Here is a 44,553-nt window from a genome sequence, read left to right as displayed (position 1 = left end):
GGCACCGCCGAGGAGCAGGCGGGCACCGCCGGACGGGCCCGCCCGCGCGGCCGCGCGCCGCGGCGGCCCAGCGGGCGCGAGCGGCACGACGAGAAGATCACCGTGTACGTGTCCGCCGAGGAGCTCATGGACCTGGAGCACACCCGGCTGGTGCTGCGCGGCGAGCACGGCCTGGCCGTGGACCGCGGGCGGATCGTCCGGGAGGCCATCGCGGTCGTCCTGGCGGACCTGGAGCAGCGCGGCGAGGCCTCCATCCTGGTGCGGCGCCTGCGCGGTCGCTGAGGGCCCCAGGGCCAGGGCCAAGGGCCCTCCGGGCCTCGGCGGGCGTCCCCGGGGCGCCCCGGGGATTCGGGCGCACGGCGTGTCGACGGCCCCGGGGCGGGGCGGGCGCCGGGGCCGGGTGAAGATGGAACGCCATGCCCAGCACCACCGAACCGCCTGCCACCACCGCGAGCCCCGGGACCGACGACGGGTCGCGGGGCGGGTTCCGGGTGCGGCTGGACAACTTCGAGGGCCCCTTCGACCTCCTGCTGGGCCTGATCGCCAAGCACCGGATGGACGTCACCGAAGTGGCGCTGGCCACCGTGACGGACGAGTTCCTCGCACACATCCGGGCCATGGGCCCGGACTGGGACCTCGACGCGGCGACCGAGTTCCTCGTCGTCGCCGCCACCCTGCTCGACCTCAAGGCCGCCCGGCTGCTGCCCGCCGCCGAGGTCGAGGACGAGGAGGACCTCGCCCTCCTGGAGGCGCGCGACATGCTGTTCGCGCGGCTGCTGCAGTACCGGGCGTACAAGCGGGCGGCCGAGGTGTTCGGGGAGCGATGGGCCGCCGAGCTGCGCCTGCGCCCGCGCACCGCCGGGCTGGAGCCGCACCACGCCGAGCTGCTGCCCGAGGTGGTGATCACCATCGGCGCGGAGCGGCTCGCGCAGCTCGCGGCGAAGGCGATGGAGCCCAAGCCGGCGCCCGTCGTGTACGTGGACCACATCCACACCCCGCCGGTCAGCGTGCGCGAGCAGGCCGGGCTGGTGGCGGCCCTGCTCACGGAGCTGGGCGAGGCGTCGTTCCGGCGGCTGGTCGCGGACGCGCCGGACACCCTGGTCGTGGTGGCCCGCTTCCTCGCGCTGCTGGAGCTCTACCGCGAGCAGGCGCTCGCCTTCGAGCAGCCGGAGGCGCTCGGGGAGCTGACCGTGCGGTGGGTGGCCGAGCCGGGACGCGGCGCGGTGGAGGTCACGGACGAGTTCGACCGGCCGGCGGGGGAGAAGGAGGAGGACGGGTGACGGAGACGTCTGCGGACGGCGGCGGGCGGCCGCAGCGCCGCCGGCTGGGGCTGCCCGGGCGGCCGCGGGCCGAGGAGTGGCTGGAGCCGGTCTTCGAGCTCGTGCCGGACGAGCCGGAGCGGGCGGCGGAGCCGGTGGCCGGGGCGCGCGTGGCTGAGGCGCCCATGGCGGAGCCGGTGGCTGAGGTGCGCGTGGCGGGGGCGCGTGTGGTGCACCAGAAGTCGGCTCCGCCGACTTCCGACGTGCCGGCGGTCCCGGCGGAGGCCGAGTACGCAGAGGAAGCCGGGGAGGTCGGGGCGCCCGGCGTCGGGGAGGCCGGGGCGCCCGGCGTCGGGGAGGCCGGGGCGCCCGGCGTCGGGCTGCGGGCCGAGCTGGAGGCGATCCTGATGATCGTCGAGGAACCGGTGACCGAGGACCGGCTGGCCGGCGTGCTGGAGCGGCCCCGGACCGAGATCGCCGACGCCCTGCGCGGGCTGTCCGCCGAGTACACCGCCCAGGGGCGCGGCTTCGACCTGCGGCACGTCGCCGGCGGCTGGCGCTTCTACAGCCGGGCCGCCTGCTCCCCGGCCGTCGACCGCTTCGTCCTGGACGGCCAGCAGGCCCGGCTCACCCAGGCCGCGCTGGAGACCCTGGCGGTCGTCGCCTACCGTCAGCCGGTGTCCAGATCGCGGGTCTCGGCCGTCCGTGGTGTGAACTGTGACGGCGTGATGCGTACCCTGGTACAGCGAGGACTGGTGGAAGAGGCCGGATCCGAGCCCGAAACAGGTGCGATCCTGTATCGGACGACGAACTACTTCCTGGAACGGATGGGGCTCCGCGGCCTGGACGAGCTGCCGGAGCTCGCTCCCTTCCTGCCCGAGGTCGACGACGTGGAAGCGGAGTCCCTGGAGGGCACGATGATCGCGGAGGCGGTCGCCGCCGCTGCCGCGCAGGCCGCGGACGGCAGTGGCGAGGCCGGTCGGGCTGAGCACGATCGGCAGGGGGCGGTGAGGTCGGCCGAAACGACCGCACATCCCAGACGGAACGACGTACGGACACTTTGATGCGTAGCAGTGGCAACGGCAGGAACAGCAGCGGCGGCGGAAGCGGTCGCGGCGGACAGGGCGGGGGCCGGGGCGGCGGCTCCTACGGGGGCGGCGGTGGCGGCCGCGGCGGCTCGGGCTCGCGGGGCGGTTCGTCCGGCGGCGGTTCGTACGGCGGCGGCTCGCGGGGCGGCTCCTACGGCGGCGGCGCGGGCTCGCGCGGCGGCTCCGGCTCGTCCGGGCGGGACCCCCGCCGCGACGACCGCAGGGACGACCGGCGCGACGACCGGCGCGACGACCGCCGCTTCCCGGACCGCCCGCTGCGGCCCGAGGAGCGGCGCTACGACCGCCCCGAGTTCGGCGGCGGCCCCAACGCCACCCCCGCCCGCGGCAGCTTCGCCGGCCGGCGCCCCGGCCCGGCGCCGCGCCCGCGCCGCGAGGGCCAGGGTGCCCCGGGCGACCCGCGCCGTCAGCCGCAGCGCTCGCGCGAGCTCCAGGCCAGGATCGAGGACGCCGTCCTCGCCCGGCACGACAAGCCCGCCGTCAAGCTGCCCAAGACCTTCGGCGAGCCCGAGGGCGAGCGCCTGCAGAAGGTCCTGGCCCGGGCCGGCATCGGCAGCCGCCGCGCCTGCGAGGAGCTGATCGAGCAGGGCCGCGTCGAGGTCAACGGCAGGACCGTGACCGAGCAGGGCAAGCGCGTCGACCCGCAGAAGGACGAGATCAAGGTCGACGGCCTGACCGTCGCCACCCAGTCCTACCTGTTCTTCGCGCTCAACAAGCCGGCCGGCGTCGTCTCCACCATGGAGGACCCGGAAGGCCGCCAGTGCCTCGGCGACTACGTGACCAACCGGGAGACCCGGCTGTTCCACGTCGGCCGCCTGGACACCGAGACCGAGGGCATCATCCTGCTCACCAACCACGGCGAGCTGGCCCACCGCCTCACCCACCCCAAGTACGGCGTGACCAAGACCTACCTGGCCGCCATCCAGGGCCCGATCCCGCGCGACCTGGGCAAGCAGCTCGCCCAGGGCGTCGAGCTGGAGGACGGCTACGCCCGCGCCGACAGCTTCAAGGTCATCTCGAACGTCGGCAAGAACTACCTGGTCGAGGTCACCCTGCACGAGGGCCGCAAGCACATCGTGCGCCGGATGCTGGCCGAGGTCGGCTTCCCGGTCGAGAAGCTCGTGCGCACCCACTTCGGCCCGATCGCGCTGGGCGACCAGAAGTCGGGCTGGCTGCGCCGCCTCACCAACCCCGAGGTCGGCCAGCTGATGCACGAGGTCGGCCTGTAGGGCCCCGGTTCACCGACAGTTCTCCGGAGGGTCTCCCGCCCGTGGTGGCGGGGGACCCTCCGGCGTGTGTGTGAGCCGGGACGCACCCGCTGGTCACGGCCTTGTCAGCGCCGTGATCCGTGGCAGAGGATGGCCATCTGACCACCGCCGCGCCACGTGGCGGGAGTGCGCCAGGGCGGGCGCCGGTGGGGGCGAACAGGGGGAGACCGCGTCGTGTCCGATGCACCACTCAGCGCACTGGGACTGGCCGAGCCGGACGGGCAGGTCTACGCCGCGCTGGTGGCCAACCCGCAGTCCACCGCGGAGGACCTGGCCGAGACCTGCGGGCTGACCCTCCAGCAGAGCGTGCGCGCGCTCGACCGGCTCGCCCAGCAGGGCATGGCCACCCGCGCGCCGGTGGACCGCCAGCGCTACCTGCCGGTCGCCCCCGACGTCGCGATCGGGACCCTGATAGGCCACCGCGAGTCCGAACTGCGCCACGCGCGCGCCGAGATGCACCGGCTGATGGACGCCTTCCGGGAGGCGTCGCGCTACACCGACCCGGCGCACTCGGTCGAGGTGCTCACCGGCGGCGAGGCGATCGCCCAGCGGCTGGAGCACATCACCGAGACCAGCCAGTACCAGGTGCGCGGCTTCGACTGCCCGCCGTACATCCAGGACCCGGTGGGGCTCATGCCGACGCAGCGCGACCGGCTGCGCGAGGGGCTGCGCTTCCGGACCATCTACGACCGGGAGGCGGTCGCCTGGCCGGGTCGGCTGGAGAAGAACATCCTGGTCGGCGTCGCGGACGGCGAGGAGGCGCGGGTCCGGCCCACGCTGCCGATGAAGATGATCATCTCGGACGACCGGATGGCGATCATCCCGATCAGCGTCGGCGACAGCGTCCTCGACGCCGCCTACGTCATCCACCCCTCGGCGCTGCTCCAGGCGCTGGACACCCTGTTCGAGGCCGAGTGGGAGCGGGCCGTCCAGCTCCAGGCCGCGATCGGGGCGACGGACACGGCGCTGGAGCCGGCGGCCGACCACCGCAAGCTGCTGGGCCTGCTGGCGGCCGGCCTGACCGACGAGTCGATCGCCCGCTCGCTCGGCTGGAGCGCCCGCACCACCCAGCGCCGGCTGCAGAGCCTGATGCGGGCGCTGGGCGCCACCACCCGCTTCCAGGCCGGCATGGCGGCGCGGGAGCGCGGGTGGCTGTGAGCCCGCGGCCTGGTTCCGGGGCCCGGCTTCGGGGGCCCGGCTCTTGCGGGCTCAGCTCCAGGGCGTGAGGGAGGCCCAGCGGCCGTCCGGGCCGCGCAGGACCTTCTCCAGGCCCACCACGGCGGACCGGTTCAGCCGGCCGTAGATGTGCGGGAACTGCACGCCGGGCGTGGCCCCGGGCGGCGGTGCGCCGTGCGGGGCCTCCCACTTGACCATCGGTTCCACCAGCGACTCCTCGATCAGCAGCACCATCAGCGGATCGGGGGCGTCGGCGAAGAAGTGGTTGGCCACCGCGAGCGCCGTCCGCTCGTCCGCCGAGCAGTGGATGAACCCGTCGGTGAGCAGCGAGGCGGCGGCGTACGGGCGGCCGGGGTCGGCCAGCCAGTCGTCCAGGGGTGCGAGGTGGAGGATCATGTTCCTTTTGTACCCGGTTCGGTCCCTCTGGTGCTGAGCGGGCTGGTGCTGATCCGGTGTCACTCCGGCGCGGGTGTCAGAGTCCGGCCACCTTCGAGGAGGCCGAGACCTCGTACACCAGCGTGACCGTCCGGCGGGCGCCCGGGCCGAGCGGCACGTCCCAGCGGACGATGCCCTCGGCGTCGAAGGCGTCCGGGGCCGGGGTGCACTCCTCCTTGCGCAGCCGCACCTCCACCGCCGACACCTCCGAGACCGGCACCCGCTCGCGGACCGTGACGACCTGCTCGTCCCGCTCCTCCGGGCCGGAGAACCGGGACAGGTGCAGCCGGACCTTCCGGGTGGTCGTCTGGCGGCCGGTGAGCCCGGCGGTGGCCTGCCGCTCCTCGGTCTCGCGGACCACCCGGTAGCCGTCCGAGCTGCCGAACGCCAGCTCGGCCTCGGCTCCGGCCGCGGTGAAGCGCAGTTCGCCCCGGCCGGTGAAGCCGCTGCCGCGGACCAGCTCGACCGGGCCGGCCAGCAGCGGGTGCCCGGCCGCGTTGCGGAACCGGACCACCTGGGTGACCAGCGGGGACAGCTCCGGCGCGCACGCGTACTCGCTGCTCGCCGGTGCGTCGAAGCCGCCCAGCGGCACCCGGTGCGCCCGGCCGTCCGACGGCACGGTGGCCGGGGCGGGCGCGGGCAGCACCCGGACCTCGCCGCCGTCGTCCACGCCCGGCACGGCGGCGTCCGGGGCGAGCGTGCCGACCGTCTCCTCGCGCAGCTCGACCTCGACCGTCCGGCGCTCCTCGGTGGTGCGCTCGCGCAGCATCAGGACGTCCTCGGTGATCGCGGGCGGGGCGGTCGCGAGGGCGGAGCGGGCGGTGGAGAAGGTGAGCCGCGCGCCGGTCCAGTCCTCGCCGGTGCGCTGCCAGACGACGGCCTCCGACTCCAGGCGCAGGCTCCCGCCGGCGAGGGTGGCGCGGTAGGACGGGCGCCAGAGCGCGCACGGCACCAGGTGGCTGACGGTCAGCGTGCCGGGGCCGGCCGAGGCGGCCTCGACGGTGAGGTCCAGGTGGGCGACCAGCTCGGCCGGCTCCTCCTCGGCCTCGTCGAGCGCGGTCAGCGCCTGCGAGCGCTCCTCCTCCAGGCGGCGCAGCCGGGAGCGGGTGGCGCGCAGTTCCTCGCCGTGGCGCTCGCGCTCGGCGTCCACCCGGTCCAGCTCGCGCGTCCAGCGGGCGCGTTCGACCTCGCCGACGCCGGCGCCCTCGCCGACCTCGCGCAGGAGGTCGGCGGAGAGCTGGGCGAGCAGCGCCAGCCGGGCCTCCAGGCGGGTGCGGGCCTGGTCGGTCAGCCGGGTCTCGGCGTCCAGTTCGTGCAGCCGGTGGCGCAGTTCGGAGTCCTCCGGGCCCGGCGGCTGCGGGGAGCGAGGGGTCCAGCTGCGCACCAGGCGGGCATCCAGGACGCGGCTGCCGGGCGTGCTGCTCTCGGCGCGCAGGGTGCGGTCCACGGCGAGCGCGGTGAGCGGGCCCAGGCGCAGGCGCTGGACGCCCGCGACGAGGTCGACCGTCGTCGTGCGCTCGACCTGGCTGCGGTCCTCCAGGCAGGTGACGGCGGTGACGGGGAGGGGGATGGTTCCGGTCATTCTCAGTTCCTCCGGTTTCCGCCGACGATGGCCTTTCCGGCCGGGATCTTGATCTGGTAGCCGCCGTCGAGCTCGGCGCGCCCGCCCGGGGGCAGTTCGACCCGCCAGAGCCGGCTGCTGGGCGGGCACTCCGGGGTCGGGACCGTCGGGGCGTGCCAGTCGGCGCGCTCCTCGATCCGGATCTCGGCGTCGGAGGAGACCGGCACGCGCTCGCGGACCTCGACGGTGACGGCCCGGCCGAGCCGGTTCGCCAGTTCGACGTGCACCCGGTGGTCGAGCACGGTGCTGTTGTTCAGCACGTTCAGCTTGCCCGCGGCGGCCTCGTGCAGCTCGGTGCGGCGCGCCACCTCGATGCTCTCGGTGACGCCGATGCCCACCCGCCGCACCCCGCCGGGGGCGAGCGTGGGCAGGGCGGCGGTGAGCAGGAACTCGTCGTCCACGGTGACCTCGACCGGGCCGGCCAGGACGGCGCGGTCGGTGCGGTTGGCGAGGACGAGCGTCGCGTACACCTTCTCCTCGACGGCCGGGACGGTGACGTACTCGGGGCGGACGGACAGCGGGATCTCGTCCACCGTGACGGTGTGCCAGGTGCCGTCCGACGGGATGTCGGCGGGGGCGGCGGCGTCGAAGCGGTGGTCGAAGGAGCCGGCCGAGACGCGCGGCGCCACGGCGTGCCGGGGCAGGCGCAGGCCGCGCACGCGGCCGAGGCCGCCGAGGGCGCCGGGGCTGCCGGGGCCCGTGTCCGGCGTGGCGGCGGGCGGGCGGAGGGTGCCGCGGCGGGCGGCGGGCTCGTCGGGGCCGGCCAGGACGAGCTCGGGGTAGTCGAGCAGGGCCGCGGCGGGGGTGAGGCCGCCGTGGGCCGTCGGCGGGCCGTCGTTCCAGACGTCGGCGGATTCGACGGCGCCGGCGCGCTTGCGGTGGGCCATGCGCTTCATGGCCTCGGGCGGTGCGGACCGGGCGGCCGGGGCGGCTCCGGGCACGGGCGCCGGGGCGCCGAAGGCGGCGGGGGCGGGGCCGCCGGGCGCGACCGGTGCCGGGGGCCCCGACTGGGGGACCGGAGCGCCGCCGTAGCCGGCGAAGCCGGGGCCGGGCGGGGGCGGCGATGCGGGCAGCGGGTAGTCGCCGTCGGCGGCGTCCAGGGTGCCGCCGCCGCGCCCGCTCACGCCGTACGGACTGCCGCCGGGGCGAGCGGCGCGTCCCGGGCGGCCGGGCGGCGCGGGCTGGGGCGCGGACGGGCGGGGCTGTTGCAGCCAGGCCGGGGGGCTGGGCGTCGGCGCCGAGACGGCGAGCGGGCCGCCGCCGCGGGGCCGGGGCCTGCCGGGCAGCTCGTCGGCCGCGTCGTAGCCGGAGAACAGGTCGGACAGACCGCTCGGGGGCTCGCGCCAGCCGGACGGCGGCGGCGCGGGCTGGCTGCGGCCGATCCGCAGCGAGCGCAGCCTGGGCAGGTCGGAGCGGCGGTCGAGGTCCGCGGTGGACAGCGCGAGGCGGACGCCCGTCCAGTCCTCGCCGGTCTGCTGAGCGACGGAGGCGCGCAGGACGAGGCGGCCGGTGTCGGCGCCGTGCCGGTAGGACAGCCGGTAGGCGGGGATCCAGCGGGCGGCGGCGACGCCGTACTCCAGCTCGATCTCCAGGTGGGCGGGGGTGGCGGGGGTGATGGGGGTGGGTGTGGCGGTGGCCGGTTCGTCGGCGGTGGGGGTGCCGGCGGGGGTGGGTGCGGCCGTGGACGGTTCGCCGGCGGTGGCCGGGGCGGTCGTCAGAGTGAGCAGGACGGTGGTGGCCGTCTCCACCGGGTGGGACGGTCCTGCGGTGGACGCGCGCTCCAGCCGGTCGTTGATCAACTCGCAGGCATGGTCAGCGAGTTCGATCTCCCGGGTGAGCTGCTCGGCGCGCGCCTGGAGCCCGGCCAGCCGCTCGTCGACGAACTCGGCCAGCTCCAGCCACGCGTCGGCGGGGGTGCGGCGCAGGACTTCGTCGGGCCGCCGCCGCTGCGGCGGCACCGCGCGCAGGTCGCTCGTCTCGGCGATCGACGCGAGGACCAGGCGGTGGCGTTCGACGAGGGCGCTCAGGTGCTCCCTGGCCTCGTCCAATTCCCGTCGGAGGGAGGGGAGTTCGGACTCGTCGCGGATCTCGGCGAGCTGCTCCACGCGCGCCTCGGTCACGGCCGTGCCGGCCGGGCCGGCGAGCACCCGGGCGCGCAGCGAGCGGCCGTCCAGCGTGCGGGGCAGGCCCGTCAGCCGCAGGCGGCCGTCGGCCGGGACGGGCACGGTGGCCCGGCGGCGGCAGACCGCGCCCTCGGCGTACACCACGACCGAGTCGAGGACCGACGGGTGCGCCGGTACGGCCGCCGGTTTCCGCCGCTGGACCTCGCCACTGTGCTGATCGTCCATGCGCAACCCCTTCGTTCGCGTCCTGCCGCCTGCGCCGACGGTCTCTGCTCGGGCGGCCAGTCTGCCCCGCTTCCGGGCGGGCGTCTCCGGAATTCGCCCGCGCGGTGGCGTGTGCACTCTGTGGGACGGGGGCCGGGTGTCGGCGGTTCTGTCCGGTGGTGGGGGTGGGCCTCTGTGGTGGCGGGGTGGTTCTCTCCGGTGGGGGCTGGCCTCTCTGGTGGTGGGGTGGGTGGTGGGCGCGAGGGCGGGGGCCATGCGAGAGGATGGGGCGAGCACACCCCGGCCCGCCGGCCAGGCCCGTGAACAGGCCCGTGAAGGAGAGCGACCCGCCATGCGCACTGCCGTCGTCGTCGGCACCGGACTCATCGGCACCTCCGCCGCCCTCGCCCTGACCGGCCGCGGGCTGACCGTCCACCTGGAGGACACCGACCCGGACGCCGCCCGCACGGCCGCCTCGCTCGGCGCGGGCACCACCGAACCCGCCGACGGCCCGGTCGACCTCGCGGTCATCGCCGTCCCGCCCGCGCTGGTCGGCAAGGTGCTCGCCGACTGCCAGCGCCGCAACCTGGCCCGCTGGTACACCGACGTTGCGAGCGTCAAGGAGGGCCCGCGGGCCGAGGTCGCCGCGCTCGGCTGCGACACCGTCCACTACATCGGCAGCCACCCGATGGCCGGCCGTGAGCGCTCCGGCCCGCTGGCCGCCCGCGCCGACCTCTTCGAGGGCCGGCCCTGGGTGCTCACCCCCACCGCCGACACCGACACCGAGACGCTCAACGCCGCCCTGGAGCTCGTCGCGCTGTGCGGCGCGATGCCGATCGTCATGGACGCCGCCGCGCACGACCGGGCGGTCGCACTCGTGTCGCACGCCCCGCAGCTGGTGTCCTCGCTGGTCGCCGCCCGGCTGGAGCACGCCGACGAGACGGCGATAAGGCTCTCCGGGCAGGGCGTCCGGGACGTCACCCGGATCGCCGCCTCCAACCCCGGCATGTGGGTCGACATCCTCTCCGCCAACGCGGGCGCCGTCGCCGACATCCTGGAGGAGGTCGCCGCGGACCTCGGCGAGACCGTCACCGCGCTGCGCGCCCTGGACGCCGCCGAGGAGGCCGAACGCCGCTCGGGCGCGGCCGGCATCGAGGCCGTCATGCGGCGCGGCAACACCGGGCAGGCCCGCATCCCGGGCAAGCACGGCGCGCCGCCCACCCGGTACGAGACCGTGTCGGTCGTCCTCGGCGACCAGCCCGGCGAGCTCGGCCGCCTCTTCGGCGAGGTCGGCGCGGCCGGGGTCAACATCGAGGACGTCGTCATCGAGCACTCCGACGGGCAGCAGGTCGGCTTCGTCCAGCTGTCCGTCGCCCCGGCGGCCGTGAAGCCGCTGACGGCGGCGCTGCGGGCGAGCGGGTGGAGCGTGCGGGACTGAAGGGCGCGGGGGAGCGGGCAGAGCGTGCGGGACCGAGGGGCGCGGGGGAGCTGTCGTGATCGTCGAGATACCACTCGGTGAAGGCCAGGAGCCGGGCGACGTGGGGGAGTTGGACGTCGTCGGGAACGACGCGTTCCTGGCGGCCGTGGTGGGTGGGGAGTTCCGCCTCCACCACCGCAGTGCGGTCTCGTTGCTGGCCGCCCCGGCGGAACGGCAGCGGCCGGCCGGGGACGAGCCGACGTGGAGCCTGCTGCTGCGGGCGGCGCACGTCGCGTTCTGCGGGCACCTGCCGCTGAGCCTGTCGCCGGACGTGCTCTGGTACGCGGTGGTGCACGAGGTGGCCGTCCACGTGCGCCTGAACGCGGACCTGTACGCGGGGGTGTTCGGCGCGGACCCGTCGGGGGAGAAGCGTCCGATCGTCGTCCGGGACAACTCCCTGCTGGGCCCGGAGCCGGACTGGGCCGCGTCGATCCGCCTGGTGCGCGAGCCGCTGGCGGAGGCGGTGGGGGCGGAACTCGTCGAGCTGTTCCGGCCGGACTTCTCGACGACCACGCCGGACGACGTCTCGTCCGTGCTGGTCGCGCTGATGGACGTCGTCAGCCCCTACTACGAGTTCCGGTGGGAGACGCTGTGCGGCATCCCCCGGGTCCGCCTGGAGGGGACCGCGAACGACTGGGCGCTGCTGGCGGAGCGGGTCGGCGAGCTGGCGCCGTGGTTCGAGCCGCTCGCGCCCTGGTTCGCGGAGCTGCGCCCGGTGCTGAGGGTCCTGGCGCGGACGGCGGCCGGCTGGCCGGTGGACCAGGAGTTCTGGCGCTCGCTGTACAAGTGGCGGTCGGACTCCGGCGGGGACTTCGTCTCCGGATGGATCACGGCCTTCTTCGCCCACACCCGGAGGCCCTCCGGGCCGGAGCCGCGGACGGTCTTCGGGTGGCGGGGGCTGTCCTTCGAGGAGAACGCCTTTCCGTCGCACGTCTCGACGGTGCCCTTCGCGTGGGGCAGGCCGGACGGGCAGCTCACGATGGCCTTCCTGGGCGGGGTGCTCGGCATCGAGCGGGACGGCGAGTACGTCCGGCCCCGGCTGGGGAACGCGGTCGTGGAGCTGCTGGGGCGGTAGGGCCGTCGGGGCGGTCGGGCCTGGCGGGGCGGGGGCCCGCGCCGGTCCATTAACCTTGAGGGAGACAATCCCCGGCCGCATGCCTGTTCAACGCCTGCCCACTGGCCGTCCAGGCGCCGGATCCCATGCTCAGAGAGAGGTTCGACCCCGTGGACACTGCCGACCGAGCGCACGCCCCGGTCGTCGTCGCCATCGACGGACCCTCCGGTTCGGGCAAGTCGACCGTCTCGCGCGCCGTGGCCGCCCGGCTGGGCCTGAGCTTCCTGGACACCGGTGCCATGTACCGGGCGATGACCTGGTGGATGCTGGCCAACGACGTCGACACGGACGACGCGGAGGCGGTGGCCGTCGCGTGCGGCAAGCCGGTGATCGTGTCGGGGACGGACGCCGACGGGCCCACCATCACCGTGGACGGGCAGGACGTGTCCGGCCCGATCCGCGGCCCCGAGGTGACGGCGCGGGTCAGCGCCGTGTCCGCGGTGCCGGCGGTGCGCACCCGGCTGGTCGAGCTGCAGCGCGGCTGCGCCGGGGTCGCCGAGCGCGGCATCGTCGCGGAGGGCCGGGACATGGGGACCGTGGTGTTCCCGGACGCCACCGTCAAGATCTTCCTGACCGCCTCCGAGACCGCCCGCGCCGAGCGCCGGGCGGCCGAGCTGCGCGCCAAGGGCGTCGACGAGGCGACCATCACCGCGATGGCCGCCGACCTCGCCCGCCGGGACGCCGCCGACTCCTCCCGGAAGACGGCCCCGCTGACCCAGGCCGCCGACGCGGTCCTGGTGGACACCAGCGACCTCACGCTGGAGCAGGTCATCGGGCGGATCGTCGCCCTGGTGGAGGAGCGGGCCGGCCTGTCGTCGGTGTGATCCTTCATGGGGGTGGCCCGCCGGGCTCCGGCCCCGGGTGATCCCGAACGAACTGCGGCACCGCCGAGGTGCCGCAGGAGAAGTACTCGCGCTGCCCCGAGCGGGGCAGGTACGCACGGCGCGCCCCTGGGAAGGGCCGGGCCGGGAAACGGAACAGACGAACATGACCGCAGAGCACGCCACCGGCCACGGTGAGCTGGACGACGCCGAGTACGCCGAGTTCATGGCCCTCGCCGCCGAAGAGGGCTTCGACCTCGACGACGTGTACGGCCTCGACGCCGCCGAGCACCTCCGGCTGCCGGTGCTGGCCATCGTCGGCCGCCCGAACGTCGGCAAGTCGACCCTCGTGAACCGCATCATCGGCCGCCGCGAGGCCGTCGTCGAGGACAAGCCGGGCGTCACCCGCGACCGGGTCAGCTACGAGGCCAGCTGGAACGGCCGCCGCTTCAAGGTCGTCGACACCGGCGGCTGGGAGATCGACGTCCTCGGCATCGACGCGATGGTGGCCGCCCAGGCCGAGCTCGGCATCGAGCAGGCCGACGCGGTGCTGTTCGTCGTCGACGCCACCGTCGGCGCCACCGACACCGACGAGGCCCTGATCAAGATCATCCGCCGGGCCGGCAAGCCGACCGTCCTGTGCGCCAACAAGGTCGACGGCCAGTCCACCGAGGCCGAGGCCGCCTACCTGTGGTCCCTCGGCCTGGGCGAGCCGTACCCCGTCTCGGCCCTCCACGGCCGCGGCTCCGGCGACCTGCTCGACGCCGTCATGGCCGCCCTGCCCGAGGCCCCGCCGCAGACCTTCGGCGGCGCCGCCCCCGGCGGCCCGCGCCGCGTCGCGCTGATCGGGCGCCCGAACGTCGGCAAGTCCAGCCTGCTCAACAAGGTCGCCGGCGAGGAGCGCGTCGTCGTCAACGAGCTGGCCGGCACCACCCGCGACCCGGTCGACGAGATGATCGAACTCGGCGGCAAGACCTGGAAGTTCGTCGACACGGCCGGCATCCGCCGCCGCGTCCACCTCACCGCCGGCGCCGACTTCTACGCCTCGCTGCGCACCGCCTCCGCGCTGGAGAAGGCCGAGGTCGCGGTCGTCCTGATCGACGCCAGCGAGACCCTGGCCGAGCAGGACACCCGCATCATCTCGATGGCCGTCGAGGCCGGGCGCGCCGTCGTCATCGCCTACAACAAGTGGGACCAGCTCGACGAGGAGCGCCGCTACTACCTGGAGCGCGAGATCGAGCGCGACCTCGTCCAGGTGCAGTGGGCCCCGCGCGTCAACGTCTCGGCCAAGACCGGCCGGCACATGGAGAGGCTCGTCCCGGCGATCGAGACCGCGCTGGACGGCTGGGAGACCCGCATCCCGACCGCCCGCCTGAACGCCTTCCTCGGCGAGCTCGTCGCCTCCCACCCGCACCCGATCCGCGGCGGCAAGCAGCCGCGCATCCTGTTCGGCACCCAGGCGGGCTCCCGTCCGCCGCGCTTCGTGCTGTTCGCCTCGGGCTTCCTGGAGGCGGGCTACCGCCGCTTCATCGAGCGCCGGCTGCGCGAGGAGTTCGGCTTCGTCGGGACGCCGATCTCGATCTCGGTGCGCGTGCGGGAGAAGCGCAACAAGAAGAAGTAGTAGTAGCACCGGCACCGCTTGGTGCGTGGGGCCGTAGGCGCCCGCGCACCTTCGCGAGTGAGGGCCTCGTCGCTTCGGCGGCGGGGCCCTCGGTCGTTCGGTGGTGCCTGGTTCGGGTGGCCTGGTGGTGCCTGGTCGGGTCGTTCGGTGGTGCCCGGTGGTGCCCGGTGGTGCCCGGTGGTGCCCGGTGGTGCCCGGCCCGGTTCGGGCGGCGGGTCAGTGGTGGTCGCCCATGCGGCCCGGCGGGAGGGACAGCATCTGCCGGTGCCGTCCGCCGGCGGCGGCGGACGGGGCCGTGCCCATCATCGGGGACGGGACCGGGGGCGGCGCGGGCATCGGGTGGGGCACCTGGCCCGGCGAGCCGAGGAAGCCGGCGGCCACCCATCCCTGGCCGTTGGTGAACTGCGGTGCGGGCTGGACCTGGTGGCCGTTCGGCTGGTGGTGCCCGCCGGGGTGGTGGTTCGTGATGTGGTGATGGCCGGTGGTGTGGGGGCCGGTGGTGTGGGGACCGGCCGGGTGGTTTCCGGTGGTCTGGTGCCCGGTGCTGTGGTGTCCGGTGGTGTGGTGCCCCGTCGGGTGGTGGCCGGTGGCGTGCTGCGTGGCCTGTCCGTAGCCGTCGCTCGTGGGGTTGGCGGGGTGCGGGTTCGCCTGCTGGGCGGGCATGAACTGCGGCAGGCCCGCCGCCTGGCCCCCGTAGGTCTGGAACGCCTGCTGCTGCGGGTACGACCGCGGGTCCACCGGTAGCGGGTACCCCTCCCGGATCGCGAAGCCGGTGAACTTCAGGTCCTCCTCGCCCGACCGGTCGCCCGGCAGCGCGCGGAACAGCCGCCGGTACTCGGAGTACAGCTCGTCGTAGATCGGCGTCGTCGAGTGGGGGTGCTCGGCGTCGTACGACGGGCGCATGCCCGGGATCGATCGGGGGACGGTGGCGGTCCTGCCGGGGGTCGCGGAGACGTCGTAGCTGTACACACAGGGGCCAACGAGCGAAGTCGTCCGGGGATGCGGGGTCGGGGGACCCGGCCGGAAGGTGGCCTATGCCGATCGGAGGGCCGCCTTCCGGCCGTGGGGGCGTCGGGCCGGGGTGGTACGGGGTCTTGCGGGGTGCTGCGGGGTGCTGCGGCGTGCTGCGGTGTGGGGTGGTCGATGCGCGGGGGCGCGGGCCGGGCGGCGCGGTGGGGTGGGGTGGCGTGGGGCGGGGGTACGGCTCAGGTGCCGGCGAGCGGGAGGGAGGCGGCGACGACCCGGCCCATCGACACCGCGCGCTCCAGCGCCTGGCGGAGCAGGTCCTCGCGCGGCTGTCGGCCGACCGTCCCGGCCGGTACGGCGTACATCGTCACCTCGGACAGCTGACTCGCGGCCAGCCGCCACGCGTCCGTCACCTGGAGCGGCTGGTGCGCCTGCCACCAGCCGGTGCTGCCGCCCGCCGCCGCGGGCTGCAGGATCGCGTGCAGCTTGCCCATGGCCACCAGGACCGACCAGCCCGGGAGTTGGTCGGGCGTCTCGTCGAGGTCGGCGACGGGCTGGAAGCCGGCGTCCTGGAGCAGGTCGAGGAACTCGTCCTCGCCGGTGGTGTTGCCCGGCCGGCCGACCGGCCCGGTCGGCTCGACCACGAGCGACGCGTGACCGACCTTGCCGTGCAGCACCAGGCCGCAGGTGATGCCGAGGATGGCGGCCTGGCCGGGGGCGCTGGGCCGGTCGTCGGCGACCGGTGCGCCGAGCGCCGGGGTGGTCGCCGCGGGGACCGGGGCGGTGGGCGTCACCACGGCGGACGGCGCGGGCGCGTTGACGGCGGGGAGGCCCGGCGTGTCGGTCTGGGCCTGGTTGATGCTGCGGACGGCTCCGGCCAGCTGCTCCTCCGCCACCGGCACCACCTGGGACGGGATGCAGCGGGCGTGGGCGAAGGCGAGCACGGCGGTCTCGTCTCCCACGAACAGCACCGTGCTGGTGGGGTCCGAGTAGGTGTCACCGGGAGTGCGGCAGGAGGTGCACTCGTAGCTGTCGGGTGCGCGGTCGCCGCCGAGGAGGCGGTCGGCCTCGTCGTCGCCGATCTCGGACCGGACCTCGTCGCTGACGTCGAGCATGCGCGGCACAGGGTCTCCTGGAGTGGGTCTTGATTGCGGTTACGGGGAGGTCGCCATAACCAACGGACCCCTGTGTCAGGCGTCACGGGTGGTCGTCGAGGCTGACGGGAATTGCCCCGGATCCGACCGCAGTGCGTGTTCCTGTGGTCGCAATGTGTCGATGTCGTGGGCGGGCCTGCCGGAATGAAACCGTGAGGTAGGTCACCCGGCCTGGATGTTTGATCTTGGAAGTAGTGGCCAAAACGGACAATTCGGGCATGATTGTGTTGTCGTTACCGCTGGTAACCCTTGCGTGAGCTGGGCAGACCGTTCGGGTTTTGGTTTCCCCGCCGACCGCCTCGTAGCTTCTTGGACGGCGCAACGAGCGCCACCCGGGTTCACCCCCGACGCACAGCCCGCCGGTCCCGCACCGGCAGCGGCACGTGCCCGCCGACGCGACCGCTCGAACAGGTCGTCGGCGAGCGGCTGGGTGGCCGGGGCGGCAGCGGCACGTCCGACACGTGCACGGCCGTCCGACGGACGCGGCAAGGAACGCGGCCCCTTCCAGGGCCTGGTTCCGCCTGCCCGCCCGGGGCTGTCGAGAGGAACCCCATGACCTTCCGTCACGAGACCGCCGCTGCCACCACCTCCACCGCCACCAAGCGCAACCGCGTGCGCATGGCGGTCGTCGCGGGCGCCGCCGTCGCGGCCCTGCCGGTGGCCGGCCTCGTCACGGCCACCTCGGCCTCCGCCGCCCCCGTCTCCACCTGGGACGCCGTCGCCCAGTGCGAGAGCGGCGGCAACTGGGCCATCAACACGGGCAACGGCTTCTACGGCGGCCTGCAGTTCACCTCCAGCACCTGGGCCGCCTTCGGCGGCACCGCCTACGCCTCGCAGGCCAACCAGGCCACCAAGGCGCAGCAGATCTCCGTCGCGGAGAAGGTCCTCGCCTCGCAGGGCCCGGGCGCCTGGCCCGTGTGCTCCGTCAAGGCCGGCCTGACCAAGGGCGGGGCCCCGGCCGCCGTCGACACCTCGGCCGGCGCGAACACCGCCAAGCCGACCGCTCCGGCTGCCAAGCCGGCTGCTCCGGCCGCTCCGGCCGCGAAGCCCACCCAGGCCCCGAAGGCCGACGCCGCCGTGAAGGCCGCGCCGAAGGCCGACAAGGGCGCGCAGTCCTGGAACCGCTCGAACGACGCCAAGCCCGTCGCTCCGGCTGCTCCGGCCGCTCCGGCCAAGGGTGGCAGCTACACCGTCAAGTCCGGTGACACGCTGAGCGCCATCGCCGCCGCGCAGGGCCTCGACTGGCACGACCTGTACAAGAACAACGACAAGGTCGTCGGCGGCAACCCGGACCTGATCTTCCCGGGCCAGGTCCTGAGCATCTGACGTAGATCGGTGTCACCCGCCGTCGATCGCCGTCGATCGACGGCGGGTGACACCAGGGGCCTTGAGGGCGCCCGTTGCTTCGTCCAGGTCATCGTCACGGCCGCTTCTCCGCTGCGCGGGGGAGCGGCCGTCGGCGTGTCCGGCGTGTCGGGGCGGGGGTCGCCGCGGCGCGCCTAGGGTCGGCTGCTGTGCCGCATTCGTGTGATGAGCGTTCCGGGTGGGGCGTGGCGGCGTTGCCGGTCGCCGTCCTGCTGGCCGTGACGGCGCTCTGCGCGGCGGCACTGGTGCCGGTCGGGGGACGGGCCTGGTCGGCCGTGCGGGTCGCGGACCTCATCTGGGACGAGCTCGCCGACTGCGAGAGCGGCGGCGACTGGCGGGCCGACACCGGCAACGGCTACTACGGCGGCCTGCAGATCTGGGCGCCCACCTGGACGGAGGCGGGCGGCCTCCGCTTCGCCGACCGGCCGGACCACGCGACCCGCCGCGAGCAGACCACCGTGGGGGAGGAGATCCTCCGGCGGCAGGGCTGGGAGGCGTGGCCGGACTGCGCGCGGGAACTGGGGCTGGTGGGGTGAGGGCGTCGGTCTCGGTCTCGGTCTCCGGTCTCCGGCGGGGCTTTGGTGGGTGAGGTTCTGGTGGGTGAGGTTTCTGCTGGGGTGGGGGCTTCCGGCCGGTGGTGCTTTCCGGTCGGGTGGGAGTTTCCGGTCAGGCAAGGGTTTCCGGTCGGGTGGGGGCTTTCGGCCGGGTGGGGGCTTCCGGTCGGTGGTGCGCGAGGATGGTGGCGTGATCCAGGGCGAGCTGTTCGGTGACCCTTCGGAGCCCTCCGCCCCGCGCGAGCGCTCCGAACCGGCGCCCGGCGCCGTCCTCCTCCCCGGCTGGCTGGACGCCGACGCCCAACTGCGCCTCGTCGCGGCCTGCCGGGAGTGGGCCCGCGGCCCGGCCGGCCTGCACGCCGTCCGGATGCCCACGGGCGGGCTGATGTCCGTCCGGATGGTGAGCCTCGGCTGGCACTGGTACCCCTACGGCTACCGGCGGACCGCCGACGACGGCGCGCCGGTCAAGCCGTTCCCGCCGCTCCTCTCGGACCTCGCCCGGCGCGCGGTGGCGGACGCGTACGGGGAGCGGGCCGCGCGGATCGCCGGCGCCGCGTCCTACGAGCCGGACACCGCGATCGTCAACCACTACGCGCACGGCGCCAGGATGGGCCTCCACCAGGACCGCGACGAGCGGACGGACGCCCCCGTCGTATCACTCTCGCTCGGCGACACCTGCGTCTTCCGGCTCGGGAACACCGAGACCCGGACCCGGCCCTGGACCGATCTGGAGCTGTACAGCGGCGACCTGCTCGTCTTCGGCGGGCCGGCCCGGTTCGCGTACCACGGGGTGGTGCGGACGCTCGCGGGGACGGCGGATCCGGCGCTGGGGCTGGTGGGGCGGCTCAACATCACCGTGCGGGAGTCGGGGCTGCTGTAGGGCCGATGCGGCGAGCGGGCAGTCGGCGAGCGGGTGGTCGGCAGGCCAGCGGGTTGGCGGGTCCGCAGGTCGGCGATCGGGCACTCGTTCGAGTGAATCGGGGGGCCGGGTCCGGGGAGCGGGAATTCCAGCGGTCGCCGGAGGATTCGAGTGAGCTGGAGAATTCGAGAGGAACGGGCTCCGGCAGGCGGGCGGAATACCTTCGTCCGGGCCGCGGTCCCGGAAAGCCCGGAGAGGAAGCGCAGCCATGGGTACCCCCGTCGACGACCTCGTCGATCTGCTCGACCTGGAGCAGATCGAGCTGAACATCTTCCGTGGTCGCAGTCCCGAGGAGGCGCTGCAGCGCACGTTCGGCGGCCAGGTTGCCGGACAGGCGCTGGTCGCGGCGGGGCGGACGGTCGACGACGACCGGCCGGTGCACTCGCTGCACGCCTACTTCCTGCGTCCTGGGGTCCCCGGCGTGCCGATCGTCTACCAGGTCGACCGGATCCGCGACGGCCGCTCCTTCACCACCCGGCGGGTGCTCGCCATCCAGGGCGGGCGCTCGATCTTCGCCCTCACGGCCGACTTCCACCACCCCGAGGAGGGCGGCATCGAGCACCAGGTCCCCATGCCGGGGGTCCCCGCTCCGGAGGAGCTGCCCAGCGCCCTGGAGGAGGTCGGCGCCCGGCTCGGCGAACTGCCCCCGTTCATCAGCCGCCGCCAGCCCTTCGACATCCGCTACGTCGACCGCCTGCGCTGGACGAAGGAGGAGCTGACGGACGTCGAGGCGCGCAGCGGCGTCTGGCTGCGGACGAACGGCGCCCTGCCCGACAACCCGCTGATACACGTCTGCGCCCTGACATACGCGAGCGACATGACGCTCCTCGACGCCGTGCGCGCCCCTGTCGAGCCGCTCTGGGGCACCAGACACTTCGACATGGCCTCGCTGGACCACGCGATGTGGTTCCACCGTCCGTTCCGCGCCGATGACTGGCTGCTCTACCAGCAGGAATCCCCGATCGCCCACGGCGCGCGCGGGCTCGCCCGCGGGGAGATCTTCGACCGGAACGGGCAACTGGTCGTTTCCGTGGTGCAGGAAGGCCTGTTCCGGCGGCTGAAGGGGTGACGGGCTGGAGGTGTGACGGGGCTGAAGCGGTGACGGGCTGAAGGGGCGCGGTCCGATTGCGTCCCGTTGCCGCCGTGTTTCCGTTTCCGGTCGGGCGGCGGTGACGGGAATGGACCGGCCGCGTGGCCGGTGTTGTGCTGGGTGATCGAGAAAGGGCGGCCCGCGGAACGGCTGGTCGCCGAGACGGGCGGTCCGCCGGGCGGCGGGCCGCGGACCGGATTGGGAGGGTCTGCCGATGACGGAGACGGCCGCGGAGGACTGGAAGCACTGGAGTGACCACCGGGCGGCGTCGGTGAGCGCGCCGCACGGGCAGCTCGCACTCACGGGCACGCACTGGCTGGAGCCCGAGCCCGGCGTGCTCCCCGGCCTGCCCGGGCTCTGGTGGGCCGACGCGGAGGGCGTCCGACTGCGTGCGGTGGCGGCCGACGGCATCACGGTCGGCGGCGCCACGGTCGGCGGCGACGCCTCGCCCGTCGACGGCGAGGTCCTGCTCCGCCCCGACACCGATCCGGCCGCCGACATCGCCACCCTCGGCGACGTCCTGCTCGTCCCGATCGAGCGCGAGGGCGAGTTGGCCCTGCGGGTCTTCGACCCCGCCGCGCCCCGCCGGGCGTCCTTCGCCGGCATCTCCGCCTACCCCTACTCGCCGGAGTGGGCCGTCCCCGCCGTCTTCACCCCGTTCGACGCCGCCGACGCGCAGTCGGTCGTGGTCCCGAACGCGGACGGCAAGGAGCGCCCGCTGGCCGTCACCGGGCAGATCGCGTTCACGGTCGCCGGCGAGCACCGCACCCTGACCGTCAGCAGCGCGGGCGACCGCCTCAGCGGCGTCATCGCCGACGCGACGAGCGGCATCGACACCTACCGCTTCCGCTTCATCACCCTCCCGGCACCGGACGCCGACGGCCGTACCGTGCTCGACCTCAACCGGGCCTACCTGCCGCCGTGCGCCTTCGCGGACCACTTCATCTGCCCGTTCCCGCCGCCGGGCAACCGGCTGGACTTCGCGGTGGAGGCGGGGGAGAAGCAGGTCCTGACCCGGTAGCCGCGGGCCGACCGGGGCCTGGCGGCTTTCTCCCGGGGCGTCGGCACTTTCTCCCGGGCGTCGGTGGCTGCTCTCCCGGGGGCCAGGTGGCCGCTCGTCCGGCCCCCGGTGGCTGTTCCTCCGGGCCCCGGTGGGGAGCATGCGGACGGCGGGGCGGAACATGGACGGTTGTGCCGAACGACCATCATTCATCAACGCGTCCTTCAGAGGCCTCGCCGCCCGCCGACCCCGTCCCGTCGCCCCCGGAGGCCGCCGCCCCCTGGTACCGGCGGGCGTTCGCCGACCTCAGCCCGCTGCGCGACCACGCCGACTACCGGCGGGTCTGGGTGGGCCAGGCCGTTTCCTCCATAGGCCAGCAGATGACGGCCGTCGCCGTCTCCGTCCAGGTCTACGACCTGACCCACTCCGCCTTCGCCACCGGCGTGGTCGGCCTCTTCTCGTTCGTCCCGCTCATCGCATTCGGCCTCTACGGCGGCGTGATCGCCGACCGCGTGGACCGGCGCAAGCTCGGCCTCATCGGCGCCGCGGGCCTGGCCCTCGTCTCCGCCGTCCTCGCCGTCCAGGCCATCGCCGGCCTCGGCCAGGTCGCCGTCCTCTACGCCGCCGTCGCCGCCCAGGCCTGCTTCTTCGCCCTCAGCTCGCCCGCACGCTCCGCGATGATCCCGCGCCTCGTCCCGTCCCACCAGCTCCCCGCGGCCAACGCCCTGAACACCGTCAGCATGAACCTCGGCATGACCGTGGGCCCCATGCTCGGCGGACTCCTCATCGGCGCCTACGGAGTCCAGTCGGCCTTCCTCGTCGACACCGTCGCCTTCACCGGCACCCTCTACGCGATGTGGCGCCTGCCCACCATGCGGCCACTCGGCGAGGGCAAGGCCCGCGCCTCCGTCCTCGACGGCCTCCGCTTCCTGCGCGAGCAGCCCAACCTGCGCACCAGTTTCCTCGCCGACCTCGCCGCGATGATCTTCGGCCTGCCGCGCTCCCTCTTCCCCGCCATCGCCGTCACCTTCTACGGCGGCGACGCCCGCACCGTCGGCCTCCTCGTCTCCGCCCCCGCCGTCGGCGCCCTGATCGGCGCCCTCTTCTCCGGCTGGGTCGCCCGCATCCACCGCCAGGGCGTCGCCGTCCTCGCCGCCGTCGCCGCGTGGGGCCTCGCCATCGCCACCTTCGGCCTGCTCCACAATCTCTGGCTCGGCCTCCTCCTGCTCGCCCTCGCCGGCTGCGCCGACACCGTCAGCATGATCTTCCGCAGCACGATGATGCAGGTCGCGGCCCCGGACGAGATGCGCGGACGCCTCCAGGGCATCTTCATGGTCGTCGTCGTGGGCGGCCCCCGCCTCGGCGACTTCGAGTCCGGCGCCGTCGCCGCCCTCACCAGCCCCGCGACCTCCGTGATCACCGGCGGCCTCGCCTGCGTCGCCGCCGTCCTCCTCCTCGCCGCCCGCCGCCCCGCCTTCCTCACCTACGACGCCCGCCACCCGACGCCCTGATCAACCCCCTGACCCGCCCCACCTCGAAACCCGGCAGCGAGCACCCCTCCACGTGCTGTATTGTTTTCCACGTCGCCGGGACAACCGGAGACAAGGTCGAGAAGCCGACCGGCAGAGCCCCCCAGGCCCCGCCGCCCGGCACCGAGACCACGGGACGTGGCGCAGCTTGGTAGCGCACTTGACTGGGGGTCAAGGGGTCGCAGGTTCAAATCCTGTCGTCCCGACATTGTGTCGGAAGGCCGTTGGCCGGGAGAAATCCCAGGTCAGCGGCCTTTTTGTTGATGGTCCGACAGGTGAATGGCGGCTGCGGCGCTGCCCTTTTGCGATCTTGCCAGGGACCAGTCGGGGACCAGAGAGCTGGCGAGCCTGCCGCGGCCTACCGCAGCCCTGGGATCGCGTGGGCACAAGGGCCTCTCGGACTTTGCCGAATCAGCACGCGTCGTTGGGCGCCCGACGTGCGCGCCGCCGGCGCACGCCCCAGGTCGCCAGCGCGGTGACCAGCGCCACCGCGAGTCCGCCGAGGAACTCCGGCACCGCAGCCGCCAACAGCTCCGGAACGCCGCCCAGATGGTCGGCGCATCCCTCGCCGATCGCCTCGGCTGCCTCGTTGATCTCTGTCGTCATCGCAGTACGCCTCCACCGCTCGGAACATCTCACGGTCGCCGTCGACCGCGCAGCCAGCGTGCTCGGCGTGGGCGCTGTCCCCAACCTGCGCTGGGGCAGCCCGGGGCAATCGCCCGCTGGCCGAGGGCCCGACCTGAGAGGATCGCGGGTGTCCCGGGCCCGTCCCAGGGACATGCCTGAGGCGCCCCCGGGGCAGGAGACCGAGGGAAACAGCGATGAGCGCAACAACGGGAGACGGCACCGATGCCGCGTACGCACTCGGTGACTTCCTCCGGTCCCGGGCTCAGGAAGCGGGCCTGAGCGCGCGTGAGATCGCCCGCGCCTTCCAGCAGCGGGCTGACCGGGAGCAGGCGCAAATTGCGGCGGGGGCGGGCGGGCCGACCGCCCCAGTGGGCGGGATGAACTTCTCAAAGTCGCACCTCGACCGCCTCTTCAAGGGCGGTACCGCGCTGCCGTCCGGCCGGTTCCTCGGAGTCTTCCTGGAGATCACCAGCGACGCCGCCGGCCTGCCTCAGCATCGCCACCAGGCGCTGTTCCGGGAGGCGACGGAACTGCTGACCATGGCTCGGCGGCTGAAGACCCGCCCGGCTGCGCTGTTGCAACCACAGCCGCGACCGGAGCCGCCCACTACGGCGGCGGCCATCGCCACGCTGCAGGCGCAGCTCGACCTCGAACGGGCGCACCGCGCCGGGGACCGCCTCCGGCGGGAGCTGAGCGACACCCAGGCGCTGATAGGCACACTGTTGCAGATCATCGATGCGCTGCGGGACATCATCACCGAGCTCGATCTCGACTTGTTCGGCGCACCACGTACCGGCGGGCGGACAGTTCCGCGCTCGCTGGCCGAGCGGCAGCGCATCGAGGCGGTCGAATACAAGGCGGCGGCTGAGGCGGAGCTCGACCGGGTTGACCACCGGCGGCGGGTGCTGGAGCTGCTGTGGGACCAGGCGCAGGGCAACTTGCGGCGGCTGGCCACGCACGCCGACGTCGGGCACCTGCGGCCGCTGCCCGACCCCCCGCCGCTGCCGACCCGGAGCGTTCTCTCACCCGGCCTCCACGCCGAGTCCGCGCTCGCGGACATCGCGACCGCCCTCGGCCGGGTCCAGGAGTACAACGACACCGAGGAGCAGAAAACCGCCGAGCTGCGGCGCGCCCTCGCGGACAACACGCCGCTGGCCCCCGACGATGAACTGGCGATCCTGCTGGCCGCCACCCGCCTGAGCGACCCGCTCGCCCGCAGTGCCGCTCTGCGAACCGTCCTGGCCAGTTGGGCCCGCCACCCGAGCACCCGCGACACCCTTCTCCGCCTCGTCCATGACGACCAGCCGGCCATCCGCCACAGCGCGGCCTGGGGCCTGGCAACCGCCTGGGCCGGGAACCCCAAGGCCCGGGACGCCGTCGCGACGCTGGCCGGCGATCCCGAGTACCACGTCCGGCAGACGGCGGCGCTGGGCCTGGCGCACGGCTGGGCGGGCGACCACGCCGCTCGGGACGCGCTCGCCCGGCTCGTCCAGCACCAGGACCCGGGAGTCAGGCAGATGGTGATGCAGGCGCTGGTTCAGGGGTGGACGGATGATCCGGCCGTCCGTGACTGCCTGATCGCCCTGGCCTGCGACAGCGAGGCACTGGTCCGGGCGGTTGCCGCGGAGCTCCTCGCCGAAGGCTGGCCCAACGACGGCGTCGCACTCGCCGCACTCCGCTCCCTCTGCGACGATCCCGCGGAATCCATCCGCTGGATTGCCATGCAGGGGCTCGCACGCCAGGGCTACACCTCGGCCACCTCGCCGGTGACAACCAACGCCATCCTCCAGGCTGCCGAACTGCCACCTTCCTATGAGGCACTTGGGACCCTGCCGGTCGCCGCAGCGCTGCGCCAGGGAATCGGCTTCCACGAGGGGATCACTGTGCTGGTGGGTGCCAACGGCAGCGGGAAGACCATCCTGCTGAACGCCCTGGCCCTGTCGATGCGCTCGATGCGCTCTGTTCTCCCGGTCGATCAGTCGACGGCGAGCCGGGACCTGGCCAAGCACCTCCGGATCACCTGGAACGGCCGACGGACTCCGTACAGTTGCGACCACCTTTCCGCCGACGCTGTCCCGGTTCTCGACAGCCGGGCCTCGAGGATGGAGAACTGGCAGGCGTACCTGCGTTCCCTGCTTGAGTCGGACGCTGCGCCGAACAGGATTGTCCTAATCGACGAGCCCCTCGGATTCCTGCATCCCATGTCGGAACCCAACGTCTTCGACGTACTCTCGGAACTTGCCGACCGAGGCTTCCAATTGATCGTCACCTCGGTGCGAACCACCTGGACGGCCCTCCCTGCGGCCCGCGTCATCAAGATTGACCAAAGTGCCCACCGCATCGCCTCATTCGATCCAACGAAGCTCCCTGACAGCCCGACGCTGTTGATCTAGGCTGTTTCTTACTGATTATCGGATCGTTGATCCGGCTGTGCCGTTGACCGATGTGCAGTGGGCCAGTTCGCGCGCTTCGCGGGCCGGGCGGCTCGGGGTGACCCCAAGGAGGTCCATGTTCGACTTCGCACGAGGTCGCCGGCCTGCCAGCCGGGAGGGACCTTGGGCAGTCCGATCAGGGCGTCGATGTTCAGGTGCTCGGCGAGCAGGGCTTTGAGGTTGCGGCCGTCGATGAGGCGGAGGCGGCCGTTGCGGTGGGCGAAGTCGTAGCTGTCCTTGCCGAACCACGAGGTGGTGACGACGATGCCGTAGCCGGCGTCCTTGTCGTCGATGACGCCGGACATGGCGCGGACTGTGTTCACCGAGACCACGTTCTTGGAGCGTTTGGCCTGGATGGCGAAGATGGTGGATCCGGTCGGGTCGGCCAGTGTCGCGACGGCGTCCACGCCGTCGTCGCGGGAGCCCTGGGTGCGCCAGGTCTCGTAGCCCATGGCTTCGAAGAGTTCGCGCACCAGGCGTTCGAAGTCGTAGGGGTTCATCTGGAGCAGGTCGGGCCGGCTGTCCAGGGTGGCGACCACGGCGGTGTCGGTGATGATGCGGTAGCGGGACAGGTCGGCCTCGACGATGGGTGTGACCGGTTCCAGGTCGTGGGGGTGCTTGGAGACGGTGGCGCCGAGGCGATGGAGGCACTGCTGAGGGTCGAGCCTGGGCTCGTCCAGGACCAGTTCGACGAAGTCCTTGCGCTCGGCGACGACGCTGACGACGCATGCCCGGACGGCTTGTCCGGTCGCGGAGTCGGTGGCGTTGACGCGGCCGTTGAGGATGACGCTCTCCACGAACGAGGCCGGGGTGGCGGAGAACGCCTCGTCCAGCGCGCGAAGGGCCAGGCGGGCCACCACTCGGGCGTAGGCCTCGTGGATCTCGGCCTGCTTGGCGGGTTGGGGGATGACCTTGGCCTGCTGCGCGACGTAGCGGTAGGAGGCCACCGGGGGGAGGATCTCATGGTTGGGCAGCTCGACGTCGACCAGGAGCTGCTGGGCCTCGGGAACATAGACCGCCTGGGCCGCGGTCCGGCAGCCCGGGGGGGGCAGGGGAGCGCTGCAGCAGGTCCTCGATCCGCTCCGCGACGCCCTGGGGACCTTCTTGAGCGAAGGCCTCTTCAATGTGAGGGTGCCATGCCTCCAGGCCTTCGGGGCGAAGCAGCAGGACTGATTCCAGTTCCTCGCGGCTCCGGTTGCACTCGGCGGTGCTCTCCTCGGCCTGGGCCTTGAGTCGGGCCGTCTCGGCTTGCCGGGCTTGGCGTTGGGCTTCCTTCTCGGCCTGGGCGTCCGCGCGCTTCTTCGCCTCCTCCTCCCGGCGGCGAGCTGTCTGGCGCTTGGCCAACTCGGCTTCCACGCGGGCGGCTTCCTTGGCGCGGGCGGCCTCCTCGCGTTGGAGGTGCTTCTCGCCGGCGGCCAGGAGCCGGGCGTGTTCGACGGCGGGGCCCACCTTCCGCTTCCTGGGACGGGGTTGAGCCGCCGGGGCGGCAGCGCGGCCGGTCGGCTGTTGGGCCCCGCCCTGCGCCTGCGCGGCTCTCGCCTGCTGCTTCAAGCGGTACGCCTCGGCGAGGATTTCCGCCACGGTCTTCCGGCGTGCCACCCAGTCCACCCCCTGGTCCACGGCAGCGCGGACCCGCATGGGGGTCCGCGCTGCCTGCGCGATATGCCAGCAGCCCTACCCGGCTGGGGCCACCGGAAATCCGCCGCGCGGTGCGAGCGAAGGCCGAACCAAGCGGCACAGGGGCGCAACGTGCGGGCACCGTCGAGGAGATGGAGCGTTTATTCGGGCGGGAGCTGGGAAGAGCCACCGTCGTGCGTCTCCACCGGGAGGTTGCACCGGTCGAGGACGGCGTCCAGCGGCACGGTGATTCCAGAGGCTCGGAGGCTGCCCTGGATGTTGCGCGCCGTCTGCTCGCGGCGCAGCAGCCGGACCCAGGGTTCCGTACCTTCTTCATCGTCTTTCACAAGCCACTTCTACAGCAGGGCGGTTGACGATGACAGGATCGCTGCTGTGCGGCGTCGGTCAGTGGGGACTTCCGATGGATGCCGGTTGAGGACGCCTACTGGACGAGTCACAGATGGCGCACTGGCGCTTCTGCCGCCGCCGATGGGTTATGCCGGTCGGCCGACAGGTGCCTGCTGAGGGTCTGGCCGGCCTTCTCGATGGAGCTCTTGTCCGGGTGGAGGTAGCGCTGGGTCGTGGTGATGTGCCCGTGCCCGGCGATCTTCTGGAGGACGTGGATGGGGACGCTGGCGTCGGCGAATGTGCCGGAGGTCGTGTCGGCGCAGGTACTCGTAGCCGAGGCCGACGACGACTTCGTCCCAGTGGGTGGCGTCGCGCAGGATCGCGGTGGTGATGCGTCCGCCGCGAGGTCCGGTGAACAGGCGGGCCATGGGGTCGTTGCCGACCACGGTTATGCGCCAGTTCACGAGGTCGCGGATCTCTTCGATGATGGGGACGGTACGGCGCCGCTTGCCTTTGGTGCCTTTGTCGATGAGGCCGCCGGGGCCGGTGGTGGTCTGGCGGCACAGGTCCCAGGTCCAGTCGAAGCGGTTGATGTCCTTGACGCGGACGCCGGAGACTTCGCCGATGCGGGCGGCGGTACAGGCGGCGAAGCGGACGATGTCGCCCCAGCCGCGGTAGTGGTTGTGGGAGCGCTCGACCAGGGCGTTGGCGAGTGCGTCGAGGGCGTCCCAGTCGGCGAGGGCGAGAGAGCGGGGGTCGTCGAGTTCGTCTTCGGCTTTCTTGTAGAGGCGCTGCCAGCCGCTCATGCGGGAGGGGTTGAAGTCGATGAGGCCGTCGCGGACGGCTTGCTCCATGATCTGCACGAGCGGGGCGAGGCTGTTCTTGACGGAGGAGATGCTGAGTCCGTCGGCGATCCAGGAGTTCAGGGCTCGGTCGGTGATGCCGTTGGTGATGCTGGTGACGGGTATGTGGCCGAGGACCGGGGTGACGCGCAGCTTCCAGTCGGCGGTGTAGGGGTCGAGGGTGGTGGTCTCCAGGCCGCGCATCGCCAGGTCCCAGTTCTCGTCGCCGTAGTCGGCGAGGGTCATGGTGAGGGTTTTGGGCGTGATGCCGCGTGCTGCGGCCCGTTGCATGCGGGTGATCCAGGCTTCGGCTTCCTCCTCCGTGGGGACGGAGGAGGAAGCCGACTTGCGGCCGCCGCCGTTGGGGTCGGTCCAGCGCACGCGGGCGCGGTAGCGGAACTGTGGGCGTCGGTCGGGTCGGTGCTCGATGTCGGTGGTGAGGTCGACACCCATGGGGATGAGCTGGGTGTGGTCGGGCATTCAGGCTGCCTCGGATGGGTCGGTGCGCTTCTCGGCGAGCCACAGCTGGGTGTCGGGGATGCTGTACAGGTAGAGGCGGGGTGCGATCTGGACGAAGGGTGGGTCCTGCGGGGGAGCGGCGGTGCGCCAGCGCCGCAGGGTCGAGGGGTCGACGTTCAGCAGCGTGGCGAGTTCCTCGGTCGAGTACCAGCCGCCGTGCAGGAGGTCGAACTCCGCTGCCGGATCGGCCTCGTACGCGGGGGCTACGGCGACGGCCGGGGTCGGAACCGAAAACCGGCTGGCGGTGGGAACGTGGGGTCGGACGTGCATGGTCTCCCTCTGATGGGGTGGTGGAGCCGCTCGGGCTCGGTCGGGCACGCCCACAGTCACCTGTCCGCCTGGACGGGCGGAACAGGGCTTGGCGTGCTGAACGGGGCAGACCGTATGTACGTGTCGTTCTTCGAAGCGCGTCGAGACCTGGCGGGCACAGTGGGTGGAAGGCGACCTAACGTGTTCGACCGCTGAGGAGGGCCAGCCGCTCCCGGAATCCGTGCAGGTCACCCGCGGCTGAGGAGGCGCTTCTCGGCGCCGGCCGCGATGCATGCCGCAAATGGCGATCTTGCCCGGTGGGTCGCGACCGGAGCGCCACGCGATGGCCCGGAGTACTCTGAAAGTGACGCTAGACGCGGGACGGCAATTACGGTCTGTGACGAGCATAAGGAGTCCAGGGCTGTCGCTCCTCCTACGTCGCGCCGACGCTAACTCAAGAGCTGCTTTTAATCCGTAGGCCTGCCGATTTCATTCGGAGACCGCATTTCGGTCCGACGCCCTTTGTGACCTGGGCTTTCTTTCGCTTGCGGGGGTGCGACAGGGCGCGCGACTTGTTTTCGATGGGTCGCGAGTGGGTCGCTCGTGGGGCATTGGGATTGGGTGACGGACCGTCAAGTTTTCATGCTGAGCTACGGATCGCTCTGTTTATCGAGGGTCCCGGATGGGCCTTCGTGCGCCGCTTGCGGGGCGTGGACTGGTACCGGATGCCGCGGGAGAGCTTTCGGGCCGCATCGATGACCACTCGGGCCGTAGCCTCGGCGCTGAGATAGGCCGTCTCGGGGAGGACCGACGTGTACGTGTCGGCGGTGGTCATGATCGTGGAATGTCCCAACTGGGCCTGGACAACCTTGAGATCGGACCCACCGGTCAAGGCGAGACTCGCCGCACCATGACGCAGGTCGTGGAGCCGGACAGGTGGAAGGCCACTCCTGCGCACCATGTTCTGGAAGACGTGGCCGATGTAGTCCGGGCGCAGCGGACGTCCGCACGTGTCGGTGAATATGAAGTCGGACTCATTCTAGTCAGTTCCCGCTGCGAGTCTTTCCTCCTTTTGCTGGTTACGGTGTGTATTCAGTGCGTGGATGGTGCTTCTGTCGAGGGCGATCGTCCGCTCGCCGGCCCGTGTCTTGCCCGGGCATTGCGTCCTGAACGTGAGAAGGAGTTGGTAGTAGGACGGCTTCCGATTGCGGTGCTGTATGGAAGATGAAGGTTTGGCCCTTCGGAGCCGCCCTACGGGGGGAGGCTTCAAACCGCCTCATGCTGCGTTGGCTGAAGACCGTCGTGGTGAGCGATGAGGAAAAGGCGTCGTAAGAGGCGTCAGGTGGGGACCGGAAAGACGAACGCAAGTGAATCGCCGCTGATGTGTCGAAAGCAAAACAGACGGCATCGAAACCGGGGTCGCTGCCTGGACCCCGGGATGAGCCTGGCGGGTGCCCGTTTATTGGCCAGGCGGTGTCCGGCATGCAGGCGACGTGAGTCCGGTCTGCTGCTTCCGTACGGAACAGGAGAAGGCGGGATCCGATAGTCCCCACCGGCTTGGTGGGGGAGAGGGAGTGCCCCGAGCAGACGCAACTGTGAGGGGTCGAGTACCGATGCGGGTCCTGCTGGCGGACCGGCCTGTAGTAGCGGTGAGGCCCCTGTAATGGGGGCGGAGCGAAGGGGCCGGGCTGCTCGTGACTGAGTTGATCACATCAACCGGAAGTGCTCCGGGAGGAGTGGGATGAGCCAGTTGAAGTCTCAGACCAAGCCGTTCGATATCTCGAAGCGGGAAGTCGTGGAAGCGTGGGAGGAAGTCAGGGCGAACAGAGGTGCACCCGGCGTGGACGGGCAGAGCATCGACGATTTCGAGAAGGATCTCCAGGGTAACCTGTACAAGATCTGGAACCGTATGTCGTCGGGCTCCTACTTCCCGCCTCCGGTGCGCGCGGTGGAGATCCCGAAGCCTCACGGTGGCGGTACGAGAATGCTCGGCATTCCCACTGTCGCCGACCGGGTGGCGCAGACCATTGTGGCCCGGCATCTCGTGCGGAGGGTGGAGCCGATTTTCCATCCGGACAGCTACGGATACCGGCCCGGACGGTCCGCCTTGGACGCAGTGGGAAAGTGCCGGGAGCGGTGCTGGCGGAAGAACTGGGTGGTCGAATTCGACATCCGGAAGTTCTTCGACAGCGTGCCCTGGGACCTGCTGGTCAAGGCGGTGGACGCTCACACCGACGCCGTTTGGGTGAAGTTGTACGTGCGGAGGTGGCTTGCTGCCCCGCTCGTCATGCCCGGCGGCTCCCAGATGAAGCGGGAGCGCGGGACGCCGCAGGGCGCCCCGGTGTCTCCCGTGCTGGCGAACCTGTTTCTGCACTACGCGTTCGATACCTGGATGGTCCGGAACTTCCCGGGCGTCCAGTTCGAGCGCTACGCGGACGACGCGGTGCTGCACTGCGTCTGCGAGAGCCAGGCCCGCACGGTCCTGGCGGCGCTGCGGGAGCGGATGGTCGAGGTCGGGCTGGAACTCCACCCGGACAAGACCCGGATCGTCTACTGTAAGGACCAGGTTCGTCGGGGCTCGTACGAGCACACGGCGTTCACGTTCCTCGGGTACACGTTCCGTGCCAGGAAGGGGCGGAGTCGACACGGGAACCTGTTCCTCGGCTTCGACCCGGCGATCAGCAGGGACGCCCTGAACAAGATCAGCCGCGAGGTGCGGAGCTGGCATCTGCACCTTCGTACCGATCTGACCTTCAACGAGCTGGCGCGGAGGGTAAACCCCAAGGTGGCCGGCTGGATCAACTACTACGGCCGGTTCCGGCCGTGGGAGATGTTCGCCTTCCTGACCCGCATCAACGCCTACCTGGTGCGGTGGATCCGCAAGAAGTACGGACGGCTCGCGGGCAAGCGGAAGGCGCTGGCGAAGCTCCGGGAGATCGCCCGGCGCTACCCCCGCATGTTCGCGCACTGGCGGCTCACGCCAACTGCGTGTGCGGTGTTGGTCTGATGATCAGAGCGGCACGAGCCGTGTAACGGGAGACTGTTACGCACGGTTCTGTGAGGGCCGGGGGGTGAGATTCCCCCCGGCTACTCGGCGACTTCCAGCCGCCCGTTCTCCCGCTGCTGTAGCTGCCGAGCGACTGTGAGTGTGCGGCCCGAGGAGTCGAAGTCTGCCCAGCGGAGCCCGGCGCCTTCTCCGCGACGGAGGCCACGTAGGGCGTACAGGCGGTACAGGGCGTAAAGCCGGTGGTCACTCGCGAACGCGAGGAAGGCGGCGGTCTGCATGGGCGTCCACACGGCAACCGGCAGGTGCTCGCCGGTCCGCTTCCACTCCGCGACCCGGTTGTCGGTCCACACCACCAGGTGCGGCCGAGGTGCCCGCGGCAGATCCAGGTGACGAGCAGGGTTGGTGGCCAGCAGGCCGCTGCGCACCGCATAGTTCAGAGCGGCACGTAGTGTTGCCTGGGCGCGGCGCAACGTCCCGGCGCTGACCGGCCGGCCCATGTTCTGGTGCCGACGGACGATGGCGCTGAACGCCTGTTGGACGGTGTCGTTGGTCAACTCGCAGAGAGGCTCGCGGCCGAGCAGCGGCAGGAGGTACTGCTCCATGTGCTGGCGGTAGCCGCGGGCCGTCGACGGCCGCAGATGTGGTTCGACGATGACGTACCAGCGTTGCAGCCACTGGCCGGTTGTGAGCAGCCCGCCTTCGCGGACGTGATCGCGGTCTTGCAGGCGCTTGAGCGCGCGTTCAGCATCAGCCCGCGTACGATAGCCGCCTCTGCGCAGCCGAGACCTGCGATCATCGACGGCTGCCTGCCTCGGCATCGCGAGGTACCAGGAACCGTGCCCACGGTGGTCAAGGTAGGGGCAGAGGCTTCCGAGCTGCCGGCCGGTACGAGGATCCCGGCATTCGCATCGCTTATAGATCGTTCCAGTGCCGCGCATGACGTCCTCCTTCAGGGTTGCAGGTGAACGCATGGCCAGTGTGGACCTTCGGTGTCCTGGGGCATTCCAAGCCCGGGCTTTTGCCGCCCGGGGCGAGGGGATCAGGTCCTGCTCCGGAGCAGCCCCGTCTGCGCGGGGAGGAGGACGTGCCGGAGGTCTCGCCGATGATGCCCGACGGAGCAGCCCCGTCTGCGCGGGGAGGAGGTGATGATCCAGCGCCTGCTGATCCTGGACAGCGGAGCAGCCCCGTCTGCGCGGGGAGGAGAAGGACTGCCGGGCACCGGACTGGATGGACGGAGCAGCCCCGTCTGCGTGGGGAGGAGACCCCCACGGCGGGGGCTTCGTCATGATCCCCCGGAGCAGCCCCGTCTGCGTGGGGAGGAGGCTTCGCGACCTGGGGTGTTGTAGTGGCTTTGCTTCTTCTTTGCCTTGTCAAGGAGCTGCGCGTGATCCGAGGTGCAGGGTGGCGGAGCACCGCTCGACGTCTTGGCGGCCTGGGTGGATCGTTGCCTCATCCATGCATGACGATACGTCAATAAGACTCTGTGGGAGCGTTGTCAGTGGCTCGGTCTACGATCCGCGACGTGCTATTTGACTGTACGGCCTCGCCGGACTCTCAGCCGTGTAGTGGCCTTGATTGTGCCTTGTGGGGGAAGTCGGAGGGCTTGCCGCCCGGGGTGGTGTATCCGCTGGTTGGCCACCTGCTGGATGTGGCAGCGGTGGCGTGGTGGACCTGGGACCTTCACCTGGTGGATCTCCAGCGTCGCGTCCTGGTGGCCGGCATGGGTCTGGATCCGGACCGAGTCGAGGACAGCGAACGCGCTCGGGCGTTGCTCGCGTGTTGGGCCGGCTGGCATGACGTGGGGAAGATCGGCGGCTTCCAGCGCAAGGACGCTGAGGCGTACGAGCTCCTTCACGGCTACGACCCGCTCGATGCCGGTGTCGTGTCGTCGCACGGCCACGTGACCCATCTCTTCCTCGCGCATGCTCTTCCTGATCTCGGCTACGACGCCGATGGCGGCGGGCTGGCGCTGGCGTCGCCGGCCCGGCGGGTCGCGCAGATGCTCGCGGGGCACCACGGCCGGTACCCGGCGCCGCCCTCGCGGCGGGCCCTGCGCTCGGCGGCGATCCGGGACAGAGAGCTGGGCGGCGGCGAATGGGACAGGCAGCGCCGACTGCACTTGGCCGCGGTGGCTGATGCGGTGGAGTGCCCGGCTGCGCCACCAGCGCTATCCGCTGAAGCAGCGGTTCTGGCGACGGAGGTTGTAGTGCTCGCCGACTGGCTGGCCTCCCAGGAGCGCCACGTGGAGGCCCAGTTGCATGCCATGAAGGGAGCCGGCGCAGGCTCCCTGGAAGGGCACTGGGGCCGCGCGATGAAAGCCGCGCCCGCGCTGATCGACGACGCTGGCCTGCTGGTGCCGCAGTGGAAGGAAACCCCACTTACGTGACCTTCCGGGACTGGTTCGAATTCGACCCCAACCCGATGCAGGCATCGCTGCTCGAAGGCTTGCCGCGCTGCGCGGTGCCCGGCGCTGCAGGGCTGTTGATCATCATGTCGGAGACTGGCAGCGGCAAGACCGAAGGCGGCCTGTGGGGAGCAAGGTGGCTGGGCGGGCCCAGTATCGGGGTCCACGTCGCACTGCCGACCATGGCCACCACGGACGCCGCCCATCGGCGGGTCGAGACGTGGGCGGGTCGCGCACTCGCGGTGTCCTCTCCGGTCACGCTGGCACACAGCCAGGCCGGCTGGAACCGCGACACCTCGCGCGTGCTGACCCACGAGGGCGGCCTGGACACGTCGCCCTCCGCGTGGCTGGAAGAACGTGGCAGGGCGGTGCTGGCGGGGATCAGCGTCTCGACGATCGACCAGGTCCTCGCCACAGTCCTGAGGGTCCGCCACAACGCACTGCGACTCGGCGGGCTGACCCGCAAGGTCCTGCTCGTGGACGAGTGCCACGCCTACGACCCGTACATGCAGTCGCTGCTGCGCCGGGCCCTGGCCTGGTGGGGCGCGATGAGGGTGCCGGTGGTGCTGATGTCGGCGACCGTGCCGGCCTCGGTGGCACGGTCGCTGGCGGCCGCCTATCTCTCCGGATCGGCCCCCGGTGCCCCACCACCCGACGTCGAGCCGGTGTACCCGGGCTGGCTGTACGTGGACGGGACGACCGGCACGCCGACAAGGTCGAACCGCATCACCACCAGCCGGCCCCGCACGCTGGAGGTCAACCTGGTGGAACTCCACGGCTCGAACAAGCCGAAGCAGGACGCCGGCATCCCGGCGGCGGACGAGGCCCGCGCCCGGTTCGTCACCGATCTGATGCACCAACAGGCTGGCGACTTCTGCACGCTGGTGGTGTGCAACACGGTCCGCTCCGCACAGCACACCGTCACCGCCCTCGACCAGCTGCTCGACCAGGACGTGGAGGTCTTCCTCGTCCACGCCCGCTACCGGCTCCTCGACCGGCGCCGCCGCACGCTCCGCGTCGAGGAGGCGTTCGGCAAGAGGCGGGACAAGCGGCCCCGGCGCGCCGTGCTGGTCAGTACCCAGGTATGCGAGCAGTCGCTGGACCTCAGCCTGGACCACGTGGTGAGCGACCTCGCGCCGATCGCGCAGCTCATCCAGCGCGCAGGCCGCGGACTCCGCCACCACGACGGTGACGACGTGCGCGTGCCCGTGACCGTCCTGGTGCCCTACGGCGCGGACGGCGTGCCGGACGACGGCCGTTGGAAGACGGTCTACGGGCGGGCCCTGATGCGCTCCACCCGTGAACACCTCACCGCCCACGGGCCGATCGCCGTCCCCGGAGATGTCCAGAAGCTCGTGGACGCGGTCTGTGCGGGCTGGGGCACCGACATGCCGGACCGGGACATCCGCGCCCACCTCGCGGGGGAGCAGGCGATGGAGAACGCGGCGAAGCCGGTCATGATCCCCCACCCGCGAGACGTGGTGGACCTGTTCGACCTCACCGACCTGTCGATGATCGAGGAGCAGGCCGCGAGCCGCTACAACCTCGACAGCGTCACTGTCCTACCTCTGTGGGCGCAACCTGGAGGGCGCCTGGGCCTGGAGAGGGACGGCAGCCTCACACTCCCGGAACAGCAACACGCTGACCTTCGCCCGGTCCGCGAACGCCTTCTGTCCGTACGGCGCGAGCACTGGCAGCGTGCCCTGCCAACCCTGGCCGAACGCCTGCCCGGCTGGGCTGCCGATCGCAGGCTCAAGGACGCCCTTATCATCGAACACCCTTGCAGGCAAGGCGAATTGTCAGTGGGAGGGTTCACAGTGTCGTATGGCAGCCGCCTGGGCCTCATCGTCCAGGCGCCCGTTGCTCAGGAGTAGAAACGTGAACGCCCCACCCGACTTCGACCTCGCCCAGGAACCATGGGTCGACTGCCTGTACACCGACGGTGTCGTACGCCCCGTCGGATTCCAGCAGGCGATCCTGGACGCGCACCGGATCGTGGACCTCGCCCTGCCCTACCCGGCGGCCTACGGCGCGCTCTACCGGCTCCTCGCCGCCATGGCCTACCGCATCACCGGCCTCGACCGGCTCCAGGATGCCGAGAACGCCGAAGGCTGGCACCGACGCCGCAACCGCCAGTTCGGCACACCCTTCGACCCCGACAGCACCACGGAGTACTTCGCGCAGCGCCACGACCGCTTCGGGCTCTACCACCCCGTCCGGCCCTTCCTCCAAGACCCCCGCGTCGCCGCGGACTGCAAGGACACCTCCGGCATCAACAAGCTCGTCATCGGGGGAGCGTCCGGCAGCGCCCGGCCCTGGTTCGCCGGCAAGCACGGCGACCGCTCCCAGCAGCCCCTCCCGTCGGCGGACGCCGCCCTGCACCTGGCGATGTGGGCCTACTACGGCTCCGGAGGCACGGTGACCACCCGCTCCCACAGCGGTGTCACCACCCAGACCGGCTGCCAGGCCGCGCCGGCCCGCGGCACCGTCGGCTACCACCCCCTCGGCACCACCCTCCACACCACACTCCTCGCCCACCTCACCCCGCCCAGCACGCCCGACGCCGGCGCCCACCCCGACGAAGCGATCTGGGAACGAGACCAACGCCCCGACCCCACCCAACCCGCCCCCGACCCCCGCGGCCCCGTCTCCCTGCTGGCCGGCCGCATGCGCCACGCCATCCTGCTGACCCCCAGCCCCGACGCACAGTGGGTCACCGACTGCACCATCACCTGGGGCGCCCGCAACCCGCCGAAAACAACCGGCAGTGAGAAGACCGAGTACGTCGAGGGCCACCCCGACCCCTACCTGTCCTACCGGCGATCGACCAAGACCCAGCGCCCCGGTGCCGCCGTGGAGGCCGACGGCGGCCGACACCTCTTCCGCGACCTCGACGTCCTCCTCAGCGACCCCGACAACCGCCCCGACGCCAAGCGCAACGCCCCCACCCGCCCCCTCGTCCTGGCCGCCTGCGACAAACTGCCCGACCACGTCCTGGACACCCTGCGCCTGCGCGTCGTCGGCGCCCAGCAGGACCGCGCCCAGAACAGGGACAGCCAGTGGTGGACCACCACCACGCCCCCGCTCCTCGCCCACAGCGCCCAGCACGACCCGGACACCGCCGAACTCGTCGAGGACGCCGTCAAGGAAGCGGACACCGCCGCCTGGCGGCTCGACCTCGCCCTCGCGGCCGCGTTCAACGACCGCCCCAAAGACAAGACCGACACCGCCAACCGCAAAGCCCGCACCGCCGTCCACTACTGGCCCCGCGCCGACGCCGCCTTCTGGCACCTCTACAACACCAGCCAACTCACCAGCGCCCAAAACCGCATGCGCCACGCCGCCCTCGACGCCTTCGATCACCTCACCACCGCCCTCACGCGCAGCCCCTCCTCGACCCGCCGAGTCGCCCAGGCCCGCGCGCTGCTCCCCCTGCCCCGCAAGGAACCCACCCCGTGACCGACCTCACCACCAGCCCGCCGGACGCGCCGCACACCCACGCCCGCCGCTTCGTCGACCGCATGGACACCCTCCTGCGCGACAACGGCGCCGCCCGGCGCGCCCTGGCCACCGGCCTACGCCCGTGGAACGGCGAGCCCCAAGGCGGCATGCACCCCTACATCGCGACCTGGCTGCCCGACGGCCTGCACCCGCAACGGGAACGCGCCTACTACACCGTCGCCGCCCTGATGACCACCACCAGCCGCGCAGGCATCGGCACGGGCATCAGCATCGGCGACGCGCTCGCACGCGCCTCCCGCACCGTGTCCGCCACCACCACCGAATCCTCCCTGCGGCGCCTGACCACCTACACCACCGCAGGCCCCTACACCCACCTGCGCGGCGCCGTCCGCCTGACCGACGCCGGCGGCGCCCTCCTGGACTGGGAACGGCTGCTGCGCGAACTCGACTCCTGGTACTTCACCGGCCGCCGCACCTGCACCCAGTGGCAACAGGACTACTACCGCACCACCCAGCCCCGCCCCACCAACACCACGAACGACAGCGAGTGAGCCATGACCACCACCATCCCCGCCACCTTCCTGGACCTGCACATCATCCAGACCATCCCCCTGGCCGCCCTCAACCGTGACGGAGACGGCAACCCCAAGTCCGTGGTGATCGGCGGCGTCACCCGCGCCAGGCTCAGCCCCCAGGCCATCAAGCGCCCCGTACGCCAGCACATCGAGAAGGCCCTCCCCGAGGAAGCCGCCGTCCGCACCCGCCGACTCGTCCACGAGATCCGCGACACCCTCCTGCGCGACCACTGGACGCCCGAGACGCCCGGCGAGCCGACCCCGGAAGAGGCGGAGCTCGCCACCTTCGCCGCCCTGGACGTCTTCGCCGCCGCCTCCGGCGGCATGAAGGTCGGCAGCGTCGAGGAAGCCGCCGAAGGCGCCAAGGCCAAGGACCCCCTCGCCACCGCCGCCCTCATCTACACCCCCGCCAGCACCGCCGCCCGCCTCGCCAACGTCGCAGCCGGCCTCAAGGCCGAGTACGAGACCGCCCTCAAGGACGCCTCCGCCAAGGGAGGGAAGCCCAAGGCCCGCGGCAAGGCCAAGAAGGACGAGCCCACCACGCTCGCCGACCCGAAGCACATGAAGGGCTGGCTCGCCGAAGCGAACGGCTCCATCGCCCTGCTCGGCCGCACCCTCATGGAGGTCGACGGAGCCGAACGCGACGCCTGCGTCCAGGTGTCCTCCGCCTTCACCACCCACGAAGCCGTCATCGAAGTCGACTTCTTCGTCGCGGTCGACGACTACGCCGCCGCCACCCCCGGCATCCCCGACGTCGGACAGATGGGCGACAGCCAGCACACCGCCGGCACCTTCTACCGCTACGCCACCATCAACCTGCAAGCCCTCATCACCGCCAACAACGGCGACACCGACCTCACCCGCCGACTCACCCACGCCTTCATCGACGGCTTCATCAACACCCTGCCCGACTCCGGCCAGACCAACGCCGCCGCATGGACCCTGCCCGACCTCGTCCACCTCGCCGCCCGCAGCGACCGGCCCGTCAACCTCTCCACCGCCTTCGACAAGCCGATCCGCGGCGGCCACACCGGCCACGCCACCCCCTCCACCGAACGCCTGGCCGCATACGCCGCAACCATCCAACGCCTCACCGCCAGCCGCGGCCTCGTCCACGCCACCCACGCCCACACCGGCACCGACAAGCTGCCCGGCCTCGGCCAAGCCACCGACAGCTACGAGCAGGCCACCGACACCATCCTCGACGCCGCCTTCGGAACCCAGCAGTGACCGACCCCGTCCTCGTCCTGCGCCTGGCCGCACCCATGCAGTCCTGGGGCGTACGCGCGGCCTTCGCCGACTACCGCGACAGCACCGATCACCCCACCCGCTCCGGCGTGCTGGGCCTGCTCGCCTGCGCCCTCGGCCACCCCCGCGGAGCCGGACCCGGCGACCTCAACCAGCTCGACCTCACCATCCGCATCGACAAACCGGGCACACCCATGGAGGACTTCCACACCATCGGCGGCCAGTCCACCACCGACGTCGTCCCCTCCGCCGACGGCGGCACGCGCCGAGGAGCCATCCTCACCCGCCGCGCCTACCTCGCCGACGCCGCCTTCACCGTCGCTCTCACCGGCCCTACCGCCGTCCTGCACAAAGCCAGCGACGCCCTTGACCAGCCCACCTACACCCCGTTCCTCGGCCGACGCGCCTGCCCGCCCACCGCCCCCTACAACCTCGGCATCCACCCAGGCGGCCCGAGCACGGCACTCGCCACCGCACCGCTGGACCGCACCGCCCCCGCAGGCAAGACCACGGTCACCGTCGACACCATCACCACTGTCACCCACGACGACCCGACCGCCACCCACACCCTCAACGACAACCCCCACGGCCGACGCCGATTCAGCCAACGCACCCTCGCCCGCACCACGTTGACCCTCCCCGCCGACCTCTGCGTCAGCAACGACGCCAGCGAACGCTACGAACGACTCCACAACTACCGCTACAACCAGACCAACTAGCCGAAAGCTCCCCGCACGCCGGGGCCGCGAAGGAACCCGATGACCAGCGCCTACCTCACCGAAATCCGCCTCAACACCCGATCCCGCGACGTCCAAGCCGACCTCAAGAACGGCGGCTACGGCTTCCACCACCGCACCGCACGCCTCACCGACACCGACACCACCAGCGGCAACTCCCGCCTCCTATGGCGACTCGACACCTTCAACAACGGCCTGCGCCTACTCGTCCAGACCACCGACAAACCCGACCCCGCCACCCTCCCCGACCACTACGGCCACACCCGCACCCTCCCCCTCGACACACACCTCGCCCGCCTCACCACCGGCCAGAAGGTCCGCTACCGCCTCGCTGCCAACTCCGTCCGCTTCGCCTTCGACGAGATCACCGGCCTGCCCCTGCCTAACCGCATCCCTTGCAAGGGCGACGAGATCACCACCTGGTGGACCCGCCGCGCCCCCGACGCCGGACTCGACATCGACACCACAGCCACCTTCCAACTCCCCACCGTCACCGGAACCCGCGAACGCAAACCCGGCTTCCGCCTCGTCCTCACCCGCTACGACGGCACCGCCACGATCACCAACCCCGACACCCTCCGCACCGCCATGCTCACCGGCATCGGGCGCGGCAAAGCCTTCGGCGCCGGCCTCCTCACCATCGCCGCTAGCCTGTAACCCAGGCGGCCAGAAGCTCCTTGACAACAGCAAAGAAACTGCAAAGCCTTAGGATCGCCTCAGGTCGGAGAGGGTCCTCCCCGCACAGCCGGGGCTGCTCCGTACGCGCCGTACAACAACACCCGCGTCACGACGTCCTCCCCGCACAGCCGGGGCTGCTCCGATGATGGGCGGGGCCACTGGCCTCAACACCGCGTCCTCCCCGCGCAGACGGGGTTGTTCCGGTGCTGCGGCCGGCATACCTCGGCGCGGGGGCGTCTTCCCTACAGTCGGGGCTGTTCCGTTCGCCCGGAACTGCTGCCCCGTGCAGCACGAATTTTCCCGCACAGCCGGGACTGCCCCGGCGAACGACATCTCGTTGACGTCGCCTCGCTGGTTCCCCGTTCAGACGGGGCTGCTCCGCTGTGGAACCGCAATCAGCTTGGGCACCACTGGTCTTCCCCGCACAGCCGGGGCTGTTCCGCGTCCTTGGCCGAGGCTTTCGGTGTAGACCCAGTCCTTCCCGCACAGCCGGGGCTGCGCCGAACTTCCCGGTCACCTGGGCGCCAGTGACCATGTCCTCCCCGTGCAGCCGGGGTTGTTCTGCTGCCGCAGCGGATCGGATGGTTTGTCGGTCTCTCCTCCCCGCGCAGCCAGTTGTTCCGCCAGCGGTCGTGGCGCCGCTGGTGATCTGGGTGTTCTCCTCGCGCAGACGGGGTTGTTTCCATGCGGTCGTAACTGATCCGCTGCATATCCAGGTCTTCCCCACGTAGACGGGGCTGCTCCGCCGTGTTACCGCACCCGGGTCGAGCTCTTTTGATCTTCCCTGCGTGGCCGGGGCTGCTCCGGAGACTAGCCGATGAACCAGCCCCAGCCGGTCGTCTTCCTCGTGCGACCGGGGCTGTTCCGATCCCGAAGATGCCTCAGGAGCCGATCAGGACGTCTTCCCCGGAGCCGGGGCTGTTCCGCCAGCCGATTCGACGAGGTACATGCCGTCGGCGTCCTCCCCGCGCAGGCGGGGCTGCTCCGATGATCGGTGACTCGGCGGCCTATGGCGGCGTCTCCGCCCCGTGCAGCCGGGGCTGTTCCGCCGGCCGATTCGACGACGTACATGCCGTCAGCGTCCTCCCGGTGCACCCGAGACTGTTCCGATCTCGCAGGTCGTCACGCTGGACCTGCGGGCGTCTTCCTTGCACCGCCAGGGCTGTTCCAGCCGCGATGGAGATGAAGAGCCTCGGTCTGTCGTCTCCCCCGCGCCGTCGGGGTTGCTCCGGTCTTGCCGGCGCCTTCCTCGTCGCCGATAAGGTTCTCCCCGCGTAGCCGGGGCTGCTCCGCGGCACCTCGACCACGCTGAGCGGGTCACCGAGTCTTCCCCGCGCAGACGGGGCTGCTCCGACGACCGAGGGGCGGTTCAACGCCTTGAAGCGGTCCTCCCCGCGCAGTTGGGGCTGTTCCGGGGTTCGAGGCCCTACTCAAGGCCGCCGCCACTTCCTCCCCGCTCAGGCAGGGTTGATCCGGACCCAGGGTTTGCCGCCGTCGACTACCGCGGCTTGTTCCCGCGCAGCCGGGACTGTTCCGACATAGCTGTCCCCGGAGCCGTCGGCCCACTCGTTTTCCCTGCGCTGGTGGGGCTGCTCCGCACGCCCGGACCTGGGCGGACTCCAGGTACAAGGTCTCCCCGCGTAGACGGGTCTGCTCCGTTGAAGGCGCTCAACGTCCTGGATGGGGCTATATCCTCCCTGCGTAGCCGGGGCTGTTCCGCCGACGACGATCTCGGTGTGGGCGCCGTTGCCGTCTTCCCCGCGCAGCCGGGGCTGTTCCGGCCGGAAACATCGGCTGGGAGGCCGCCACCGAGCCCTCCCCGCGCGACTGGGGCTGTTCCGGGCGAATACCGGGAACTGGTCGAAGCGCTGGGTCTTCCCCGCGTAGACGGGTCTGCTCCGACGTCCCGGGACACCTACCCCGACGTTGCCATGTGCTCCCCGCGCGACTGGGGCTGCTCCGCCCAACGTCGTCCAGGACCACGGCAGGGAATGTCCTCCCCGCAGCCGGGGCTGCTCCGAGGCAACCGTGCGGGCAGGTCACGTAGTTGTAGTCCTCCCCGCGCGGCCGGGGCTGCTCCGACGATGTGGGGCCAGGTCGCCGACCGCAAGACGTCCTCCCCGCGCGGCCGGGGCTGCTCCGCACCCGTCGCACGCCCGGATGTTGAGGTCGACGTCTTCCCCGCGCGGCCGGGGCTGTTCCGGGCCTGGCCCTGTACGGCGCGAAGTTGGTCCGTCCTCCCCGCGCGGCTGGGGCTGCTCCGCACCCGCTGGAGCCGCTGCCCGTCAGCCGGGCGTCCTCCCCGCGCGGTCGGGGTTGCTCCGTCTATCGCCGTCGATATCACCGCGATCGCCGAGGTCTCCCAGCGTAGTTGTGGCTATTCCGACCACCTTGCTACGGGCGCTTGTTAACGGGATGCCCTCCCCGCAAAGCCGGGACTGTTCCGTCGTACCGGCACCTTTCCAGCCAACTGGGAGGGCCTCTGAGGTGAGCTCGGATCCGTCCTTGTGATGAGATCGGAGCGGGAGATGTGGGGACTTGCCGGGGACCACGCGTCGATCACCATTGCCTCGGAAGCGTCTCTCAGCGAACGAACAGCGCGGGCTGTCTACCGTCCGACGTGCAGCGATGGATATCGCCGGGCGACTGGGGGTCAAGGGGTCGCAGGTTCAAATCCTGTCGTCCCGACTGTGAAGTCGGTTGTGAGAGCGGGTGCTTGGGAAACCAAGGACCCGCTCTTGCTGGTTTTCGGGGCTCATTTTTGGTCCCGGGTGGTCCCAAAATGGTCCCCAGGTTTGGCCGCAGGTCCGTCGCCACCCGTTGCTCCAGCGGCTGGTGTGCGGATTGTTCTTCGATCTCAAGGTTAAGTGCGAGACTCCCCCGCCGTTTTGCTGGAGCGTGGCGTGGTGGCGGCCGATTACATGGGGGCAGTTGGCCGGCCGCCGGGGCAGTGGGTGAATCATGTTGATTTAGGGGGATTTTTTAATGCGCTGAGGGGCCGTCAGG

35 protein-coding genes, 1 tRNA gene, 1 pseudogene and 1 CRISPR repeat array are annotated in these 44,553 nt (G+C 71.8%); of the genes and pseudogenes, 25 read left to right on the top strand and 12 right to left on the bottom strand.

Annotation, left to right across the window (positions count from 1 at the left end; genetic code table 11):
- The 5 genes and pseudogenes from ACFVU9_RS34420 to ACFVU9_RS34400 form a co-directional block, all read left to right on the top strand.
- Positions 1 to 282: pseudogene (locus ACFVU9_RS34420) on the top strand (hypothetical protein); the annotation flags it as partial.
- A 134-nt stretch (positions 283 to 416) separates the two neighbouring features.
- Complete coding sequence (locus tag ACFVU9_RS34415; protein WP_387600236.1) at positions 417 to 1,280, top strand: segregation and condensation protein A; 864 nt, start codon at positions 417 to 419, stop codon at positions 1,278 to 1,280.
- Between the two features lie 386 nt (positions 1,281 to 1,666).
- A complete protein-coding gene (locus ACFVU9_RS34410) occupies positions 1,667 to 2,323 on the top strand; it encodes an SMC-Scp complex subunit ScpB (RefSeq protein WP_380446365.1) in 657 nt (218 codons plus the stop codon).
- A complete protein-coding gene (locus tag ACFVU9_RS34405; RefSeq protein ID WP_387600233.1) occupies positions 2,323 to 3,594 on the top strand; it encodes a pseudouridine synthase in 1,272 nt (423 codons plus the stop codon). The genes ACFVU9_RS34410 and ACFVU9_RS34405 overlap by 1 nt, the downstream gene beginning before the upstream one ends.
- A 213-nt stretch (positions 3,595 to 3,807) precedes the next feature.
- On the top strand, positions 3,808 to 4,791 hold the full coding sequence (locus ACFVU9_RS34400; protein WP_380445377.1) for a helix-turn-helix domain-containing protein: 984 nt from the start codon (positions 3,808 to 3,810) through the stop codon (positions 4,789 to 4,791).
- Between the two features lie 51 nt (positions 4,792 to 4,842).
- Here ACFVU9_RS34400 and ACFVU9_RS34395 read toward each other — a convergent pair whose 3' ends face one another.
- From ACFVU9_RS34395 to ACFVU9_RS34385, 3 genes are all read right to left on the bottom strand, one after another.
- A complete protein-coding gene (locus tag ACFVU9_RS34395; RefSeq protein ID WP_380445376.1) occupies positions 4,843 to 5,205 on the bottom strand; it encodes a DUF952 domain-containing protein in 363 nt (120 codons plus the stop codon).
- Positions 5,206 to 5,281: 76 nt separating this feature from the next.
- Positions 5,282 to 6,826 carry a mucoidy inhibitor MuiA family protein gene (locus tag ACFVU9_RS34390; RefSeq protein ID WP_387600230.1) on the bottom strand — a complete coding sequence of 515 codons (1,545 nt, stop codon included), beginning with the start codon at positions 6,824 to 6,826 and terminating at the stop codon, positions 5,282 to 5,284.
- Between the two features lie 2 nt (positions 6,827 to 6,828).
- Positions 6,829 to 9,213: a DUF4139 domain-containing protein gene (locus ACFVU9_RS34385; protein ID WP_387600228.1), complete on the bottom strand. Its 2,385-nt coding sequence runs from the start codon at positions 9,211 to 9,213 to the stop codon at positions 6,829 to 6,831.
- Between the two features lie 331 nt (positions 9,214 to 9,544).
- Between ACFVU9_RS34385 and ACFVU9_RS34380 the strand changes: the two genes are divergently transcribed.
- The 4 genes from ACFVU9_RS34380 (at position 9,545) to der (ending at position 14,225) form a co-directional block, all read left to right on the top strand.
- The gene (locus tag ACFVU9_RS34380) at positions 9,545 to 10,630 is read left to right on the top strand and encodes a prephenate dehydrogenase (protein ID WP_387600225.1); all 1,086 of its coding nucleotides are present in this window, start codon (positions 9,545 to 9,547) and stop codon (positions 10,628 to 10,630) included.
- Positions 10,631 to 10,685: 55 nt separating this feature from the next.
- Positions 10,686 to 11,744 (top strand): DUF4419 domain-containing protein, encoded by a 1,059-nt coding sequence (locus ACFVU9_RS34375; RefSeq protein ID WP_387600222.1) that lies wholly within the window; start codon positions 10,686 to 10,688, stop codon positions 11,742 to 11,744.
- Positions 11,745 to 11,869: 125 nt separating this feature from the next.
- The gene (gene cmk, locus ACFVU9_RS34370) at positions 11,870 to 12,607 is read left to right on the top strand and encodes a (d)CMP kinase (protein ID WP_359965486.1); all 738 of its coding nucleotides are present in this window, start codon (positions 11,870 to 11,872) and stop codon (positions 12,605 to 12,607) included.
- Between the two features lie 163 nt (positions 12,608 to 12,770).
- Complete coding sequence (gene der, locus ACFVU9_RS34365) at positions 12,771 to 14,225, top strand: ribosome biogenesis GTPase Der (RefSeq protein ID WP_380497618.1); 1,455 nt, start codon at positions 12,771 to 12,773, stop codon at positions 14,223 to 14,225.
- A 216-nt stretch (positions 14,226 to 14,441) separates the two neighbouring features.
- Here der and ACFVU9_RS34360 read toward each other — a convergent pair whose 3' ends face one another.
- Together ACFVU9_RS34360 and ACFVU9_RS34355 are read right to left on the bottom strand one after the other, a co-directional pair.
- On the bottom strand, positions 14,442 to 15,194 hold the full coding sequence (locus ACFVU9_RS34360) for a hypothetical protein (protein ID WP_387600218.1): 753 nt from the start codon (positions 15,192 to 15,194) through the stop codon (positions 14,442 to 14,444).
- Between the two features lie 236 nt (positions 15,195 to 15,430).
- Positions 15,431 to 16,315, bottom strand: a complete 885-nt coding sequence (locus tag ACFVU9_RS34355; protein WP_380500399.1) for a hypothetical protein — start codon at positions 16,313 to 16,315, stop codon at positions 15,431 to 15,433.
- 582 nt (positions 16,316 to 16,897) lie between these two features.
- Between ACFVU9_RS34355 and ACFVU9_RS34350 the strand changes: the two genes are divergently transcribed.
- From ACFVU9_RS34350 to ACFVU9_RS34320, 7 genes are all read left to right on the top strand, one after another.
- A complete protein-coding gene (locus tag ACFVU9_RS34350; RefSeq protein ID WP_387600214.1) occupies positions 16,898 to 17,671 on the top strand; it encodes a transglycosylase family protein in 774 nt (257 codons plus the stop codon).
- A 224-nt stretch (positions 17,672 to 17,895) separates the two neighbouring features.
- Entirely contained in the window at positions 17,896 to 18,246 is a 351-nt protein-coding gene (locus ACFVU9_RS34345) for a transglycosylase family protein (RefSeq protein WP_387600211.1), read from the top strand.
- A gap of 211 nt (positions 18,247 to 18,457) precedes the next feature.
- Positions 18,458 to 19,144 carry an alpha-ketoglutarate-dependent dioxygenase AlkB family protein gene (locus ACFVU9_RS34340; RefSeq protein ID WP_387600248.1) on the top strand — a complete coding sequence of 229 codons (687 nt, stop codon included), beginning with the start codon at positions 18,458 to 18,460 and terminating at the stop codon, positions 19,142 to 19,144.
- Positions 19,145 to 19,391: 247 nt separating this feature from the next.
- Positions 19,392 to 20,252 (top strand): acyl-CoA thioesterase, encoded by an 861-nt coding sequence (locus tag ACFVU9_RS34335; protein WP_380445366.1) that lies wholly within the window; start codon positions 19,392 to 19,394, stop codon positions 20,250 to 20,252.
- A gap of 235 nt (positions 20,253 to 20,487) precedes the next feature.
- Positions 20,488 to 21,294, top strand: a complete 807-nt coding sequence (locus ACFVU9_RS34330; RefSeq protein ID WP_387600209.1) for a DUF1684 domain-containing protein — start codon at positions 20,488 to 20,490, stop codon at positions 21,292 to 21,294.
- 170 nt (positions 21,295 to 21,464) lie between these two features.
- On the top strand, positions 21,465 to 22,784 hold the full coding sequence (locus tag ACFVU9_RS34325; RefSeq protein WP_387600206.1) for an MFS transporter: 1,320 nt from the start codon (positions 21,465 to 21,467) through the stop codon (positions 22,782 to 22,784).
- Between the two features lie 150 nt (positions 22,785 to 22,934).
- A tRNA-Pro gene (locus ACFVU9_RS34320) sits at positions 22,935 to 23,008 on the top strand.
- A 205-nt stretch (positions 23,009 to 23,213) separates the two neighbouring features.
- On the opposite strand, the gene ACFVU9_RS34315 is transcribed toward ACFVU9_RS34320, so the two are convergent.
- The gene (locus ACFVU9_RS34315; protein ID WP_380500402.1) at positions 23,214 to 23,408 is read right to left on the bottom strand and encodes a hypothetical protein; all 195 of its coding nucleotides are present in this window, start codon (positions 23,406 to 23,408) and stop codon (positions 23,214 to 23,216) included.
- Positions 23,409 to 23,623: 215 nt separating this feature from the next.
- Between ACFVU9_RS34315 and ACFVU9_RS34310 the strand changes: the two genes are divergently transcribed.
- On the top strand, positions 23,624 to 25,822 hold the full coding sequence (locus tag ACFVU9_RS34310) for a HEAT repeat domain-containing protein (RefSeq protein WP_387600203.1): 2,199 nt from the start codon (positions 23,624 to 23,626) through the stop codon (positions 25,820 to 25,822).
- A gap of 8 nt (positions 25,823 to 25,830) precedes the next feature.
- Here the strand turns inward: ACFVU9_RS34310 and ACFVU9_RS34305 are convergent, their stop codons facing one another.
- From ACFVU9_RS34305 to ACFVU9_RS34285, 5 genes are all read right to left on the bottom strand, one after another.
- A complete protein-coding gene (locus tag ACFVU9_RS34305) occupies positions 25,831 to 26,808 on the bottom strand; it encodes a restriction endonuclease (protein WP_387600200.1) in 978 nt (325 codons plus the stop codon).
- Positions 26,809 to 26,821: 13 nt separating this feature from the next.
- Positions 26,822 to 27,460 carry a hypothetical protein gene (locus ACFVU9_RS34300; RefSeq protein ID WP_387600197.1) on the bottom strand — a complete coding sequence of 213 codons (639 nt, stop codon included), beginning with the start codon at positions 27,458 to 27,460 and terminating at the stop codon, positions 26,822 to 26,824.
- Between the two features lie 512 nt (positions 27,461 to 27,972).
- The gene (xerC, locus tag ACFVU9_RS34295) at positions 27,973 to 29,148 is read right to left on the bottom strand and encodes a tyrosine recombinase XerC (protein WP_387600194.1); all 1,176 of its coding nucleotides are present in this window, start codon (positions 29,146 to 29,148) and stop codon (positions 27,973 to 27,975) included.
- Entirely contained in the window at positions 29,149 to 29,457 is a 309-nt protein-coding gene (locus tag ACFVU9_RS34290) for a helix-turn-helix domain-containing protein (protein ID WP_387600191.1), read from the bottom strand.
- Between the two features lie 619 nt (positions 29,458 to 30,076).
- On the bottom strand, positions 30,077 to 30,460 hold the full coding sequence (locus ACFVU9_RS34285; protein WP_387600245.1) for a tyrosine-type recombinase/integrase: 384 nt from the start codon (positions 30,458 to 30,460) through the stop codon (positions 30,077 to 30,079).
- A gap of 717 nt (positions 30,461 to 31,177) precedes the next feature.
- On the opposite strand from ACFVU9_RS34285, the gene ltrA reads away from it, so the two are divergent.
- Positions 31,178 to 32,443: a group II intron reverse transcriptase/maturase gene (gene ltrA, locus ACFVU9_RS34280; protein ID WP_380440299.1), complete on the top strand. Its 1,266-nt coding sequence runs from the start codon at positions 31,178 to 31,180 to the stop codon at positions 32,441 to 32,443.
- An 80-nt stretch (positions 32,444 to 32,523) separates the two neighbouring features.
- On the opposite strand, the gene ACFVU9_RS34275 is transcribed toward ltrA, so the two are convergent.
- Positions 32,524 to 33,381, bottom strand: coding sequence for a tyrosine-type recombinase/integrase (locus tag ACFVU9_RS34275; RefSeq protein ID WP_387600188.1), 858 nt, complete (start codon positions 33,379 to 33,381; stop codon positions 32,524 to 32,526).
- A gap of 114 nt (positions 33,382 to 33,495) precedes the next feature.
- A CRISPR array of direct repeats spans positions 33,496 to 33,765; the repeat unit is 19 nt; unit sequence CGGAGCAGCCCCGTCTGCG.
- A gap of 161 nt (positions 33,766 to 33,926) precedes the next feature.
- On the opposite strand from ACFVU9_RS34275, the gene ACFVU9_RS34270 reads away from it, so the two are divergent.
- From ACFVU9_RS34270 to ACFVU9_RS34240, 7 genes are read left to right on the top strand one after another with little or no spacing between them, the layout of a single operon-like run.
- Complete coding sequence (locus ACFVU9_RS34270) at positions 33,927 to 34,829, top strand: CRISPR-associated endonuclease Cas3'' (protein ID WP_387600185.1); 903 nt, start codon at positions 33,927 to 33,929, stop codon at positions 34,827 to 34,829.
- On the top strand, positions 34,826 to 36,721 hold the full coding sequence (gene cas3, locus ACFVU9_RS34265) for a CRISPR-associated helicase Cas3' (RefSeq protein WP_387600182.1): 1,896 nt from the start codon (positions 34,826 to 34,828) through the stop codon (positions 36,719 to 36,721). The genes ACFVU9_RS34270 and cas3 overlap by 4 nt, the downstream gene beginning before the upstream one ends.
- A 4-nt stretch (positions 36,722 to 36,725) precedes the next feature.
- Positions 36,726 to 38,306: a type I-E CRISPR-associated protein Cse1/CasA gene (casA, locus tag ACFVU9_RS34260; RefSeq protein WP_387600179.1), complete on the top strand. Its 1,581-nt coding sequence runs from the start codon at positions 36,726 to 36,728 to the stop codon at positions 38,304 to 38,306.
- The gene (gene casB, locus ACFVU9_RS34255) at positions 38,303 to 38,860 is read left to right on the top strand and encodes a type I-E CRISPR-associated protein Cse2/CasB (protein WP_387600176.1); all 558 of its coding nucleotides are present in this window, start codon (positions 38,303 to 38,305) and stop codon (positions 38,858 to 38,860) included. The genes casA and casB overlap by 4 nt, the downstream gene beginning before the upstream one ends.
- 3 nt (positions 38,861 to 38,863) lie before the next feature.
- Positions 38,864 to 40,114 (top strand): type I-E CRISPR-associated protein Cas7/Cse4/CasC, encoded by a 1,251-nt coding sequence (gene cas7e, locus ACFVU9_RS34250; protein ID WP_387600173.1) that lies wholly within the window; start codon positions 38,864 to 38,866, stop codon positions 40,112 to 40,114.
- The gene (gene cas5e, locus ACFVU9_RS34245; protein ID WP_387600171.1) at positions 40,111 to 40,851 is read left to right on the top strand and encodes a type I-E CRISPR-associated protein Cas5/CasD; all 741 of its coding nucleotides are present in this window, start codon (positions 40,111 to 40,113) and stop codon (positions 40,849 to 40,851) included. The genes cas7e and cas5e overlap by 4 nt, the downstream gene beginning before the upstream one ends.
- 39 nt (positions 40,852 to 40,890) lie before the next feature.
- The gene (locus ACFVU9_RS34240) at positions 40,891 to 41,526 is read left to right on the top strand and encodes a type I-E CRISPR-associated protein Cas6/Cse3/CasE (protein ID WP_387600168.1); all 636 of its coding nucleotides are present in this window, start codon (positions 40,891 to 40,893) and stop codon (positions 41,524 to 41,526) included.
- The last annotated feature ends 3,027 nt before the right edge of the window (positions 41,527 to 44,553 follow it).

Origin of the sequence: Kitasatospora sp. NPDC057936 (assembly GCF_042887525.1) — a bacterium.
In the GTDB taxonomy this organism is placed as follows: domain Bacteria; phylum Actinomycetota; class Actinomycetes; order Streptomycetales; family Streptomycetaceae; genus Kitasatospora.
This window is presented reverse-complemented; position numbering and strand designations above follow the sequence as displayed.

Coding starts and splice junctions, on each gene's coding strand:
- ACFVU9_RS34415 (WP_387600236.1), top strand. CDS start 417: ATGCCCAGCACCACCGAACCGCCTGCCACCACCGCGAGCCCCGGGACC.
- ACFVU9_RS34410 (WP_380446365.1), top strand. CDS start 1,667: ATGATCGTCGAGGAACCGGTGACCGAGGACCGGCTGGCCGGCGTGCTG.
- ACFVU9_RS34405 (WP_387600233.1), top strand. CDS start 2,323: ATGCGTAGCAGTGGCAACGGCAGGAACAGCAGCGGCGGCGGAAGCGGT.
- ACFVU9_RS34395 (WP_380445376.1), bottom strand. CDS start 5,205: ATGATCCTCCACCTCGCACCCCTGGACGACTGGCTGGCCGACCCCGGC.
- ACFVU9_RS34390 (WP_387600230.1), bottom strand. CDS start 6,826: ATGACCGGAACCATCCCCCTCCCCGTCACCGCCGTCACCTGCCTGGAG.
- ACFVU9_RS34385 (WP_387600228.1), bottom strand. CDS start 9,213: ATGGACGATCAGCACAGTGGCGAGGTCCAGCGGCGGAAACCGGCGGCC.
- ACFVU9_RS34380 (WP_387600225.1), top strand. CDS start 9,545: ATGCGCACTGCCGTCGTCGTCGGCACCGGACTCATCGGCACCTCCGCC.
- cmk (WP_359965486.1), top strand. CDS start 11,870: ATGCTCAGAGAGAGGTTCGACCCCGTGGACACTGCCGACCGAGCGCAC.
- der (WP_380497618.1), top strand. CDS start 12,771: ATGACCGCAGAGCACGCCACCGGCCACGGTGAGCTGGACGACGCCGAG.
- ACFVU9_RS34350 (WP_387600214.1), top strand. CDS start 16,898: ATGACCTTCCGTCACGAGACCGCCGCTGCCACCACCTCCACCGCCACC.
- ACFVU9_RS34335 (WP_380445366.1), top strand. CDS start 19,392: ATGGGTACCCCCGTCGACGACCTCGTCGATCTGCTCGACCTGGAGCAG.
- ACFVU9_RS34330 (WP_387600209.1), top strand. CDS start 20,488: ATGACGGAGACGGCCGCGGAGGACTGGAAGCACTGGAGTGACCACCGG.
- ACFVU9_RS34315 (WP_380500402.1), bottom strand. CDS start 23,408: ATGACGACAGAGATCAACGAGGCAGCCGAGGCGATCGGCGAGGGATGC.
- ACFVU9_RS34310 (WP_387600203.1), top strand. CDS start 23,624: ATGAGCGCAACAACGGGAGACGGCACCGATGCCGCGTACGCACTCGGT.
- xerC (WP_387600194.1), bottom strand. CDS start 29,148: ATGCCCGACCACACCCAGCTCATCCCCATGGGTGTCGACCTCACCACC.
- ACFVU9_RS34290 (WP_387600191.1), bottom strand. CDS start 29,457: ATGCACGTCCGACCCCACGTTCCCACCGCCAGCCGGTTTTCGGTTCCG.
- ltrA (WP_380440299.1), top strand. CDS start 31,178: ATGAGCCAGTTGAAGTCTCAGACCAAGCCGTTCGATATCTCGAAGCGG.
- ACFVU9_RS34275 (WP_387600188.1), bottom strand. CDS start 33,381: ATGCGCGGCACTGGAACGATCTATAAGCGATGCGAATGCCGGGATCCT.
- cas7e (WP_387600173.1), top strand. CDS start 38,864: ATGACCACCACCATCCCCGCCACCTTCCTGGACCTGCACATCATCCAG.
- ACFVU9_RS34240 (WP_387600168.1), top strand. CDS start 40,891: ATGACCAGCGCCTACCTCACCGAAATCCGCCTCAACACCCGATCCCGC.